At 64.8% G+C, this 57514-nt stretch carries 49 protein-coding genes and 2 pseudogenes (2 of these 51 running past the window's edge); 25 read left to right on the forward strand and 26 right to left on the reverse strand.

Translation table 11 applies throughout. The features are described from left to right. Positions 1-1539: the 5' portion of a pyruvate, phosphate dikinase gene (gene ppdK / locus IVB54_RS29030; RefSeq protein ID WP_018454892.1), read on the reverse strand. It extends 1428 nt beyond the left edge of the window; the window shows 1539 of its 2967 coding nt (coding positions 1-1539); the start codon lies at positions 1537-1539; its stop codon lies beyond the left edge, outside the window. A 96-nt stretch (positions 1540-1635) separates the two neighbouring features. Continuing rightward, positions 1636-1791, reverse strand: a complete 156-nt coding sequence (locus tag IVB54_RS29035) for a DUF3096 domain-containing protein (RefSeq protein ID WP_007594951.1) — start codon at positions 1789-1791, stop codon at positions 1636-1638. Between the two features lie 221 nt (positions 1792-2012). Between IVB54_RS29035 and IVB54_RS29040 the strand changes: the two genes are divergently transcribed. Beyond that, positions 2013-2366, forward strand: coding sequence for a DUF1236 domain-containing protein (locus IVB54_RS29040; RefSeq protein WP_018454893.1), 354 nt, complete (start codon positions 2013-2015; stop codon positions 2364-2366). Positions 2367-2633: 267 nt separating this feature from the next. On the opposite strand, the gene glyS is transcribed toward IVB54_RS29040, so the two are convergent. From glyS to IVB54_RS29070, 6 genes are all read right to left on the reverse strand, one after another. After that, positions 2634-4745 carry a glycine--tRNA ligase subunit beta gene (gene glyS / locus IVB54_RS29045; protein WP_026232838.1) on the reverse strand — a complete coding sequence of 704 codons (2112 nt, stop codon included), beginning with the start codon at positions 4743-4745 and terminating at the stop codon, positions 2634-2636. After that, positions 4745-5680, reverse strand: a complete 936-nt coding sequence (locus IVB54_RS29050; protein WP_085352612.1) for a glycine--tRNA ligase subunit alpha — start codon at positions 5678-5680, stop codon at positions 4745-4747. Before IVB54_RS29050 ends, glyS begins: the two co-directional genes overlap by 1 nt. Positions 5681-5875: 195 nt before the next feature. Then, positions 5876-6067: a hypothetical protein gene (locus tag IVB54_RS29055; RefSeq protein ID WP_018454896.1), complete on the reverse strand. Its 192-nt coding sequence runs from the start codon at positions 6065-6067 to the stop codon at positions 5876-5878. A 118-nt stretch (positions 6068-6185) separates the two neighbouring features. Continuing rightward, on the reverse strand, positions 6186-7094 hold the full coding sequence (locus IVB54_RS29060) for a S49 family peptidase (RefSeq protein WP_018454897.1): 909 nt from the start codon (positions 7092-7094) through the stop codon (positions 6186-6188). Positions 7095-7305: 211 nt separating this feature from the next. Continuing rightward, positions 7306-8076: a methyltransferase gene (locus IVB54_RS29065; RefSeq protein WP_247776548.1), complete on the reverse strand. Its 771-nt coding sequence runs from the start codon at positions 8074-8076 to the stop codon at positions 7306-7308. Further along, positions 8069-8296 carry a DUF2007 domain-containing protein gene (locus IVB54_RS29070; protein ID WP_007607161.1) on the reverse strand — a complete coding sequence of 76 codons (228 nt, stop codon included), beginning with the start codon at positions 8294-8296 and terminating at the stop codon, positions 8069-8071. The genes IVB54_RS29065 and IVB54_RS29070 overlap by 8 nt, the downstream gene beginning before the upstream one ends. Before the next feature lie 131 nt (positions 8297-8427). Between IVB54_RS29070 and IVB54_RS29075 the strand changes: the two genes are divergently transcribed. From IVB54_RS29075 to IVB54_RS29095, 5 genes are all read left to right on the forward strand, one after another. Beyond that, positions 8428-9435 (forward strand): polyprenyl synthetase family protein, encoded by a 1008-nt coding sequence (locus IVB54_RS29075; RefSeq protein WP_007594965.1) that lies wholly within the window; start codon positions 8428-8430, stop codon positions 9433-9435. A 411-nt stretch (positions 9436-9846) separates the two neighbouring features. Then, a complete protein-coding gene (locus tag IVB54_RS29080; RefSeq protein WP_018454901.1) occupies positions 9847-10362 on the forward strand; it encodes a helix-turn-helix domain-containing protein in 516 nt (171 codons plus the stop codon). 1 nt (position 10363) lies between these two features. Next, complete coding sequence (gene fabF / locus IVB54_RS29085; RefSeq protein WP_026232839.1) at positions 10364-11620, forward strand: beta-ketoacyl-ACP synthase II; 1257 nt, start codon at positions 10364-10366, stop codon at positions 11618-11620. A gap of 58 nt (positions 11621-11678) precedes the next feature. Continuing rightward, positions 11679-12311: a LysE family translocator gene (locus IVB54_RS29090; RefSeq protein ID WP_018454903.1), complete on the forward strand. Its 633-nt coding sequence runs from the start codon at positions 11679-11681 to the stop codon at positions 12309-12311. A 7-nt stretch (positions 12312-12318) separates the two neighbouring features. Continuing rightward, positions 12319-13194 (forward strand): alpha/beta hydrolase, encoded by an 876-nt coding sequence (locus IVB54_RS29095; RefSeq protein WP_039799260.1) that lies wholly within the window; start codon positions 12319-12321, stop codon positions 13192-13194. Positions 13195-13221: 27 nt separating this feature from the next. Here the strand turns inward: IVB54_RS29095 and IVB54_RS29100 are convergent, their stop codons facing one another. The 3 genes from IVB54_RS29100 to IVB54_RS29110 all read right to left on the reverse strand — a co-directional run bounded on the left by IVB54_RS29100 (position 13222) and on the right by IVB54_RS29110 (position 17930). Beyond that, positions 13222-14106, reverse strand: coding sequence for a 4-(cytidine 5'-diphospho)-2-C-methyl-D-erythritol kinase (locus IVB54_RS29100; RefSeq protein ID WP_018454905.1), 885 nt, complete (start codon positions 14104-14106; stop codon positions 13222-13224). Between the two features lie 28 nt (positions 14107-14134). Continuing rightward, positions 14135-15937: a tetratricopeptide repeat protein gene (locus tag IVB54_RS29105; protein ID WP_026232840.1), complete on the reverse strand. Its 1803-nt coding sequence runs from the start codon at positions 15935-15937 to the stop codon at positions 14135-14137. A gap of 331 nt (positions 15938-16268) precedes the next feature. After that, the gene (locus IVB54_RS29110; protein ID WP_018454907.1) at positions 16269-17930 is read right to left on the reverse strand and encodes an electron transfer flavoprotein-ubiquinone oxidoreductase; all 1662 of its coding nucleotides are present in this window, start codon (positions 17928-17930) and stop codon (positions 16269-16271) included. Between the two features lie 135 nt (positions 17931-18065). On the opposite strand from IVB54_RS29110, the gene IVB54_RS29115 reads away from it, so the two are divergent. Continuing rightward, positions 18066-18875, forward strand: coding sequence for a uracil-DNA glycosylase (locus tag IVB54_RS29115; protein WP_018454908.1), 810 nt, complete (start codon positions 18066-18068; stop codon positions 18873-18875). 124 nt (positions 18876-18999) lie between these two features. Here the strand turns inward: IVB54_RS29115 and IVB54_RS29120 are convergent, their stop codons facing one another. The 4 genes and pseudogenes from IVB54_RS29120 to IVB54_RS29135 all read right to left on the reverse strand — a co-directional run bounded on the left by IVB54_RS29120 (position 19000) and on the right by IVB54_RS29135 (position 23183). Next, entirely contained in the window at positions 19000-20508 is a 1509-nt protein-coding gene (locus tag IVB54_RS29120; RefSeq protein WP_018454909.1) for a glycosyltransferase family 39 protein, read from the reverse strand. A 98-nt stretch (positions 20509-20606) separates the two neighbouring features. After that, a complete protein-coding gene (locus IVB54_RS29125; protein ID WP_026232841.1) occupies positions 20607-21464 on the reverse strand; it encodes a ribonuclease HII in 858 nt (285 codons plus the stop codon). A gap of 77 nt (positions 21465-21541) precedes the next feature. Continuing rightward, positions 21542-21996, reverse strand: a pseudogene (locus tag IVB54_RS29130) (VOC family protein). Positions 21997-22019: 23 nt separating this feature from the next. Beyond that, positions 22020-23183: a PA0069 family radical SAM protein gene (locus IVB54_RS29135; RefSeq protein ID WP_018454912.1), complete on the reverse strand. Its 1164-nt coding sequence runs from the start codon at positions 23181-23183 to the stop codon at positions 22020-22022. A 211-nt stretch (positions 23184-23394) separates the two neighbouring features. On the opposite strand from IVB54_RS29135, the gene IVB54_RS29140 reads away from it, so the two are divergent. The 4 genes from IVB54_RS29140 (at position 23395) to IVB54_RS29155 (ending at position 28906) form a co-directional block, all read left to right on the forward strand. Beyond that, the gene (locus IVB54_RS29140) at positions 23395-25809 is read left to right on the forward strand and encodes a phosphoketolase family protein (RefSeq protein WP_039799262.1); all 2415 of its coding nucleotides are present in this window, start codon (positions 23395-23397) and stop codon (positions 25807-25809) included. A gap of 8 nt (positions 25810-25817) precedes the next feature. Continuing rightward, positions 25818-27002 carry an acetate/propionate family kinase gene (locus tag IVB54_RS29145; RefSeq protein ID WP_018454914.1) on the forward strand — a complete coding sequence of 395 codons (1185 nt, stop codon included), beginning with the start codon at positions 25818-25820 and terminating at the stop codon, positions 27000-27002. Between the two features lie 338 nt (positions 27003-27340). Continuing rightward, positions 27341-27916 carry a glycosyl transferase gene (locus IVB54_RS29150; protein ID WP_018454915.1) on the forward strand — a complete coding sequence of 192 codons (576 nt, stop codon included), beginning with the start codon at positions 27341-27343 and terminating at the stop codon, positions 27914-27916. A gap of 63 nt (positions 27917-27979) precedes the next feature. Beyond that, a complete protein-coding gene (locus tag IVB54_RS29155; protein WP_018454916.1) occupies positions 27980-28906 on the forward strand; it encodes a helix-turn-helix domain-containing GNAT family N-acetyltransferase in 927 nt (308 codons plus the stop codon). Between the two features lie 244 nt (positions 28907-29150). Here the strand turns inward: IVB54_RS29155 and moaB are convergent, their stop codons facing one another. After that, positions 29151-29714 carry a molybdenum cofactor biosynthesis protein B gene (gene moaB / locus IVB54_RS29160; RefSeq protein ID WP_018454917.1) on the reverse strand — a complete coding sequence of 188 codons (564 nt, stop codon included), beginning with the start codon at positions 29712-29714 and terminating at the stop codon, positions 29151-29153. A 134-nt stretch (positions 29715-29848) separates the two neighbouring features. Further along, a complete protein-coding gene (locus IVB54_RS29165; RefSeq protein ID WP_018454918.1) occupies positions 29849-30784 on the reverse strand; it encodes a neutral zinc metallopeptidase in 936 nt (311 codons plus the stop codon). A 400-nt stretch (positions 30785-31184) separates the two neighbouring features. On the opposite strand from IVB54_RS29165, the gene IVB54_RS29170 reads away from it, so the two are divergent. The 3 genes from IVB54_RS29170 (at position 31185) to IVB54_RS29180 (ending at position 33582) form a co-directional block, all read left to right on the forward strand. Beyond that, positions 31185-32315, forward strand: coding sequence for a site-specific DNA-methyltransferase (locus tag IVB54_RS29170; protein ID WP_026232842.1), 1131 nt, complete (start codon positions 31185-31187; stop codon positions 32313-32315). A 121-nt stretch (positions 32316-32436) separates the two neighbouring features. Next, positions 32437-32763 (forward strand): hypothetical protein, encoded by a 327-nt coding sequence (locus tag IVB54_RS29175; protein ID WP_018454920.1) that lies wholly within the window; start codon positions 32437-32439, stop codon positions 32761-32763. Positions 32764-32895: 132 nt separating this feature from the next. Continuing rightward, positions 32896-33582: a glutathione S-transferase family protein gene (locus tag IVB54_RS29180; protein WP_018454921.1), complete on the forward strand. Its 687-nt coding sequence runs from the start codon at positions 32896-32898 to the stop codon at positions 33580-33582. A gap of 59 nt (positions 33583-33641) precedes the next feature. Here the strand turns inward: IVB54_RS29180 and IVB54_RS29185 are convergent, their stop codons facing one another. Together IVB54_RS29185 and IVB54_RS29190 are read right to left on the reverse strand one after the other, a co-directional pair. Beyond that, a complete protein-coding gene (locus IVB54_RS29185; protein ID WP_026232843.1) occupies positions 33642-35651 on the reverse strand; it encodes a methyl-accepting chemotaxis protein in 2010 nt (669 codons plus the stop codon). Positions 35652-35991: 340 nt separating this feature from the next. Then, positions 35992-36435, reverse strand: coding sequence for a nuclear transport factor 2 family protein (locus IVB54_RS29190; RefSeq protein WP_018454923.1), 444 nt, complete (start codon positions 36433-36435; stop codon positions 35992-35994). A 90-nt stretch (positions 36436-36525) separates the two neighbouring features. Between IVB54_RS29190 and IVB54_RS29195 the strand changes: the two genes are divergently transcribed. Beyond that, positions 36526-37446: a LysR family transcriptional regulator gene (locus IVB54_RS29195; RefSeq protein WP_018454924.1), complete on the forward strand. Its 921-nt coding sequence runs from the start codon at positions 36526-36528 to the stop codon at positions 37444-37446. A 199-nt stretch (positions 37447-37645) separates the two neighbouring features. Here IVB54_RS29195 and IVB54_RS29200 read toward each other — a convergent pair whose 3' ends face one another. Then, a complete protein-coding gene (locus IVB54_RS29200) occupies positions 37646-38266 on the reverse strand; it encodes a glutathione S-transferase family protein (RefSeq protein WP_026232844.1) in 621 nt (206 codons plus the stop codon). A gap of 128 nt (positions 38267-38394) precedes the next feature. Here IVB54_RS29200 and IVB54_RS29205 point away from each other — a divergent pair, with 128 nt between their 5' ends. Then, positions 38395-39672 carry a flavin-dependent oxidoreductase gene (locus IVB54_RS29205; protein WP_018454926.1) on the forward strand — a complete coding sequence of 426 codons (1278 nt, stop codon included), beginning with the start codon at positions 38395-38397 and terminating at the stop codon, positions 39670-39672. Positions 39673-39878: 206 nt separating this feature from the next. On the opposite strand, the gene IVB54_RS29210 is transcribed toward IVB54_RS29205, so the two are convergent. After that, the gene (locus tag IVB54_RS29210) at positions 39879-40301 is read right to left on the reverse strand and encodes a PaaI family thioesterase (protein WP_018454927.1); all 423 of its coding nucleotides are present in this window, start codon (positions 40299-40301) and stop codon (positions 39879-39881) included. A gap of 52 nt (positions 40302-40353) precedes the next feature. Beyond that, positions 40354-41469 carry an A/G-specific adenine glycosylase gene (gene mutY / locus IVB54_RS29215; protein WP_018454928.1) on the reverse strand — a complete coding sequence of 372 codons (1116 nt, stop codon included), beginning with the start codon at positions 41467-41469 and terminating at the stop codon, positions 40354-40356. Between the two features lie 122 nt (positions 41470-41591). On the opposite strand from mutY, the gene IVB54_RS29220 reads away from it, so the two are divergent. The 9 genes and pseudogenes from IVB54_RS29220 (at position 41592) to IVB54_RS29260 (ending at position 51694) form a co-directional block, all read left to right on the forward strand. Continuing rightward, complete coding sequence (locus tag IVB54_RS29220; protein WP_018454929.1) at positions 41592-42086, forward strand: DciA family protein; 495 nt, start codon at positions 41592-41594, stop codon at positions 42084-42086. A 126-nt stretch (positions 42087-42212) separates the two neighbouring features. After that, positions 42213-42887, forward strand: coding sequence for a DsbA family protein (locus IVB54_RS29225; RefSeq protein WP_018454930.1), 675 nt, complete (start codon positions 42213-42215; stop codon positions 42885-42887). Positions 42888-43104: 217 nt separating this feature from the next. After that, on the forward strand, positions 43105-46569 hold the full coding sequence (gene smc / locus IVB54_RS29230) for a chromosome segregation protein SMC (protein ID WP_018454931.1): 3465 nt from the start codon (positions 43105-43107) through the stop codon (positions 46567-46569). A gap of 60 nt (positions 46570-46629) precedes the next feature. Beyond that, positions 46630-47610 carry a small ribosomal subunit Rsm22 family protein gene (locus IVB54_RS29235; RefSeq protein ID WP_018454932.1) on the forward strand — a complete coding sequence of 327 codons (981 nt, stop codon included), beginning with the start codon at positions 46630-46632 and terminating at the stop codon, positions 47608-47610. A gap of 138 nt (positions 47611-47748) precedes the next feature. Further along, complete coding sequence (locus IVB54_RS29240; protein ID WP_085352637.1) at positions 47749-48309, forward strand: LemA family protein; 561 nt, start codon at positions 47749-47751, stop codon at positions 48307-48309. 32 nt (positions 48310-48341) lie between these two features. Further along, positions 48342-49585, forward strand: a pseudogene (locus IVB54_RS29245) (M48 family metallopeptidase). A 205-nt stretch (positions 49586-49790) separates the two neighbouring features. Continuing rightward, complete coding sequence (locus IVB54_RS29250) at positions 49791-50546, forward strand: hypothetical protein (protein ID WP_018454934.1); 756 nt, start codon at positions 49791-49793, stop codon at positions 50544-50546. Positions 50547-50606: 60 nt separating this feature from the next. Then, positions 50607-51275: a hypothetical protein gene (locus IVB54_RS29255; protein WP_018454935.1), complete on the forward strand. Its 669-nt coding sequence runs from the start codon at positions 50607-50609 to the stop codon at positions 51273-51275. Between the two features lie 86 nt (positions 51276-51361). Next, positions 51362-51694: a GIY-YIG nuclease family protein gene (locus tag IVB54_RS29260; RefSeq protein ID WP_018454936.1), complete on the forward strand. Its 333-nt coding sequence runs from the start codon at positions 51362-51364 to the stop codon at positions 51692-51694. 23 nt (positions 51695-51717) lie between these two features. Here the strand turns inward: IVB54_RS29260 and IVB54_RS29265 are convergent, their stop codons facing one another. The 4 genes from IVB54_RS29265 to fbcH all read right to left on the reverse strand — a co-directional run. Then, a complete protein-coding gene (locus tag IVB54_RS29265; RefSeq protein ID WP_007595035.1) occupies positions 51718-52257 on the reverse strand; it encodes an adenine phosphoribosyltransferase in 540 nt (179 codons plus the stop codon). Between the two features lie 12 nt (positions 52258-52269). Beyond that, positions 52270-54432, reverse strand: coding sequence for an anthranilate synthase component I (locus IVB54_RS29270; RefSeq protein WP_018454937.1), 2163 nt, complete (start codon positions 54430-54432; stop codon positions 52270-52272). A gap of 314 nt (positions 54433-54746) precedes the next feature. Next, positions 54747-55421, reverse strand: coding sequence for a dienelactone hydrolase family protein (locus IVB54_RS29275; protein WP_008134159.1), 675 nt, complete (start codon positions 55419-55421; stop codon positions 54747-54749). A 144-nt stretch (positions 55422-55565) separates the two neighbouring features. Further along, positions 55566-57514, reverse strand: partial view of a cytochrome b/c1 gene (fbcH, locus tag IVB54_RS29280; protein ID WP_018454938.1) — the 3' portion only. Its footprint extends 124 nt past the window's final position; the window shows 1949 of its 2073 coding nt (coding positions 125-2073); the start codon falls outside the window, past its right edge; its stop codon occupies positions 55566-55568.

Here is a 57514-nt window from a genome sequence, read left to right on the forward strand (position 1 = left end):
GGAGGCCGCACCCGGCGAGGCCGGCAGGCCGGTCGCGATCACGTCGCGCTTGGCGTTGGGGTCGATGGTCGGATGCAGCAGCTGGTCGAGCGAGGCGGGGTCGATCCGCGTCACCGCTTCCTTCTTGGTGATCAGGCCTTCATTGGCGAGTTCGACCGCGATGCGCAGCGCCGCCTTGGCAGTACGCTTGCCGCCGCGGGTCTGGAGCATCCAGAGCTTGCCCTGCTCGACCGTGAACTCCATGTCCTGCATGTCGCGGTAGTGCTTCTCGAGCAGCGTGTAGATCCGCGTCAGCTCCTTGAACGCCTCCGGCATCGCCGATTCCATCGACGCCTTGTCGGAGCCGGAGTCCTTGCGCGCTTCCTCGGTGATGTCCTGGGGCGTGCGGATGCCCGCGACCACGTCCTCGCCTTGCGCGTTGATCAGGAACTCGCCGTAGAGCTTGCTCTCGCCGGTCGAGGGATTGCGCGTGAAGGCAACGCCGGTCGCCGAGGTCTCGCCCATGTTGCCGAACACCATGGCCTGCACGTTGACCGCGGTGCCCCAGGATTCCGGAATGTCGTGCAGCCTGCGGTAGGTCACCGCGCGGGCGTTCATCCAGGATGAAAACACCGCGCCAATCGCGCCCCAGAGCTGGTCGTGCGGATCCTGCGGAAAATCCTTGCCGGTTTCGCGCGCGACCGCGTCCTTGTACTTGCCGACCAGATCGACCCAGTCGTCGGCGGTGAGATCCGTGTCGAGCGTGTAGCCCTGGCTGTCCTTGAAGGTGTCGAGGATTTCCTCGAAATGATGATGCTCGAACCCGAGCACCACGTCCGAATACATGGTGATGAAGCGGCGATAGCTGTCATAAGCGAAGCGGCGATCGCCTGACAGTTCCGACAGCGCTTCCACGGTCTCGTCATTGAGGCCGAGATTGAGCACGGTATCCATCATGCCCGGCATCGAGGCGCGGCCGCCGGAGCGCACGGAAACGAGCAGCGGATTCCTGGAATCGCCGAAGATCTTGCCGGTCAACTTGCCGACATGGTCGAGCGCCTTCTCAACCTGCGACTTCAATTCCTTCGGGTAGGATTTGTCATGCGCGTAGAAATAGGTGCAGACCGAGGTCGGGATGGTGAAGCCCGGAGGCACCGGCAGGCCGAGATTGGCCATCTCGGCGAGGTTGGCGCCCTTGCCGCCGAGCAAATCGCGCATCTCCGCTTTGCCCTCGGCCTTGCCGTCCCCAAAGGTGAACACCCACCTGCCGGCCTTGGCCGCAACAGGCGCAGCCTTGGTTGAAGCAGTCTTGCTCGGTACCGGCTTCGCGGCGACCTTCGGTGCAACCGGCTTCGTCGGTGCCTTTGCAACAGCCTTGGAAACCGACTTGGCGGCGGGCTTCACAGCCGGCTTGGCCACCGGCTTGGCAGCGCCCTTGGCCATGGGCTTCGGGACGCGCTTGGCAAGTGACTTGCGGGCCGCCGGCGCGGCTTTCGCCTTGGTCGAGGACTTTGATTTCGCTGGCATTTTCGCTGGAGTTTTCGAGGCGGCTTTGGCCATAGCTTGCACACAACCTGCGAGAGGAATGGGTAATTGCGCGCCTTACACCACTTTGGGCAGGTCCGCGCAAGTCGAAGAGTTCCCTAGAATGAAGGCCTAGAGATGGAGCCACTTCAACAATCCGAGCCCGATCGCACCATTTATGATGAGAAAAATCGCGACGATCAGGTTCAGGAGGCGCGGCATGATCAGGATGAGCACACCCGCAAGCAGCGACAGGATCGGCGAGATGTGGGCGACGGTGATGTGCATGAATTTTCTTTCCGTGGGTGGGGCGAATCGCGGCGGGATCATAGCGGACTGGGTTCCGCGGGTAGAGACGCACCGGGGGCGCGCGAGTTCCCGGCTTCGCGAAAACTGCCCGAAAATGCCGCGAATGCGGCGGGCGTTTTCCGGAACATCGCGGAGACGCATGCATTGGCAACCGGTCGCGCCAGTGGCGCTTCCCGAAAACCTTCTCGAAGGAGTTGCCCATGCGGAACAGGATTCTTGCTCTTGCAGCGCTCGCGGCCTCGATCGGCTCGCCCCTTGCGGCGCAGGCGCAAAGCAGCGTCACCGTGGGACGCGCGCCCGTCGTCGTCGAGAGCGGCCCGACCATTGCGGTCGAGCAGCGGCCGGCTTTCCGCGACTATGTCGTCGAACAACGCGTGCCGGCTTTCCGCATTCCGGATCGCGTGGTGGTCGGTGCCACCCTACCTGAAAGCGGTGTCACCTATTATGACGTGCCGCAACGTTTCGGCGCCACCACCTATCGCTACACCGTCGTGAACGGCGAGACCGTGCTGGTCGAGCCGCGCTCGCGGCGCATCGTCGAGGTGATGGACTAGCGTCTTCAGGGATCGACTAGGTGTCCGGCGCGTCACATCAATCAGGCTGACGCGAGCAGTATAGTCGGACATCAGGCCCCGCCCGGTCCTCCCCCCGCCGGGCGGGGCTTTTGTGTGGGCACTCTTCGCGCACAGCAATTGCGGCCACCAACTGCGTCGTCATGGCCGGGCTTGTCCCGGCCATCCACGCGTCTCCACGAGCGAAGAAGAACGTGGATGCCCGGGACAAGCCCGGGCATGACGGTGTCCAGTTGCGCCAAGACGCGCTCAATCCTGGATCTTCGAGAAATCCGCCACCGCACGCGTGGCGCTGCGGATCTCGTTGAGCAGTTTTAGCCGGTTCTCACGCACCTTCGCATCCTCGTCGTTGACGCGAACTTTCTCGAAGAACGCATCGACCGGCGGACGCAGCTTGGCCATCGCACTCATCGCGGCAGCGAAGTCTTCCCCGGCGACGGCGGCACGGGCTTCGGCCGTCACTTCATCGATCGCGCGGGCCAGCGCCTTCTCCTCGCTGAGAGCGTAGAGCGAGGCATCGGGTGCGCCGTCGAATAAGCGCTTATCCTTCTTCTCCTCGATCGAGAGAATGTTGCTGGCGCGCTTGGTGCCTGCCAGCAGATTCTTGCCGTCGTCGGTATCGAGGAATTTTCCGAGTGCTTCGACGCGGCGGACGACCGCCACTATTGGATGCCCTTGCACCAACGAACCAGCGTTGAGAACCGCATCGACGAGATCGTAACGGGCCTTCTGATCTCGCAATTGGACCTTAAGCCGGTCTTCGAAAAAGACCATCAGATCATCAAGCTTTTCTGCAACTTCCAAGTATTGTTTGTCGTACGAGCGCTCTAAGTGCCCCCAAGCGAGTTCTCGCAAACTAATCTTAGTCTGATTTTCGAGCACAATCCTGATCACGCCCAGCGCCGCGCGGCGCAGCGCATACGGATCCTTCGATCCCGTCGGCTTTTCGTCGATCGCCCAGAAGCCGACAAGCGTGTCGAGCTTGTCCGCGAGCGCGACTGCGACGCTGACCGGATCGGTCGGCACGCGATCGGCAGGCCCTTGCGGCTTATAGTGCTCCTCGCAGGCGGCAGCGACGGAGGCGTCCTCGCCCTGGGCCAGCGCGTAGTACTTGCCCATCAGGCCCTGCACCTCGGGGAATTCGCCGACGACTTCGGTCAGCAAATCCGCCTTCGCCAGATGCGCGGCGCGCGTCGCCTTGGCGACATCGGCGCCGACGAGCGGCGCGATCTCTGCGGCGAGACGCTCGATGCGCTTGATGCGCGCAGCCTGGGTGCCGAGCTTCTCGTGGAACACGATCTGCTCGAACTTCGGCAGCCGGTCTTCCAGCTTGGTCTTCAGGTCCGTCTCATAGAAGAATTTTGCATCCGACAAACGCGGACGGATCACGCGCTCGTTGCCGGCGACGATGGTCTTGCCGCCGTCGGGCGCCTCGATGTTGGCGGTGAGTACGAACTTGTTGGTCAGCTTGCCCGTCTTGGGATCTTTGACGACGAAGCACTTCTGGTTGTTGCGGATGGTGGCGCGGATCACCTCGTCGGGGATCGCGAGATACTCCGCTTCGAACGATCCCATCATGACGACGGGCCATTCGACGAGACCCGAAACCTCATCGAGCAGCACCTGATCCTCGACCAGTTCGAACCCTTGCGCAAAGGTCACCTCCTTGGCGTCGGCAAAGATGATGTCCTTGCGCGCCTGCGGATCGAGGATGACTTTTGCGGCCTTCAGCTTCGCTTCGTAGTCCTCGAAGCGGCGCACGGAAATCGCGCTAGGAGCCATGAAGCGGTGACCGTAAGTGGTCTGGCCGGCCTCGATGCCGTCCACCGAGAATTTGACGACATCGGGCTCTTCGGTCTCGAGCCCGAACGTCGCGGTGATCGCGTGCAGCGGACGCACCCAGCTCAGCGAGCCCGGCTTGCCGGAGCGCGCGCCCCAGCGCATCGATTTCGGCCAAGGGAAAGTGCGGATGATCACGGGGAGGATTTCCGCGAGCACGTCGATGGCGTCGCGGCCGGGCTTCTCGATCAGCGCGATGTAGAAGTCGCCCTTCGGATCGCGCTGGATCTTGGCCTCGTCCAGCGACGTCAAACCCGTCGCTTTCAGAAAACCCTGCACGGCCGCGTCGGCCGCACCGATCTTCGGTCCGCGGCGTTCGGTCTTCAGGTCAGGCTGGCGCGCAGGGATGCCGTGCACGGTAAGCGCAAGGCGGCGCGGCGTCGCGAACGCCTTCGCGCCTTCGTAGACGAGACCCTCGGCGACGAGCTTGTCGGTGACCATGCGGCGCAGATCGTCCGCCGCCTTGGCCTGCATGCGCGCGGGGATTTCTTCCGAGAAAAGTTCAAGCAAAAGATCGGGCATCAGGTCGCTCCGCCCGCTTCAGTATGTATCCAGGCCTCGCCGCAAGCTTTTGCCAGTTCGCGCACGCGAAGAATGTAGCTCTGCCGCTCCGTCACGGAGATCACGCCGCGCGCGTCGAGCAGGTTGAACACATGGCTTGCCTTGATGCACTGGTCATAGGCCGGAAGCGACATCAGATGCGCCTCGCGCTTGCCATCTTTCCAACCCGCATCGAGGTATTTCCGGCAGACGGCTTCCGCCATCTTGAACTGCTCGAACAGCATCGCGGTGTCGGCCACTTCGAAATTGTGCTTCGAATATTCCCGCTCGGCCTGCAGGAAGACGTCGCCATAGGTGACCTTGGCGTCGCCGTCGCGGCCGTTGAAGTTGAGGTCGTAGACCCGGTCGACGCCCTGCACGTACATCGCGAGGCGCTCGAGCCCGTAGGTGAGCTCGCCGGCGACCGGCGCGCATTCGACACCCGCGACCTGCTGGAAATAGGTGAACTGGCTGACTTCCATGCCGTCGCACCAGCACTCCCAGCCGAGGCCCCAGGCGCCTAGCGTCGGGCTCTCCCAATCGTCCTCGACGAAGCGAATGTCGTGCACGGCGGAATCGATGCCGATCGCGGCGAGCGACTGCAGGTACAGCTCCTGAAGGTTCGGCGGCGACGGCTTCATGATCACCTGGAACTGGTAGTAGTGCTGCAGCCGGTTCGGATTCTCGCCGTAGCGGCCGTCCTTGGGCCGCCGCGAGGGCTGCACATAGGCCGCATTCCAGGGCTTTGGCCCGAGCGCGCGCAGCGTGGTCGCCGGATGGAAGGTGCCCGCACCCATCTCCATGTCGTAGGGCTGCAGGATCACGCAGCCCTGCTCGGCCCAGAACCGCTGGAGCGCGAGGATAAAGCCCTGGAACGAGCGTTCCGGGCGCATATGGGCGGGCAAGGAGGCGTCCATCGTCAGATCGGGCTCTCGCGGGGGGTTGAATCGCGCGGGACCGTATCGACGGCAAGGGTGGGAATCAAGGTGAAGGGGGTGGATTCGGGCCTAGTTCTCCGTCATGCCCGGGCTTGTCCCGGGCATCCACGTTCTTCGTGCGGTGAGACAAGGCGTGGATGGCCGGGACAAGTCCGGCCATGACGACTGCAGCAGCTAACCCGGCCGATAGGCTCCGGTGACGGGATCCTGCTTCAGCGTCTGGACGGCCCCCATATGGGCGGCCTCGGCGACGCGCGAGAGGCGCATCTCCTCCAGCTCCTGGTTGATCCCGACGGCGGTCTTGTAGGCCCAGCGGACCACGGCAAGCCCGCCCAGGACGCCCGCGAATGCGACGAACGGCGGCATCGGTCATTCCTTGTTCACAATGCTCAGCCCCCACGCGCATTCTTGCGCAGACCGGGCCGCGCGGCAATTGGCACGGCTTCAAGTCTCCTTGGGGCCAAATGGCGCGGAGGGGCGCCGTCTAGAACCCGAATTTCGCCCAGATCGCGCGGGTCTCGACCGCCGAGATCAGGTCGTCCGGCAGGCTGGCCATTGATTCCATGGCCGAAAGCTGCCCCGCGCCGGGCGATTTCCGGCCCAAAAGGCCGGAGAGCAGACCGGTCGGCTGGGCTATCACGGGGGTGAGAACCTTCTCGCCATAGCGGGCACGAAGAGTTGAGCGGAGATCGCCGATGCTGTCGGCGAGCCCCAGCGTGATCGAACTCTCGCCGGCCCAGTATTCGCCCGTGAACAGGGTGTCGTCGGAGCCCTTCAACCGCGCGCCGCGGCTCTCCTTCACCAGCGCGATGAAGATCTGGTGGATCTCGCGCTGGAGCGCCTTGAGCTTGGCGACGTCGTCGGGGTTTTCAGGGAGAAACGGATCGAGCATCGCCTTGTGCGCGCCGGCGGTGTAGAGGCGCCGCTCGATGCCGAGCCGCTTGATCGCCTCCTGGAAACCAAAACTGCCGCCGACGACGCCGATCGAGCCGAGGATCGAGGACGGATCGCAGATGATCTCGTCGCCGGCGCACGCGATCATGTAGCCGCCGGAGGCCGCGACGTCCTCGACGAACACCAGCACCGGCAGCTTCTTCTCCGCCGCGAGCTGCTTGATGCGCAGGTAGATCTGGCGCGACTGCACCGGCGAGCCGCCGGGCGAATTGATCACCAGCGCCACCGCCTTGGCGTTGCGCGTCGAAAACGCCCGCTCCAGAACCCGCGAAACCGTCGCGAGCGTCATGCCCGGGCGCAGCGGCGTCACTGCGCCGATCACACCGGACAGCCGGACCACCGGCACCACGGCCGTGCCGGGACGGAAGCGCGCCGGCAGATATTGCATGAGCTTGTCGGCCAGGCCGGAACTCTCACGATCGTTCAATTTTTCGGCCATGCCATTACCTCTGATTAACCGTTTCTTATCACGCGACTGTCATTGGAAGGGCCCGGAACGTGTTTTGCAGAAAACCCGTTGAGAGGCTGCAATGGGCCAGCGGAGAACACCATGAAAATCTATCTGCTGATGCTGCTGATCGGTGCGCTGTTCATGGCGATCCGCCTGACGACTCCGCAAGAGCAGCAGTCGGAATCGCTTCCGCAATAGCTCAGCACGGTTCCACCAGGGGTAGAACCGCCCTTCCCTCCAGAATATCCATCACCTCTTTTTTCGACACGCGTGACTCCTCGTTGAGCATGAGGCCCGGCAACAATCGCGCCGGGGCCCTGCCGCCCTTGACCGCGCGCACCAGCACGCGGATCGCGGGCCGCCCGGCTTCACCGTGAACCGGCAGAATCGCGAGACTGCCGAAGCCGCGCGACAGCGCCGCCAAAACCTCAGCGATCCCATCTGCGCGCCAAATCAATGTCAGCGCGCCATGCGATCGGAGGATGCGCCGCGCCGCATGCACCCAGGCATTCAGCGTCTCATCCGTCGCCACATGCGCGATCTGGCGCGCCTGATCGGGCGAACCGCGATGGCGAGCGGGATCGTTGAAGGGCGGGTTCATCAGCACGACGTCGACGCTGTCGGGCGCGAGCCCGCTCGCTGCGAAGGCCTGCGCGTCCGCGGTGACGTCGAGCACGATCGTCTCGGCGGCAATCGCATTCGCGGCCGCATTGGCGCGCGCAAGCTCCGCCAGCTCCGGATCGATCTCGAGCAGGCCGAGCCTGATCCCGGCGACGCGCCGAGCCAACGCAAGGCCCGCCGTGCCGATGCCGGCGCCGAGATCGACGACACGGTCGCCCGCCCTCGCCTCCGTCGCCGCCGCGAGCAGAATGGCGTCGTGCCCGGCGCGATGGCCAGACCGCTTCTGCTTCAGCCGCAATTGCCCGCCGAGAAAGGCGTCCTCGGTGAGGTCTGTCAGTGTTTCACTCATCGCCGCGCAGTTCGTGGCTGAGGCCGGCCTCGGTCAGAAGCTGCCGGGCCTCGATGGCGTCGTCCTCGTGGACCAGGATCCGCCGCGGCAAAATGCCGAGCGAGCCCTCAATGATGCTCATGTTCTGGTCCAGCACCAGATGATGGATGTTGGCGCCGTCGAGCAGCGCGCCGATCGCCGACACCAGCACCATATCGTTGGTCCGAACCAGTTCTCGCAAAACACAGCCTCCTGCCTGACGGGGACTAAGCGCCAAATGTCAATGGTTCCACGGCCCTTGCCGCATCCCCGTCCAGTTTCTATTGTCTTTCCATCAGAATAGCCCTTCCGGGGCAAATATTGGAGACCGGCGTGGCCGTCATCGTACCTTTCGAAACTCCCGGCGCGTCGATCGAAGAGCTGGTTGCCCTTGTCGCCGGTGACATGGAGCGCGTCAACGCCACGATCCTGTCGCGGACCGGTTCGGACGTGACCATGATCCCGGAGGTCGCCAACCATTTGATCTCCTCCGGGGGCAAGCGCCTGCGGCCGATGCTGACGTTGGCCATGGCCAACCTCGCCGGCTACACCGGCGACGGCCATATCAAACTCGCCGCCAGCGTCGAGTTCATGCATACCGCCACGCTGCTCCATGACGACGTCGTCGACGAGAGCGAGATGCGCCGCGGCAAGCTGTCGGCGCGCATGCTCTGGGGCAATGAGGCGAGCGTGCTGGTCGGCGACTTCCTGCTCGGCCAGGCCTTCCGCATGATGGTCGAGGTCGGCTCGCTCCGCGCGCTCGACATTCTCTCCGCGGCCGCCGCCACCATCGCCGAGGGCGAGGTGATGCAGCTTGCCGCCGCCAAGAACACCGCAACCACCGAAGACGAATATCTCGCCGTAATCCGCGGCAAGACCGCCGAGCTGTTCGCGGCCGCCTGCGAGGTCGGGCCCGTGATCGCCAACCGCCCGAAGGCGGAGCAGACCGCCTGCCGCTCGGTCGGCATGAATCTCGGCATCGCCTTCCAGCTCGTCGACGACGTGCTCGACTATGGCGGCAAGAGCGCCAAGCTCGGCAAGAACACCGGCGACGATTTCCGCGAGGGCAAGATCACGCTGCCCGTCGTGCTCGCCTTCCGCCGCGGCAACGACACCGAGCGCGCCTTCTGGATCCGCGCGCTGGAGCGCGGTGAGATCGGCGACACCGACCTCGACCACGCCATCGGGTTGATGAACAAGCATCGCGCGCTCGAAGACACGCGCAGCCGCGCCCAGCACTACGGCGCCATGGCCGTGGACGCGCTGGCGCTGTTCCCGTCCTCGCCGATGAAGAGCGCGCTGGAGCAGGTCGTGGCGTTCTGCCTGGCTCGGTCGCATTAGCTACCTGCATCCTTAGCGCTTGCTGGTAGCCACACCCTCAGTGTCGTCCCGGCGAAGGCCGGGACCCATTACCCCGGTCAGCGTTGTCTTAGCGCCTGTGGCAACCATCGTGCACCACAACAACAGTCGTGGCTATTGGGTCCCGGCCTTCGCCGGGACGACATCGTTGAGATACGCGCCACCACCGCATTAACAGCGTCATTGCGAGCGCAGCGAAGCAATCCAGGTTCTTCCCGCAAAGGGACTCTTGATTGTTTCGCTTCGCTCGCAATGACGAGCTAGGTGTGCGAGGGCCGCCTTCCAACTTGCATTCAAATCCTGTGCGCCATCTTGCGGCACACCTCCGTCGGAGTGTTCCAACGGTTCGCCTACTAACTTGCATTTTGCAAGCCACTCTCCTACCTTCCCCTCATGCAGCCCAAATCCCCCTCCATTCAGGAATGTCCGGTCGGCCGCGCTGTGGAGACGGTCGGCGAATGGTGGAGCATTTTGATCCTGCGGGATGCATTCCAGGGCGCAACGAGGTTCGACGAATTTTCGCAAAGCCTCGGGATCGCGCCGAACATCCTGTCGCGGCGGTTGGCCCATCTCACCGAAAGCGGCATGTTCGTCCGTCGCCGCTACAATGAACGGCCGCCGCGCTACGAATATGTGCTGACGGACAAGGCCCGGGACTTCTTCCCCGTGGTCGCAACCCTGCTCGCTTGGGGCAACAAGCATCTCGCACCGATGGGCGAAGCGATCCTGCTCGCGAACCGGCACGATTGTCGTCCGTTCAATCCGGTCGTGGTCGATGCCGCCGACATGCAGCCGATCACGCTCACCAATGCGGTCGTCGTCGCAGGCCCCCGCGCCAGCCGTGTCATGCGTAAACGGCTGACCTCGCTCAAAGCCATGAACCCGGCCGTCGCGCCGGCTGGAGACTGACATGCGTCGTATCGTCGTGACGGGAATGGGCGCGGTGTCGCCGCTTGGCTGCGGTGTCGAACTTTCGTGGCGCCGGCTGCTGGCCGGCCAAAGCGGGCTGCGCCCGCTGCCGGAATGGTCGCAGGCGCTGCCCGCACGTATTGCCGGCCTCGTGCCCGACAAGGCCGATGACGCAGAGGGCGGCTTCGATCCCGCGCAGGCCGCCGCGCCGAAAGACCAGCGCAAGATGGACCGCTTCATCCTGTTCGCGCTGCTCGCCACCGCGGAAGCGGTTGCGCAGGCCGGTTGGACGCCGCAGGACGCGGCGGCGCAGGAACGAACTGCGACGATCATCGCCTCCGGCGTCGGCGGTTTTCCGGCAATGGCGGAGGCGGTGCGCATCACCGAACAGCGCGGCCCGCGCCGGCTGTCGCCGTTCACGATCCCCTCCTTCCTCGCCAATCTCGCCGCCGGCCACGTCTCGATCAAATACGGCTACAAGGGAGCGCTGGGCACACCGGTCACGGCCTGCGCTGCCGGCGTTCAGGCGATCGGCGATGCCGCGCGCATGATCCGCGCGGGCGAGACTGATGTGGCGATCTGCGGCGGCGCGGAAGCCTGCATCGACATCGTCAGCCTCGGCGGCTTTGCCGCGGCCCGCGCACTGTCGAGCGGATTCAATGACGCCCGCGCCTCGCGCCCGTTCGATCGCGACCGCGACGGTTTTGTCATGGGCGAAGGCGCCGGCATCCTGGTGATCGAGGAGCTGGAGCATGCATTGGCGCGCGGCGCGAGGCCGATCGCGGAGATCGTCGGATACGGTACGACCGCGGACGCCTATCACATGACATCGGGTCCGCCTGACGGCGACGGCGCCCGGCGCGCCATGGAGATCGCGCTCCGGCAGGCCAAGCTTGCGCCCGCGGATTTACAGCACCTGAATGCGCATGCGACCTCGACGCCGGCCGGCGACGAGAGCGAGCTTGGCGCGATCGCGGCGCTGTTCGGCCGCCACCGCGGCATCGCGGTGAGCGCGACCAAATCGGCCACCGGGCATCTGCTCGGCGCCGCCGGTGGCCTCGAAGCGGTCTTCACCGTGCTCGCCCTGCGCGACCAGATCGCGCCGCCGACGCTCAATCTCGAAAACCCTGATCCCGCCGCTGACGGCATCGACATCGTCGCCGGTGTGGCGCGACCGATGCCGATGCAGCACGCGATCTCGAACGGGTTCGGCTTCGGCGGGGTGAATGCCAGCGTGATCTTCCGCCGGATGGGCTGAACGACGGGCCTTAGTCGACGGGCCTTGCAATCGCGGCAAGCATCGGTACCAAAGCAGGATGATCAACACGAATTTCTGGCTGTTCCTGGCCGCCGCTTGTCTCATCGCCGCCGTTCCCGGCCCCGGCATTTTCTACGTCGCGGCACGGACCCTATCGGAAGGGCGCGGCAGCGGTTTTGCATCGACCGCGGGCACCGCGCTCGGCGGGCTGGTTCATGTGGTCGCGGGCAGCTTCGGCATCTCCGCGATCATTCTTGCCAGCGCCGAGCTGTTTGCCGCCGTGAAATTCGTCGGCGCACTTTATCTCGTCTGGCTCGGCATCAGGACTTTTCGCAGCGCCAGCCGCGCGCCGTCATTCGACAGCAAGCCCGTCGGCGACAAGCGCGCCTTTCGCGACGGCGTGCTGGTCGAGGCGCTGAACCCGAAGACCGCCGCCTTCTTCCTCGCCTTCATTCCGCAGTTCCTTGACCCGGCGGGATCGAACCCGACACTGCAATTCATCACGTTGGGCGCGCTCTCGGTGACGCTGAACACGCTCGCCGATATCGTGGTGGTGCTGATGGCCTCCGCGACACGTACGCAGTTGATCGGACGCCCGCATCTGATGCGACGTCTCACCCAGGGCTCCGGCGTCTTCATCGCAGGGCTCGGCCTGTCGCTCGCACTGGCGCGGCGGCCCGTGAATGGATAGCGCCACCATGCCCGCCCCGCAAAGCCGCATTTACGAGTCTCACGGCCTGCGGCTGCACTATGCCGACTGGGGCAACGACGGCGCGCCGGTCGCCATCCTGGTTCACGGCGGCCGCGATCACTGCCGGAGCTGGGACGTCATCGCCCGGTCGCTGCAGCCGCATTTTCACGTGCTCGCACCGGACCTGCGCGGTCACGGCGATTCCGACTGGACCAGGGGCGGCAGCTACGCGCTGACGGAGTATGTGTACGATCTGGCCCAGCTCGTCCGTGCCATCGCGGCGCCTCAAGTCACTCTCATCGGCCATTCTATGGGCGGCATGGTCAGCCTGATCTTTACAGGGGCATTCCCCGAACAGGTCTCGAAGCTGGTCGTGCTCGACGGCGTGACGATGTTGCCGGATACACCAAAACCGCCGGTGCATGAGCGGATCGGCAAGTGGGTCGGTCAGCTCGACAAGTTGCACGACCGCGCACCGCGCCGCTATTCGACCCTCGAAGACGCGGCGGCGCAGATGGTCCTTCACAACAAGCGGCTGTCTCGCGAGCTCGCGCTGCATCTCGCCACCCACGGCGCGCGGCAGAACGAGGACGGCACCTATAGCTGGAAGTTCGATCCCTACCAGCGCGCCTCTGCGCCGCACCGGCTCTGGCCGGACGATCACATCGCGCTGTGGTCGCGCATCACCTGTCCGACGCTGCTCTTGAATGCCGGCGAAAGCTTTCTGGCTGGCGCGAGGGCCGCGGGGCTGGAGCGCTACTTTCCGCAGGCGCGCGTCGAGACCATTGCAGGGGCCGGACACTGGCTGCAGCATGACAAGCCGCAGGAGGTGTTGGGTGAGATCCGGCGGTTTCTCGGGCTTGGCGAGGACGCTGCGGGCTAGCTCCGCAACATCCGCGTCATTGCAGATCTAGCTCAGCGTTCCCGAGTGCACCCACCAGCCGGAATGATCCCTGCGGATATTCTCGGCGGCGGCATGCGCCTCGGCAGATGCGCCATAGATCGCAAAGCACGTCGCCCCCGAGCCGGACATGCGGGCGAGCTTGACGCCGGCGGAGCCACGCAAGGCTTCCAGCACGTCGCCAATCACCGGCTTGATGCGCATCGCAGGCGCTTCGAGATCATTGGCGACGGTCTCGAGAGTATCGATCCAGTCGGCGATGGAGGCGCCCTCGCCTGGCCAGGCCGGGCCGTCGAAGACGGACGTGGCGCCGACCAGGAGTTCGCCGTTGCGCAGGCCCAGCTCCTGGAACACGTCCTTTGTCGCGACCGGCACGCGTGGATTGACCATCACGCAGGGCATGCTCGGCAGCATCAAGGGCAGCAGCTGCTCGCCGACACCGGTCATGTCGCAGGCGCGCGAGAACAGACACACCGGCACGTCGGCGCCGGTCGCAAGCGCAACCTTCTGGAGGCGGGCGTCGTCGAGCGACAGATCGTTGAGGCGCGCCAGCAACCGCAGCGCCGCCGCGGCGTCGGCCGAGCCGCCGCCGATGCCGGCGGCGACCGGGAGCACCTTGTCGAGCGCGAAGGCGCCCAGCTTCAGGTTCGGGACGGCTTCGGCCAGGAGCTTGGCCGCCTTGAACACGAGGTTGTCGGCCATATTGCCGCAGGCCGCGGCGAGCGGCCCCGTCGTGGTGAGCTTCAGCTCGCCGCCGGGCTCCAGCGTGAGCCGGTCGGCGCAGTCGGCAAAGGCGACCACGCTTTCGAGATCATGATAGCCGTCGGCACGACGGCCGACCACGCGAAGGCTCAGATTGACCTTCGCGCGCCCTTCTTCAATCAACGCCGGCATTGACGACACGCCCCCAACTTCAACTCACTCAGCCGCCCTTGCCGTCGTCCTTCTTCTTCTCCTTCTCCGCCTGCGCAGCCGAGGAGTTCGAATTGTCGTCGGTCATACCGTTTGCAATCTTGGCCTCGATCTTCGGAAGCTCATCCGCTTCGGGCTTGAGATCGCGGGCGTGGGCCCACTGGAACTTGGCTTCCAGCGTGCGGCCGACGCGCCAATAGGCGTCGCCAAGGTGATCGTTGATAGTGGGATCCTCGGGCTTGAGATCAATGGCGCGCTCGAGGTTCTTCACCGCGTCCTCGTAATTGCCGATGCGGTAATAGGCCCAGCCAAGGGAGTCGACGATGTAGCCGTCATCCGGGCGCTGCTCGACTGCCCGCTTGATCATCTTCATGCCTTCGTCGAGATTGATGCCCTGGTCGATCCAGGAATAGCCGAGATAGTTGAGGACGTGCGGCTGGTCGGGTTGCAGCTCGAGCGCCTTCTTCATGTCGGCTTCGGCCTTGCCCCACTGCTTGGAGCGCTCCTCGCAGATGCCGCGATAATAATACCAGACGCTGTTGGCCTTATCGTTGCCGGCCGGCAGCACGTCGACGCCTTGCGAATAGGTCGCGCCGCATTCGCCGAACTTCTTGCGGCCGCGCTCGATGTTGCCGAGCGCCATGATGGCTTCGAGATCCTTGGGATCCTCAGTGGTGACGCCCTTGAGGATCTTGATCGCCTCGTCGGTGCGGTCGGCGGAATCCAGATCGATGGCGAGCTGGATTTGGGCGTTGCGCTTGAGTGGAGAGGACGACGGCACCCGCTCGTAGACCTTGATCGCCATCTGCGGCCGCTTCACCGATTCATAGAGATCGGCGAGCGAGAGCAGCGCCAGGGGATGGGTGGGCTGCAGGTAGAGCGAGAGCTGGAGGTAGACCAGCGCCAGATCCTCGCCGCCGCGGCGGGTCAGTGTGGCGCCGATGCCGTAGAGTGCTTCTGCGGCGCCGGCTTGCGCGCTATCGACCAGCGGCGGCATCTTCTTGCCGGCCTTGGTGTCGCGCAACCCTTCCACGATCAGCGGATGGCGGGCGAGCTTCTTGTCGAAAGCCTGGTAGACCGTGGTCGCGGCGGCCGAGTCCTTGTTGCGAGATAGCCAGCGCGCATAGGCCTCGGTGACACGCAACATGGAATCGTCGAGCTTGTAGGCACGCTCGAACCGGGTGCCAGCGTCTTTCTCCTTGCCGGCGAGTTCGAGGATCATGCCGGCATGGAGATCCTTGAACAGCGGATACCATTCAGGACCGGCCAGCTTGTCGATGGTGGCGACGCCGCCCTTGGCATCCCCCGCACCATAGGCGGCCCAGCCCGACAGCAGCGTGGCGACGAGATCGGTGATCGGACCGCGGATCGACTGGTTGATGTTGGTCTGCGCGGTCGCGTACTTCTTGAACTTGAGATCGTGCACGCCAACGACGAGCCGTGCAACGCGGTTGGTCTTGTCGATGGTCAGGATGCGCTCGGCGAGCTTGACAGCCTCGTCGATGTCACCGTCGGCGACCGAGGAGATGAAGGCGCGGTCGAGCAGCTCGTTGTTCTTGGGGTCGGTGCGCAGGGCCGAGCGATAGAATGCAGCGGCGGAGGCCGCGTCGCGCTCGACGCTGGCGTGGCGGGCGGCGAGATAGCTGCCGGAGGTGGTCAGCGCCTTCAGATCGTTTCGGGTCGGAAACTGCGCCGCCGTGTCGGACGGATGGTCCGGCGTCTGCGCCCGGACCGCGCCGGGGACCGTCGCCATCGCTGAGCCCATGAGGGCAATGGCGGCAACAGTCCAACGGTTGAAACGATTTGAAAGCATCGGGGCTCGCCTTGAGTTGGTAGTGCCTGGGTTTGCAGAAGGCCGTATCGCAAGCGAACGCGGCCGGTGGCATGGGGACCCGGAACCGTCAGGCCGACAATGCCGCTTTTGGCGCTTCACCGCAAGGATTCGGGCCGGGCGATCCCCTCCGCACGGCACAAATCGGCCAAGTGACCCGTCAAGAGCGCCCCAAGACGCCGCCAGTATGGCCTTATCGTGACCACGGGGACCGCGGCCGGGTTCTCACGCGAACGTGCGTCACAGGGCGAAGATCACGCAACTCTGGTCACATTGGCCTCGGTCACATGGATCGTGACTTGCTGACCCCAGCCTACATGGCCTCGTAGTTCGGACCGCCGCCGCCCTCCGGGGGAACCCAGGTGATGTTGCCGTTGGGGTCCTTCACGTCGCAGGTTTTGCAGTGAACGCAGTTCTGGGCATTGATCTGGAAGCGCGGGCCCGAACCTTCCTCGATCCACTCATAGACGCCGGCCGGGCAATAGCGATTCGAGGGACCGGCAAACACGTCGTGCTCGGAGGTCTTCTGGAGGTTCATGTCCGTGACCTTGAGATGGACCGGCTGGTCCTCCTCATGATTGGTATTGGACAGGAACACCGACGAGAGCTTGTCGAAGGAAATCTTGCCGTCCGGCTTCGGGTAGGTTCTCGGCGCGTGGGTCTTGGCCGGATCGAGCGTCGCGCGATCGGGCTTCGCGTGCGACTGGGTGCCAAATAGCGAGCCGCCGAACAGCGTGTTGCACCACATGTCGAAGATGCCGAGCCCGGCGCCGATGAAGGTGCCGAACTTCGACAACAACGGCTTGGCATTGCGGACAGGATAGAGGTCCTTACCGACGACGGAATCGCGCCAACCGTTCTCGTATTCGACCAGCTCATCATTGGCGCGGCCCGCAGCGAGAGCCACGTTAACATGTTCGGCCGCGAGCATGCCGGTGCCCATGGCATTGTGCACGCCCTTGATCCGGGGCACGTTGACGAAGCCGGCCGCGCAGCCGATTAGCGCACCGCCCGGGAAGCTCAGCCGCGGCACCGACTGGTACCCGCCTTCGGTGATGGCGCGCGCGCCGTAAGCCAGCCGCTTGCCGCCTTCAAGCGTCGCGCGGACGGCCGGATGGTTCTTGACGCGCTGGAATTCGTCGAATGGCGACAAATAGGGGTCGTTGTAGTTGAGATGAACGACGAAACCGATCGACACCAGGTTCTCGTCATAATGGTAGAAGAACAGGCCGCCGCCGGTGTTGTTGTTCAAGGGCCAGCCAACCGCGTGCTGCACGAGGCCCTTCTGATGCTTGGCCGGATCGATCTGCCAGACTTCCTTGAGCCCGATGCCAAATTTCGGCGGCTCACTTTTGGTGTCGAGCGCGTATTTCGAGATCAGCTGCTTGGTCAGGCTGCCGCGCGCACCTTCGGCGAACAGCGTGTACTTGCCGAGCAATTCCATGCCACGGGTAAAGGAGTCCTTCGGCTTGCCGTCCCGGCCGATCCCCATGTCGCCGGTGGCGATGCCGCGCACCGCGCCATTGTCGTCATAGAGCACTTCGGCCGCGGCAAAACCGGGATAGATCTCGACGCCTAGCGCTTCCGCTTTGCGCGCCAGCCAGCGGCAGACATTGCCGAGCGAGCCGATATAGCAGTGATGATTGTCCATCAGCGGCGGCATGATGAAGTTCGGCAGCTTGATCGCGCTGGTCTCGGTGAACCAGAAGAAGCGGTCGTCCTTGACCTGCGTCTTGAGCGGACAATCGGAATCCTCGCGCCAGTCCGGGATCAGCTTGTCGAGCCCGGCCGGATCGATCACGGCGCCGGAGAGAATATGCGCACCGACCTCGGAGCCCTTCTCCACCACCACGACATTGAGATCGGCATTGATCTGCTTCAGCCGGATCGCCGCAGCCAGGCCCGAGGGACCGGCGCCGACGATGACGACGTCGAATTCCATGGATTCGCGCGGGGGAAGTTCTTCGGTGCTCATCTGATCTCAGCCCTTGAGACGGTCCTTGGTCGATTGCGCCCTCTTGTTTCCGATTTTTCCGGGTAGGACAACCTCGGAAATGCGTTTCGCCGGGGTGCAAGGCGCCCCAAACTGGACTAATAGTCAGACTTTCCGATGATCCCAGAACCCGCACCCACGGTCCGAGAGCTGCTCGCCTTCTATCTGGAGGCCGGAGTCGATTGCACGCTCGCGGAGGAACCGATCGACCGCCTGGCGGAATTGGATGTTCCACCTCCGGCCCCGCGCGCGCCACCTCCAGTCGAGGCCCCACGGCCGGTCGCCGCGCCCGCGGTGATGCGCGGCGAGGCGGCACCTGCGCCCGACATCGCGATCGCCTCGGCGCGCGAGGCCGCACGCACCGCGCCAAGCTTGGAGGCGCTGCGCGAGCTAATGCAGAGCTTTGACGGCTGCGCGCTGAAGCACACGGCGACACGTTTGGTTTTCGCCGACGGCAATCCGCAGGCACGCATCATGTTCGTCGGCGAGGCACCGGGCCGCGACGAGGACATCGAGGGGCTGCCCTTCGTCGGGCGCAGCGGCAAGCTGCTCGATTTGATGATAGGAGCCATAGGCCTCAACCGCACCACGGCCTACATCGCCAACGTGATTCCCTGGCGGCCGCCCGGCAACCGCACGCCGACGCCGCAGGAGACGCAAATCTGCCTGCCGTTCATCCAGCGCCAGATCGAGCTGGTGAATCCGGAGGTGCTGGTGACACTCGGCAATCCCTCGACGCAGACGCTGCTGTCGACCCGCGAAGGCATCATGCGTACCCGCGGCCGCTGGTTCGACTACGAGACGGGCGGGCGCACCATTCGCGCGCTGCCGACCTTCCATCCCGCCTATCTGTTGCGCTCGCCGTCGTACAAGCGGCTGGCCTGGCAGGATCTGCGCGCGATCGCGAAGGTGCTGGCGGAGGCGTGAGGGGCCGTACAGCCTTTCGCCGTCATTGCGGGCGCAGCGAAGCAATCCAGAATCTTTCCGCGGAGGGGCTGTGGATTGCTTCGTCGCAAGGGCTCCTCGCAATGACCACCGAAAGAGCGAGCAACTAAGTCCCCTTCGGCCGCACGATGGCCCAGCCGATGCGCAGGAGTTGCTGGCGTCCGGTCACCAGCCATTCGAAGGCGCGCGGGACTTCCGGCACGATGCCGGGAAAGCGCGCGAGGATGTCCGGCGGCGGCGTGCCGGCGGTATCGGAAGCGCGCCAGACCACGACGCCGCCGGTCTCGCTGAATTTGGCCTGATTGATCCAGGGTGTACGCGCGGGCTCGGCATCGATGAAGAGATGCGGCCGGCCGGAATGCAGCGTGATCAAGCTCGCAAGCTGGGTCTCGCCGGCGACCGCGCGCAGGCGATGATTGGTGCGGCGGGCAAAGCTCTCGTCGAAGAAGTCCGAAATCGCGCGGGCCGGCATCGAGGTCGCGATCTCGTTGGCACCGGTCCACGGCAGCAGCAGGACGGCGAGCACGACGCCGATTGCGGGCGCCACGACGGCAGCCGCCCAGACCATCCGCAGCATCCTCGCGCGGCGCATCGCGATGAGATCGCCGGCCCCCACGACCACGGCAAGCCCCGACAACACCAGCACGACGCCGGCGCCGCCGACGACGGCGTCGAGGCCCAGCAGGCCGGAGATCAGCACCGCGCCGAGCGCCGGCGCCAGCGCGAAGAAATAGACGAAATTACGTGCGAGCGGCTCGACCGGCGGGCGGTAGATGATCGGCGCCTCCTCGCTCTTGGGCACGAACAGGCCGGTGTTGAGGACGGTCAGCGCCGGGATCGCCGCCGCACCGAGCAGGAGCCCCCCGAGCAGCCAGGCCGCGTGCAGCGCACGGGCATTGAGCTGGGCGACCTCAGGCAGGGCCGGCAGGACGAGCGCCTCGGCGCGCGTCAGCCAGACGGCATAGGGCAATGCCAGCACGGCGACGACCACCAGCGCAAACAGCGGGTCGAAGGCACGCAACGTGCGGCGGCCGTCCGCGGTTGCGAGCGCGAAGACGACGATCAGCAGCAGCAGGAAGATCGCAGCCGGCGTCGTCAACAGCAAGAGGCCGGCCTCGATCGACCAGGCAAACCAGGCGTTGCCGCGGCGCTGTCCGATGATCTGCCAGGAATGCAGCAGCAGCAGCGCCCAGAGCGGTCGCGCCAGCACCAGAGGGCCGAAGTCGAGTGTGGGCGAGGAGAAGGCCAGCAGCGTCATGGTCAGCAGCACGGCCAGCACTGCCTGCTGGGGGCCGACCACCGCGCGGGACAGATGATAGAGCGTGATCAACGTCGCGATCCCGCAGAGTTCGGCCAGCACGTAGACACCGAACAGGTGGCCGCCGGCAGCGCGATAGGCGATGTCGGCGAGCCAGACCGGCAAGGGCGGCCCGAGATCGGTGCCGACCTGGTATTCGCGGCCGAAGGCCAGCAGGGTCGCGAGACTGCCGGGCGGGCTGCGATAAAACACGAGCGCCACGAACAGCCACATCGCGGCCTGGAGCAGCACGGCGATCCAGACGATCAGCCGCGGCCGCGCGCGAATGAGCTCGATGACCAGGGAGGTAAACCGCATGTAACGTCCGAAAGATGCAGCCAACCCGTGAAGCCGGCCCTATTCGCTCACGACTGTTTTGATAAAGGGCGTGACGCGTCGTGGCAACTGAGTCTCGTCTAGAGATTTGCCGACGCGTCGACTTCCAGGCTCGCGTCCACCTGCAGCTGGATCTCGGTCACCGCAAACAGATCCTGCGCCGGCTCGACCGTCCAGGGCATGTGCTTGGCGCGTGCGGCGGCGACGGGGGCGAAGAAGCTGCGGTGGTGGACGGTGGGACCGAGGCGGTTGAGCGCGTCGAGGTGCTCGGGCACGGCGTAGCCCTTATGCTGCTCGAAACCGTAGCCGGGACAGTCCTGCGCCAACGCGCACATCAGGCGGTCCCGCGTTACCTTGGCGATGATCGAGGCCGCTGCGATCGACAGGACGATGCCGTCGCCGCCGATCACGGCCTCGCAATCGCATTCCGTGTCGAGCCGGTCGCGGCCGTCGACGAAGACGTGCCGCGGCTGCTGGGGCAGCGCCACCACGGCGCGCTTCAGCGCCCACAGCGAGGCGCGCAGGATGTTGTCGCGGTCGATGCGGGAGCGCGAGGCGACGGCCACCGAGACCTGGGCGGTCGCGCAGATCTTGCCGAACAGCCTTTCGCGCTCCTCGGCCGTCAGGCGCTTGGAATCGTCGATGCCGCGCGGGATGCGGTCGGGATCGAGAATCACCGCCGCCGCCACCACCGGACCGGCCAGTGGCCCCCGGCCCGCCTCATCGCAGCCCGCTACCGGCCAAACGCCGCACTTGATCAGCGCGCGCTCACGGCGGAAGCTTGGGGCAACGATGATGGCGCTCTTTGTGCCGGCCAGCGCCTTGGCGATTTTTTTGGGCGCAGCTTTCTTGTTCTCAGGCGCAGCCTTCTCGTTCTTAGGCGCAGCCTTTTTGGGCGCGCCTTTGGCCGGCTTCTTGGCGGATTGATCCCGAATCATGGCCGGGATCGTGCGCAAGCGGCATGGCCTGCGCAATCGGGAACCTCGAACAATTCCCGTTATTCAAGCCAGCCGCCCTATTCCGCCAGATGCACCCGCCGGTCCTCGCCGACGTCGATGCCGGGCGCGACCACGACCTCCCAGGGATGGCCGTCAGGATCGGCGAAATAGCCGGAATAGCCGCCGTAGTCGGTCTCATGTGCTGCCTTCAGCAACGCGGCTCCCTTGCTGACGGCGAAGACCAGCACCGCATCCACCTCCTCACGCGCGCGGCAATTCCAGGCGAGCGTCATGCCGCGGAACGTCGATGGCCTCGGATGATCAGGCAATTTGGCGTCGACCGCGAGTTGATCCCAGGGAAACAACGCGAGCACCGGACCGCCGGTGTCATAGAACGCAACGGTCTCGCCGGTTACCTTGAGCCGGCGCGAGAAACCGAGCGCGTCGTAAAGGCAATGCTGGCGCGGATGTCGTTCACGCCCAGCGTGATGACGGTCAGCCGCGGGATAGGAGCTGGCGGTTCCTTACTCATAGACGCCTCTCTCACTTCGTCCCTCAGAACAGGCTGAGCTGATCGCCGTTCCGCTTCGGCTTGGCAAAATGATCCGTCGTCAGCTTGGCGCGCCGTTTGTTCAGCCCGAGCCTGTCGCAAGCGATCTCGAAGCGGCGGCCGATGGTCCAGGCCATCGGGCCGGTGCCCTTCATGCGCTCGCCCCATTTCGCATCGTAGTCACGGCCGCCGCGCATGTCGCGGATCAGCGTGAAGACGTGGCGATACCGGTCCGGATAGTTCGCCATCAGCCATTCCCGAAAGAGATCGCGCACCTCGAGCGGCAACCGCAGCAACACGTAGGAGGCCTCCTTGACGCCGGCATGGGCGGCGGCATCCAGGATGCGCTCGATCTCGGAATCGTTCAGCGCGGGGATCACGGGCGCGACCATGACGGTGGTCGGAATGCCAGCCTCGGAAAGCTGCTTCAGTGCCTCCAGCCGCTTCGGCGGCGTGGACGCCCGCGGCTCCATGGTGCGCGCTAGTTTCGGATCGAGCGAGGTCACGGAGATCCCGACCTTGGCGAGGTTGCGTTTGGCCATTCGCGCGAGAATGTCGATGTCGCGCACGACCAGCGCCGACTTGGTGACGATCCCGACGGGATGGCCGGCGCGCTCCAGCACCTCCAGAATGCCGCGCATGATTTTGCGCTCGCGCTCGATCGGCTGATAGGGATCGGTGTTGGTGCCGATCGCGATCATCCGCGGCTCGTAGCCCGGCGCCGCAAGCTCCTTCTCGAGCAACGCCGGCGCCTCGGGCTTCACGAACAGCTTCGACTCAAAGTCGAGCCCCGGCGACAGGCCGAGATAGGCATGCGTCGGCCGCGCGAAGCAATAGACGCAGCCGTGCTCGCAACCGCGGTAGGGATTGATCGAACGATCGAAGCCGATGTCGGGAGATTCGTTGCGGGTGATCACCTTGCGCGAGGTGTCGATCCCGACCGTGGTCTTGAACGGGGGCAGTTCTTCAAGGCTCTGCCAGCCATCGTCGAATGCGACGCGCGCCTCGGCCTCAAACCGGCCGCTGGCGTTGGACTGCGCGCCCCGGCCTCGCCTGCGCTGGCGGTCGATGGCGACCGCCAGCTCAGGGAAGTCAGAAGGCGCACCCGCCGGCTCGGAGGGCGCCGTGACCGGCGGGTGCTTGAGAGCATGAGAGGATGCTGGACTCATGAAGCCAAGATAGCATGTCAAAGGAACAAATCAAGAACACAAACAAAAAACGTGAAAACAACCCCATGCACAGTAGAGCTGCCCAAATTTCGGGCGGGGGTTTTTGACTTCACGCAACACCAGCGTGACCACGATTCCGTTTGATCACGGGAGGGATCGATCGTCGCGGAACATGGTTGATGACGATCGTTGGGTGAAGGTCGGCAAGAACATGACAAATCAACAACAATTGGCCGCAGCGAGCAGCAACCTCGAACTGCTCGACCGCTATTGGCGCGCCGCGAACTATCTCTCCGTCGGGCAAATCTATCTCCTCGACAATCCGCTGCTGCGCGAGCCCTTACGGCCCGAGCACATCAAGCCGCGTTTGCTCGGCCATTGGGGCACGACGCCCGGTTTGAACTTCATTTATGCCCATCTCAACCGCGTCATCCGCGCGCTGGACCTGAACGTGATCTATGTCTGCGGTCCCGGGCACGGCGGCCCCGGCATGGTCGCCAACACCTATCTCGAAGGCAGCTACAGCGAGCTCTATCCCGATATCGCGCGCGATACCGAGGGGTTGCGCAAGCTGTTCAGGCAATTCTCCTTCCCCGGCGGCATCCCGAGTCACGCGGCGCCGGAAACGCCGGGCTCGATCCACGAAGGCGGTGAGCTCGGTTACGCGCTGGTGCATGCCTATGGCGCGGCCTTCGACAATCCCGACCTGATCGTCGCCTGTGTCGTCGGTGACGGCGAGGCCGAGACCGGCCCGCTCGCCGCGTCCTGGCACTCCAACAAATTCCTCAATCCTGCGCATGACGGCGCGGTGCTGCCGATCCTGCATCTCAACGGTTACAAGATTGCCAATCCGACCGTGCTCGGCCGGATGCGCGACGACGAGATCCGCGATCTCTTCCGCGGGCTCGGCCACGAGCCGCTGTTCGTCGAGGGCGACGATCCCAAATTGATGCACCGGGCCATGGCAGACGCGCTCGACGTCGCGCTCGTCAGCATCCGGTCGATCCAGCAGCACGCCCGCGACGGCCGCAAGAGCGTCGAACGCCCGCGCTGGCCGATGATCGTGCTGCGCAGCCCGAAGGGCTGGACCGGCCCCAAGGAAGTCGACGGCAAGAAGGTGGAGGGCTTTTGGCGGGCGCATCAGGTGCCCGTCGCGAACTGTCGCGAGAACCCGGCGCATCTGAAGATTCTCGAAGACTGGATGCGCAGCTACGAGCCGGAAAAGCTGTTCGACGCGAACGGCGCGCTCATTGCCGAGCTCCAGGCGCTCGCGCCCGAAGCCAATCGCCGCATGGGCGCCAATCCGCACGCCAATGGCGGCCTTCTGAAGAAGGAGCTGAAGCTGCCGGACTTCCGCAGTTTCGCCGTCGAAGTAGCGCAGCCGGGCGGCGTCGTGGCGGAGGCAACCCGCGAGCTCGGGAAATTCCTGCGCGACGTCATCCGCCTCAACGCCGATGCCCGCAACTTCCGCATCATGGGCCCGGACGAGACTGCGTCGAACCGGCTCGATGCGGTGTTCGAGGCCACCGAACGCGTCTGGATGGAGCCGACAAAACCTTACGACGTGCATCTCGCCCAGGACGGACGCGTGATGGAAGTCCTGAGCGAGCATCTCTGCCAGGGCTGGTTAGAGGGTTACCTGCTCACGGGCCGGCACGGCTTCTTCTCCTGCTACGAGGCGTTCATCCACATCGTGGATTCCATGTTCAACCAGCACGCCAAATGGCTGAAGGTGACCCGGCATCTGCCGTGGCGGCGACCGATCGCCTCGCTCAACTATCTGCTCACCTCGCATGTCTGGCGTCAGGACCACAACGGCTTCAGCCATCAGGATCCCGGTTTCGTCGATCTCGTCGCCAACAAGAAGGCCGACATCGTCCGCATCTACTTCCCGCCGGATGCCAACACGCTGCTGTGGATCGCCGATCACTGCCTGCGCACCTATGACCGCATCAACGTCATCGTCGCTGGCAAGCAGCCGGCGCCGCAATGGCTGTCGATGCAGGAGGCAGCCACGCATTGCGCCGCCGGCATCGGCATCTGGAGCTGGGCCGGCACGGAAGATGCGAATGGCGAGCCCGATGTCGTGATGGCCTGCGCCGGCGACGTGCCGACACTGGAAACGCTCGCTGCCGTCGACCTGCTGCGCAAGGCGCTGCCCGAGCTGAAGATCCGCGTCGTCAACGTCGTCGACCTCATGACGCTGCAACCCAGGGAGCAGCACCCGCACGGCTTGTCCGACCGCGACTTCGACGGCCTGTTCACGCGCGACAAGCCGGTGATCTTCGCCTATCACGGCTATCCTTATCTGATCCACCGGTTGACCTATAACCGCACCAACCACGCCGGCATGCACGTCCGCGGCTTTGCCGAGGAAGGCACCACGACGACGCCGTTCGACATGGTCGTGCTCAACGAGCTCGACCGCTATCACCTCGCGATCGAGGCGATCGAGCGCGTGCCGGGGCTCGCGACCAGGGCGGCGCAGGTGAAGCAGCAATTCCGCGACAAGCTGATCGAGCATTCGCGCTATGTGCGCGAATACGGCGAGGACATGCCGGAAATCCAGGAATGGGTCTGGCAGAACAGCGCCGGCGGCAACACGCCGGCAGAGGCAGGCGACTGAGGGGAGCCATGTCGAACACGGTTCTCGTTCTCAACTCGGGATCGTCGAGCATCAAATTCGGCCTGTTCGATATCTCGGCGGCCGAGCCCGCCCTGCTCTGCAAGGGCCTGCTTGACGAGCACGAGACGAAGCCGCGGCTCGTCGTGAAGAGTCCCGCGGGCGAAGACCTGTTCGAGAAACGGAGGGAAGCATCGGATGCGGCCAGCGATCATCTGTTCGCCGACGTGCTCGGCTTCATCGAGGATCGTTTCGGCGACCATCGCTTGCGCGCCGTCGGCCATCGCGTCGTCCATGGCGGTCCGGACTATTCCGCTCCGGTCGAGCTGACGGAGGATGTCACCGCAAAGCTGCAAGCGCTGACGCCGCTGGCGCCCCTGCACCAGCCGCGCTGCCTGGCTCCGGTCCGCACTATCACGGCGATCAGGCCCGACCTGACGCAGATCGCCTGCTTCGATACCGCTTTCCACCACGGCATTGCGCCGCCCGCCAGCCGCTTCGCCATTCCGCGACGTTATGAAGAGCGCGGCATCCGGCGCTACGGATTTCATGGCCTCTCGTTCGAATATGTCGCGGGACGGCTCGCCCGAATCGCGCCGCAGCTCGTGGCGAAGCGCACTGTGATCGCGCATCTCGGCAACGGCGCGAGCCTGTGCGGCTTGCGCGACGGCCGCAGCATCGACACCACGATGGGACTGACGCCGCTCGACGGGCTGGTGATGGGCACGCGCTGCGGCAGGCTCGACCCGGGCGTGCTGCTCTATCTGCAACAGCACGAGAAGATGTCGGTCGAAGATGTCCAGCACCTGCTCTACCACGAATCGGGCCTGCTCGGCGTCTCCGGCATCGCGTCGGATATGCGCATGCTGCTTGCGAGCCGCGAAGCTGCGGCGCGGGAGGCGGTCGAGCTCTTCACCTTCCGCGCCGCGCAGGAGGTGGCGGCGATGGCGACAACGCTTGCAGGGCTAGACTGCCTGGTCTTCACCGGCGGCATCGGCGAGCATGCCAGCGAAATCCGCAGCGCGATCGGTGAGCGTCTCGACTGGCTCGGCGTGCGCATCGATGCCGCTGCGAATGATGCGGCGCGCGAGCGCATCAACGATGGCGATAGCGCAGTCGATGTCTTCGTCATTCCAACGAATGAGGAACTGATGATTGCACGACATTGTGCGGCGGTGCTGCGAACAGCGAGTTGACCGGCGTTCATTCGAAGCCCTCGTCAGCAGCGTGGTTGCACGTTTTCCCGTCCTCGCGCTCGTCCGCTATCGCATCCTCCTCTTGCATGATCGCGAACGGCCGGCGCGCCGCGCAATATTGCGGCTCACCTCCGGATTAATACGGACAGGACAGGCTGGGGCGACACATTCGGCAATATCGCCGCCCCGTACGGGACATATTTGGATGCGAGGGCTGCAGCGGTTTACCATCGTCTGCCGAGGCGCGGCCGGAAAGTTGCACTCGGCAGCGCCATGTTTTATGACGCCCTCATAATGAGCTACGCTTCTCCCGAAGTGTGGACAGTGAAGCTTCCATCATGCTGAGCGTCATCATTCCGACCGAAGGCGTCGAGCAGACGGCCGTCGCAACTCTGGCCGCGCTGGTACCCGGTGCCGCCGCAGGCGTCATCCGGGAAGTGCTCCTGGTCGACGGCACCCGCAATGGCGTCATCGAGCGCGTTGCCGACGTCGCGGGCTGCCGTTTCATCGGCTTCGAAGGATCCACTCAAGGCGCCGCGCTCGCCGCCGGCGCACTCCAGGCCCGTTCGTCCTGGCTGATGTTCCTGCCCGCGGGCGCCGTGCTGGAAACCGGCTGGATCGAGGAAACCACCCAGTTCATCCAGTCCGTCTCGACCAGCGGCCGGGATCGTGCGGCCGTCTTCCGCTATGCGCGCTCGCCCTACGCCGATGCCGGCTTCCGCCACATCCTCCGGGCCCTGATGCGCAAGCTCGTCGGTCCCTTCGGCGATCAGGGACTTTTGATCGCGCGTGATCACTACGACCGCATTGGCGGCTACCCGCCCCAAGCCCGCCACTCCGAGGCACGGCTGCTCCGGCGGCTCGGCCGCTCGTCGCGGATCTTGCTGCGCAGCCGGATCGTCATGGTCGGCTGAGGCACGTCGATACTTGCCAAGGTCAAATAATTATTTGACAATGGCAAATATCGGAGGTGACCCATGTCGTTCAATCCTACCGACGACCACATCGCAGCGGTCCGCGCCTTCAACCGCTTCTACACCCGCAAGCTTGGCGTGCTCGACCAGCACCTTGGCAAGAGCCCGTTCTCGCTCAGCGAGGCCCGCGTGCTCTACGAGCTCGCGCAACGGGACGACCTTGCCGCCAAGGAGATCGGCAACGAGCTTGGCCTCGACCCCGGCTATCTCAGCCGGATCGTGCAAAGCTTCGACGAAAAGGGCCTGATCACCCGCAGGGCCCTGCCCGCGGATCGCAGGCAATACCAGCTCAGCCTCACCGCCAAGGGGCGCCAGGCCTTTGCCAAGCTGAACCTGGGCTCGCAAAATGAGGTCGCCGCAATGCTGGCTCAGCTTTCGACCAGCGATGCAACGCGGCTCACGCAGGCTATGGCGACCATCGAGGCCGTGCTGGAGCATCGAAGCCACCCCGCGGCTTTCATGCTGCGCAGCCATCGCGTCGGCGACATGGGCTGGGTCATCTCCCGGCAGGCCGCCGCCTATGCGGCCGACTACAACTGGGATATCAGCTACGAGGCCCTGGTCGCCGAGATCTGCGCACAGTTCATCAAGAACTATGACGCCGCCCGCGAGCACTGCTGGATTGCGGAAGTGGGCGGAGAGCCGGTCGGCTCTATCTTTCTGGTCAAGGCCACGGACCAGATCGCCAAGCTGCGCCTGTTGCAGGTGGAAAAGAAAGCGCGGGGACTCGGTGTCGGCCGCGCGCTGGTCGACCAATGCATCCAGGGTGCGCGCGAGAGGGGCTACAGCAAGATGACGCTGTGGACGCAAAGCATCCTGGTCGCCGCGCGTGGCATCTATCAAAGCGCAGGCTTCAAGCTCGTGAAGAGCGAGCCGCATCACAGCTTCGGGCAGGATCTGCTTGGGGAAACGTGGGAGCGGGATCTGTAGAACTCTCGCAACGAGCGAGAGGCGCATGTATGCGCCCTCGCCCCTTGTGGGAGAGGGCAGCGATGCTGCCAGACGCACACTCACTAGGGCGAGGGGTATGTCTCCGAGCACTCCGTGCCGATAGATACCCAAGCTTCGCTTCGGCATTCTTTAAGGACGGGCGGCCGAAGGCGGCCTATGCCACCTTCCCCGCATCCGCCTTCGCTAAAGCTTCGGCCGACATGAGCGGAGAAGAAATGTCCAACTACACCGTCGCGCCCTGGGCCTTCGGCCGGCGCAGATGCTCGTCCAGCCGTGGCATGATCTCGACGAAATTGCAGGGGCGGGTGCGGTAGTCGAGTTGGGCTTTGAGAATGCCGTCCCAGCCGTCGCGGCAGGCACCGGGCGAACCTGGGAGGCAGAAGATGTAGGTTGCGCCCGCGACGCCGGCCGTGGCGCGGCTCTGGATCGTCGACGTTCCGATCTTGGCGTGGCTCAGCATGTGGAATGAGATCGAGAAACCGTCCATGCGCTTCTCGAACAAGGGCTCGATCGCCTCCGGCGTGACGTCGCGCCCGGTGAAACCGGTGCCGCCGGTGGTGATGACGACGTCGACACCTGCGTCCGCAATCCAGCGGCGGATGACGGTGCGGATCGCCTCGACGTCATCGGTGACGATCTCGCGCGCGGCGAGATGATGGCCGGCAGCGGTGAGACGGTCGGCCAGGGTCTGGCCGGATTTATCATCCGCCAGCGCGCGCGTGTCCGACACGGTGAGCACCGCGATGTTGAGCGGGACGAACTGTTTTGTTTCGTCGATGGAGGTCATTGCAACGCACCTTCTTCACAGACCACTGACGTCATCCTGAGGTGCGCGCTCTTGCGCCCTCGAAGGATGGGCCACGGGCTCGCCATCCTTCGAGGCTCGCCAATTGGCGAGCACCTCAGGATGACGGATAACCCCTACTGTCCGCCCCCAAACGTGTTGCAGGCCTGGACGGTGCCCTGCTGGTAGCCGGTCATGAACCATTGTTTGCGTTGCGCCGCCGAGCCGTGGGTGAAGGAATCGGGCACGACGCGGCCTGTGGACTGGCGCTGCAGCGTGTCGTCGCCGATCGCGCTCGCCGTGGTGAGTGCGGCGTCGATGTCGCCCGGCTCCAGGAAGTTCGGCCGCTTCTTCGCCTCGCGATTGACCCAGACACCGGACAGGCAGTCGGCCTGCAATTCGACCTTCACCTGCAGCGCATTGGCCTCCGCCTTGCTGCCGGCCTGCTGCTGCAGCCGCGTCACGCGCGGAATGATGCCGAGCAGGTTCTGGATGTGATGGCCGGCCTCATGGGCGATGATGTAGGCGGTGGTGAAGTTACAGGCCGACTTGCCGGAGCAGCCGCGAAAACGCGTCTCGACCTCTCGGAAGAAACCGGTGTCGAGGAAGATGGTCCTGTCGGGCGGACAATAGAACGGTCCCATCGCCGACTCCGCCCGGCCGCAGCGCCCGCCATTGGTGACGTTGCGGAACAGCACGACCTTTGGACCGGTAAAGGACTGGCCGGAGGCCTGGAAGATCTCGCTCCAGCGATCGTCGATCTCGCCGAGGATGCCGGAGATCATGCTGCCCATCTCGTCTGTCGGCGCGCCGCGCTTGCCGTTGGACGACGATTGGCGATCGGTCTGGTAGGACGGCGCCTGGCCGCCGCCGGTGAGTATCTCGGCGCCGCCGATCAGGATGCGCGGATCGATGCCGAAGGCGTAGCCGACCAGGCCGAGCACGATGATGGTACCGATCCCAAGCCCGCCGCCGCCCATGGGGAGGCCGAACCCGCCTCCTCCACCGCCGCCGCCACCATCGTCGCGACGATCCTCGATGTCGTCGCTGCGGCGGAAATCATCGTAGCGCATGGCGGCTTCCCTCGGTCCTAGCTCAATTCGGCGCGAAAGCGCGAAAGCTCAACGCGCCACATACGTTTCCGTTGCGTTAATCAATATCCCGCTCGGCAATTATTGCCTAGTGCGACAGCATGGCAATGCCAGCAATTTTTTCCGGGCATCGAGCAATTTTTTCCGAGAGGAATTTTGAGTCTTTTTGCGCTCCGATCACAGCCGCAACGCGAAGAAACGCGAAATACACTGCAAAACATGGAGAATGCGCGGAGCGAGCCGCGTGCAAGGCGCGATGTGAGGGCTGTTCACGAAAGCCACGGGTTAAGTCGATTTTTACTTTGCCGCTTCAATGTAACGGTCAGTCGGTTGTTTGGTCCCGCGTCGCCGACAGCGTCGCCTGAGTCAGAGTTCTTGAGTCATGGTAGAGTCGCGTCGCGGGGCGTCTGCAAAGGCGCCCCGCACAAATTTTGAGTCTCCTTCGCACAGCATCGTCCTCGGCGATTGCGTCGCCGAGATGTCGAAGCTTCAGGCTGGTTCGGTCGACCTGGTGTTCGCCGATCCACCCTACAATCTCCAGCTTAAGGGCGATCTCAAGCGCCCCGACGAATCTCATGTCGATGCGGTCGACGACGACTGGGACAAGTTCGATTCGTTCTCCGCCTATGACGATTTCACCCGCGCCTGGCTGCTCGCCGCCCGCCGCGCGATGAAGCCGTCGGCGACGATCTGGGTGATCGGCTCCTATCACAACATCTTCCGCGTCGGCGCGATCATGCAGGACCTCGGCTTCTGGCTGCTGAACGACATCGTCTGGCGCAAGACCAACCCGATGCCGAATTTCCGCGGCCGCCGCTTCACCAATGCGCACGAGACCATGATCTGGGCCGCGCGGGACGAGAAGGCCAAGGGCTACACGTTCAACTACGAGGCGCTGAAGGCCGCCAACGAGGACGTGCAGGCACGGTCCGACTGGCTGATCCCGCTTTGCACCGGCGAGGAGCGCCTCAAGGGCGCCGACGGCAAGAAAGTGCACCCGACGCAGAAACCGGAAGGCCTGCTGGCGCGCGTGCTGCTGTCGTCCTCCAAACCCGGCGATCTCGTGATCGATCCCTTCAATGGCACCGGCACCACCGGCGCGGTCGCAAAGCGCCTCGGCCGCTCCTATATCGGCTTCGAGCGCAACAAGACCTATGCGAAAGCGGCCGAAGCGCGCATCGCCGCGATCGAGCCGCTTCCGGAGGCAAGCCTCGCCCCGTTCATGACGGCGCGCGAAGCGCCGCGTGTGGCGTTCTCCGAGCTGATCGAGCGTGGCATGATCATGCCCGGCACCAAGCTGTTCGACGCGAAGAAGAAACTCGGCGCGCTGGTGCGTGCCGACGGCGCCATCATGTTCGGCGACAAGGTCGGCTCCATCCACCGCATGGGCGCAGTGGCGCAGGGCGCGCAAGCCTGCAACGGCTGGACCTTCTGGCACATCGAGACCAAGAAGGGCCTTAAGCTGATCGACGAGCTGCGCGCCGAGATCCGCGCCGGCATGGCGGCGGGGTAGCCTTCCTTTCGTCGTCCCGGAGCGCGCCTCCTGGCGCGGCCCCGGAATGACGAGACTGGTTGAATACAGCGGCCGGCGGGACTAGATTGACCGCCTACGCCCCGTCTTGATCGGTCGAGCCATGCGACGACAGTCCGAGACATTGCTGCTGGTGCCGCTGCTGCCGATCTTTCTGGTCGGCATGTTTCCGATGTTCCTGATCGCGCTGCTGGGATTTTTCGGCCTCGCCTTGTTCGGCGTGCTCGTGGTCTGTGTCGGGCTCGCCAGCAGCAACGAGGCCCACGACAGCTTCAATCACGACGTCATCGTTCACGGCTACGCGCGCGGATCGGAGCGCGCGGCGCGGGCCTCCGACATGCATATCGCTACCCGGCTCGGGTTGCGCCTGGAGGTCGTGGGCGCGGCCATGGTCATTACGGCGGCGATCGGCCTTTGTTACGCCGGCTGATCTGCGTGACGCGCAGACGCCGCCCGGCAAACTCGCCGGTTGCCCTCCCCGATAAGGTTCAGGCAAGACAAGGCCGCTTGCGGACATGTTGCTGACTCCACTCTCAGCCAACAAACACAGGGGAGATGCCCGATGCTCAAATTCTATTTCAACGGTTCGCCGAACCCGACCAAGGTCGCGCTTTATCTCGAAGAGGCCGGCCTGCCCTTCGAGCCGGTGAAGATCGACACCCGCACGGGCGAGCAGTTCACGCCGGACTACCTGAAGATCAATCCGAACGGCAAGGTGCCGGCGATCGACGACAACGGCACCATCGTGTTCGATTCCAACGCCATCCTGCTGTATCTCGCCGAGAAGACCGGCAAATTCCTGCCGGCCGCCAATGTTCGCGGCGAGATGCTGTCATGGCTGATGTTCGTCGCCACCGGCGTCGGGCCGTATTCGGGCCAGGCCGTGCACTTCAAGCATTTTGCGCCGAAAGACCAGAACCACGACTACGCGCATAACCGCTATCAGTTCGAGACCGATCGCCATTACAAGATTCTCGACGGCCACCTCAAAGGCCGCCGCTACATGGTCGGCGACAGCTATTCGATCGTCGACATGGCGCTGTGGGGTTGGGCGCGGATGGTGCCGTTCAAGCTCGGCGACGATGCCTTCGCGCGATACCCGAACGTCAAGCGGCTGGTGGACGAGGTCACGGCGCGGCCCGCGGCGGCGCGCGCGATCGCGCTGAAGGACAAGTTCACCTTCAAGGCGGAGATGGACGACGAGGCCCGCAGCAACATGTTCAAGCACATGACGACGAAAGTCGCCTGATCGTCTCAGGTCACAATGCGAGGCCACGCGCGTGCGCGTGGCCTTTTGCTTCTTGAGGCTCAGGCGGCGTGGGCCGAGTTCAGGAAGTTGGCGACTTCCTGCTTCAAGCGGTTGCTGTCGGCCGACAGCGAGCGTGCCGCCGAGAGCACCTGCGAAGACGCCGAGCCGGTCTCGGACGCCCCGCGCTGCACGTCGCCGATGTTGGACGACACGAGTTGCGTGCCTTGGGCCGCCTGCTGGACGTTGCGGGAGATCTCCCGCGTCGCCGCACCCTGCTCCTCCACGGCGGCGGCGACCGTCGACGAGATCTCCGACAGCCGCTCGATGGTGCCGCTGATTTCCCTGATCGAGCCGACCGACTCCTCCGTCGCAGCCTGGATGCCCGAGACCTGCTGGGCGATCTCACCGGTGGCCCTCGCGGTCTGCTCGGCGAGCGCCTTGACCTCCGAGGCGACTACGGCGAAGCCGCGGCCGGCTTCACCCGCGCGCGCCGCCTCGATGGTGGCGTTCAGCGCCAGGAGGTTGGTTTGGCCGGCGATGGTGCTGATCAACTCGACCACGTCGCCGATGCGGGCTGCAGCCTTGGAGAGCTCGCTGACGCGCGCGTTGGTCTTGCTTACCTGACCGACGGCTTCGCCCGCTATGCGCGCCGATTCCTGCACCTGGCGCGCGATCTCCGTCACCGAGGAGGACAACTCCTCGGTCGCGGAGGCGACCGCCTGCACATTGGCCGAGGCTTCCTGGGAGGCGGATTGCACTTCGGTGGAGAGATCCTGAGCGCGCCTCGCGGTCGCGGTCAGGGTGCCGGCCGAGCCCTCGAGCTCGTGCGATGCCGAGGATACGGTATCGACGATCTCGCCCACCGCCTGCTCGAACTGACTGGCGAGCCGGGCCATGTCGGCCTTGCGGCTCTCGGCCTGCCGGGCCTCGGTTGCGGTCTGCTCTTGGCGCAGCCGTTCGGTCTCGATCATGTTTGTCTTGAAGACGTCGATCGCCTTGGCCATGTCGCCGATCTCGTCGACCTTGCCGCGCGAGGGGATCTCGACGGCGAGATTGCCGCCGGCAAGCAGCCCCATTGCGCGCGTCATCGAGGTCAGCGGCCGCACGATGCTGCGGGCGGTCAGGAAGGCGACGATCAGTCCGAACAGGACGGCGAGGCCGCCCGCGATCTCCTGCAGCGAGGTCGTGCCGTCGATCACAGCATCGGCCGCGGTGCGCGAATCATTGTAATCCGTCTTCAAGGCGGTTTCCGCGACCTTGAGCTTGGCTATGCTGGCGGAGATGAGCGGTGCGAGATCCTTGTGGTAGATCTCGTCGGACCGCAGCATCGCCGCAGAGGTGGTTTCGAACGCGGATTTGTAGATACCAAGGGCGGTCTTCACAGGCGTCAGAGACGAGCGAAGGTCCGCCGCCTGCGGGCTCCTTTCGACGGCCGCCAGCCGCTGCACCGCCCTGTCGACATTGGTTCTGAAGGCGGTGGGCCCGTTGGCGTCGCGCAGAGCGAGGAAGCGCCAGTTCGCGATTCGAACCAGCAGGACCCGGGACTCGAGGTCCGCGACGAGCGACACCGTGTCGTCGTCGGCGGCGGCACGGGCCACATCGACCAGCTTGGCCATCTTGACGGTCAGCTCTTCGCCACTCGGCAACAGCGTCGCCTTGCCGGTCCGCGCCTCGTTGACGGCGTCGCCGAGACTGTCGCGCAGGCTTTTCATTTTGGCGATGTCGGCGATCAGATCGTCGTAGAGCTTCCGCCGCTCCTCCGAGAGGGTGCCCTTTGCTCCCAGCTGCAACAGCCCGGTCGCCGCGGCCTCTCGCTCGGCAGCCTCCCGCATCGCAGGCTCGTTGGCGTCGTAAATGTAGCGCAGATTGGCCCGCTGGATGGCCTGAAGATGGGTCGATATCTCCAGGACGCGCGCCGTGCTGTCCGACAACGCGGAGAGTTTTGCGACCTGATCCTGGACGGATCGCAAATTCCAGATGGCGACCACCGCCATCACAAGACCAACCGCCACCAAGGCCATGAAACCTGCGTACAGGCGTCCCCTGATCCGCAAACGAAAACTCGGCATTCCCACTGTCCACCCAGATGCATGTCAATTCGAGCGGCCGGCCTAATCCGGCGATCGTCACCGGCCACTCTGGCAGCCGCGCGTCGCGTTGTTCGCGACCCACGCTGCACCGCGACACAATGGGGGACACTCGTTAATTGAACCTTCAAATTTTTCGCGCGCGCATCCGTCGGATGGTACAACATCTGCTGATTTTATCGGCAGGTGAGCAAGGTTTTAGCGAGAAGCCCGCAGCGGCATGCAGGCCGCTGCAGCTGGTCCGGCCTGCGCCAGACCAACACGCCCCTCGCCGACCGCGGCGGACGGCACCGGTCGACGGAGGCGACGCTGCTCGATCCGCTCAGCTCGCGGCCCTCACGGCCGTTTGTGGAAACGGACCAAGGGCCTTCTCGGTCAGCACCGAGTCGCAATATTCCCGGATCTCCTTGATCTTGCCGTCCTCGAGACGAAACACGAGACAATAGTCGTTGTCGTAGCGCACGCCTTCTGGCGTGACATTGTCGCCCTTTGCTTCGATGACGACGATATCGCCGTCGGCGATGAAGCGATGAGCGACCGTCCGCGTCCGGTCGACAAGGCGGGTCCGCACATAGCCGTGCAGATCGTTGAGGATCGCCTGTTTGCCCGAAAAGGTGCGCGACCAGGAATACTGGCCGGTCACGATCCATTTGGCGTCGTCGGCAAGACTTTCGGTGAACAAGCCACGGTCGCGCGCAGCCGGATCGGGGCTGGCGGCGGCTGCAAAGATATCCTGCATCAGTTTCTTGTTGGCGCTCGCGCTCATGGCGGCATCTCCTTTGGTGAGAACACGGAAATCATCGCCGCCGGTGCTAAATTCTTCAAATCGATAGTGGATATGATATCTATTCGCCTCATGAATTTGAATTCGCTCGACCTCAATCTCCTGACCGCGCTCGACGCGCTGCTGCGCGAGGCCAGCGTCAGCCGCGCCGCATTGCGGATCGGGCTGTCGCAGCCGGCGGCGAGTCATGCGCTCCAGCGTCTGCGCGACATCCTTGGCGATCCGCTCTTGGTACGCACAGGCGCGCGGATGGAGTTGACGCCGCGGGCGCAAGCCTTGCGCGCGCCGCTGGCGCAGGCGCTCGACCAGGTGCGCGGGCTGTTCGTATCGGATGAATTCGATGCGGCGCGCAGCGAGCGGCAATTCCGACTGATGATGCCGGACCTCGCGGTCGAGCTGTTGATGCCGCCCTTGATGGAAAAGGTGACGCAGGCCGCCCCCAACGTCCGCATCGACGTGGTGCCGTGGCGAGGACCGGCGATTTTCCACGCCGAGTTCGCCCGCACCATCGATCTCGTGATCTCGATCGGCAACGCCTTCAAGGGATTTCACCGCCAGTTGCTCTACACCGACAGCGACGCGCTGGCGGTGCGGCGCGGCCACCCCATGACCACGAAGCTGAAGCGGCGCGAGACGTTCCTGGCCGCGCGCCATGTCGGCGTGATCATCCGCGGCCAGCCGGAGGACCTCATCGACACTTGGCTGGGCACCAAGGGCATAGACCGGCATATCGCTCTCGTCGTCCCGGGTTATCTCGAAGCGCTGCACGTCGCCGCCCGTACCGACCTCGTCGCCTTCGTGCCGCGCCGGTTGATCGCGGCGCTGTCCAAGCAGCTCGGCCTCGTCACGGTGACGCCGCCGCTCGACCCCGGCATCGATGAGCAGTTCATGTTCTACCCGACCCGCGCCCAGATGGATCCGGGCTCGATCTGGTTGCGGCGGCTAATGCTGGAGACGGGACGGGATTTGGAGAAGAAAGGGCGCGCTGGATAGGACGCAACTTCAAAGCAAATGGTGTCGTCCCGGACAAGCGCAGCGAAGCGGAGCGCCGATCCGGGACCCATAACCACAGGACGTGGTTTGGCGAAGACTCGTGATTGTCAGCTTGCGTCACAACTTCTCCCTGTGGTTATGGGTCCCGGGTCTGCGCTGACGCTTGCCCGGCACGACAGGGGAATATATTGCCGCGCTCCTACGCCTTCTGCGCGTCCATCACCTTGCGCACGGCGGGGCGGTCGGACATGCGCTTGAAATGGTCGGCGATCTTGGGCGTCGCGTTGATGTCGACGCTGTCGCCTTCGAGCCAGGTCGACAGGGTGTAAAGATAAGGATCGCAGATCGTGTATTGCTCGCCCATCACCCACGGCCCCTTGTACATCTTCTGCTCGATCAGGGCGAAGCAGGCGCCCATGGTCTTCGGGATCATCGCCTTCATGTCGGCGAACGAGCTCTCTTCGCTCGCCCAGCGTGCGCCGCGCATCTTGTGGGCATGGTTGATGTGCACGGTCGAGCAGAGGTAGGAGTTGAACGACTGGACCTGGGCGAAGTCGAAGGGATCGTCGAGCGGCGCGAGCTTCGCCTTGGGGAAGGTCTGCGCGAGATAGGCGAGCATCGCCGGGGTCTCGGTCAAAACGCCGCGATCGGTCACCAGCGCGGGGACGCGGCCTTTCGGGTTGATCGCGAGGTACTCCACGCTGTTCTGCTGGTTGTCCTTGAAGCTCAGCCGCTCCGCCGCGTAGTCGGCGCCGGCTTCTTCCAGGGTGATGTAGGTGGCGAGCGCGCAGGTGCCGGTGGCGTAGTAGAGCTTGAGCATGTCGGACCTCATGGGAAAGCCGGAAGGTAACGGCTGCGGGCCCCGAGGTCCATAGCACGAACCTCTCTTCGCAGTTGCCCACCGGCGCCCGGCTGTGCCAAGACGCCCCGAGTTGGAGGGGCTTTCCCATGACCGTACTCATCGCCGGTGGCGGCATCGGCGGGCTGACGCTTGCGCTCAGCCTGCACGGAGTCGGCGTTCCCGTGAAAGTGTTCGAGAGCGCCGCCGAACTGCGGCCGCTCGGTGTCGGCATCAACGTGCTGCCGCACGCGGTGCGCGAGCTGATCGAGCTCGGGCTGATGGACAAGCTCGATGCCAGGGGCGTGCGCACCCGCGAGCTTGCCTATTTCTCCAAGCACGGCAAGCCGATCTGGAGCGAGCCGCGCGGGCTGGAGGCCGGCTATAAATGGCCGCAGTTTTCGATCCATCGCGGCACGCTCCAGCAATTGCTGCTCGACACCGCCATCGAGCGCCTCGGCCGCGACAACATCCTCACCAGCCATCATCTGACCGGCTGGAGCGAAACCGCCGACGGCGTGCGCGCCGATTTCGTCGACAAGGCCACCGGCAAGGCCGCGGGGACTTACGACGGCACGATCCTGATCGCCGCGGACGGCATCCATTCCGCCGCGCGAGAAAAACTCTATCCCGACGAAGGCCCGCCGATCTGGAACGGCCGCATCCTGTGGCGCGGCGTCACGCCCGCAAAAGCCTTCCTCAGCGGCCGCACCATGATCATGGCCGGTCACGAGATCCTGAAATTCGTCTGCTATCCGATCTCGAAGGAACTGGACGCCGCGGGCAACCATCTGATCAACTGGGTTGCCGAGCGCCACATGCCGCCGACCTATCAATGGCGGCGCGAGGACTATAACCGCACCGCGCGGCTGGAGGAGTTCTTACCCTGGTTCGAGAGCTGGCAGTTCGACTGGCTCGACGTGCCCGGCCTGATCAAGAACTGCCCGCACGCCTATGAATATCCGCTGGTCGACCGCGATCCGGTATCGCAATGGACTTTCGGCCGCGTCACGCTGATGGGCGACGCCGCACATCCAATGTATCCGATCGGATCCAACGGCGCCTCGCAGGCGATCCTCGATGCGCGCACCATCACGCGCGAGATCCTGGCGCACGGCCCGACGCAAGCGGCCCTGCTCGCCTATGAGGCCGAGCGGCGGCCTGCAACCACCAGTCTCGTCCTGCTCAACCGCAAGAACGGCCCCGAGCAGGTGATGCAGCTGGTCGAGGAGCGCGCGCCCGACGGCTACAAGGTCGTCACTGACGTGCTGTCGCAACAGGAGCTCGAGGATGTTGCCGCCAATTACAAGCGCGTCGCCGGCTTCCAGGTGGAAGCGCTGAATGCGAAGCCGCCGATCGTGAGCAAGGACGCGCGCGCGACGAAATGAGTATTCGCACGAAGCGAGACGCACGTTGATGCGCCCTCGCCCCTTGCGGGAGAGGGCAGCGACGCCGCTAGACGCAAGCTCACTCGGGTGAGAGGTCTGTCTCCGCGAGTCTAACTCTCATTTGAACTCGCCGAGACAAACCCCTCATCCGGCGCTTCGCGCCACCTTCTCCCGCAAGGGGAGAAGGAAAAAAGACTGCGCGGCAGCTATTTGCCCACCACCCTCGCCGCCTCCAGCAGCCGCTCGCTCGCCGTCGCCGTCGCCAGCAGCGTTCCGTCCTCTGCCATCAGCTTTGCCTCGACGAACGCAATCGTCTTGCCGAGCTGCGTCACCTTGGCCTCGCCGATGATCGGTCCGGGCTTTGCGGGCGCCAGGAAATTCACGGTCATGCTGATGGTGGTGGTGTAGAGCCTGCCCTCGCTCATCACCAGCACGGCGGGGCCCATCGTGTCGTCGAGCATGGCCGAGAGCATGCCGCCCTGGATGAAGCCGGCCGGATTGCAGAACTCCGGCTTGCCGTCGAAGGCGAGCTTGATCCAGCCTTCCCTGGGTCGGGCATCGAGCAGGCGCCACCCCAATAGCTCGGCACAGGGCGGCCTGGGAAAGTTGTCGAGCGCGGTCTTGATCATGCGAGCCTCCGTTGCCTACCACAGCTAACGCAGGCCTGCTGCCAGCATTTTGTCAGCAGGATGGGCTGCTAGGGTCCAATCCATGCGCAATCACCTTACGCATGACGTTGGGCAATGCTTCATCGGCGAGCGTGGCGATCGGCACCCAGCGCATGCTGGCGGGTGCCCGCGTCCGCGCTTCCACCCTCGCCGTGTAGACCACCAGTTCCAGCGGAAAATGCGTGAAGACGTGGGTGACCACGCCGACCTTGCGCTGCCAGCGCGACAGCCCCTTCAACTCGGGCGCCTGCCGTTTTGCCTTGGCGTCGTCCTGCCCGGCCAGCCAGTCCGACCCCGGTACTTCGGTCATGCCGCCGAGCAACCCCTTTTCGGGACGGGTGCGGACGAGAAGCTCGTCGCCGCGCGTGACAACGAAAGCGGCGCCGCGCCGTAGCGCGCCGCTCTTCTTCGCGGCCTTGCGCGGAAACGTGTCCTGCGTTCCCAGCGCGCGCGCCGTGCAGCCCTCGTTCAGCGGGCATAGCGAGCAGGCCGGCTTTTTCGGCGTGCAGATCGAGGCGCCCAGATCCATCAGCGCCTGCGCGCTATCACCGGCGCGAGAATCGGCAAGCAGCGTCGCAGCCAACTCCTGAATCAGCGGCTTGGCCTGCGGGAGCTCTTCCTCAACTGCAAAGAGCCGCGAGACCACGCGCTCGATATTGCCGTCGACCGGCATGGTGCGTCGATCGAACGCTATCGCCGCGATCGCTGCCGCCGTATAGGGCCCGACGCCCGGCAGCGCGCGCAGACGCACTTCGGTGTCGGGAAAGGTGCCGCCATGCTCGCGCGTCACCGCGACCGCGCAGGCATGGAGATTACGGGCGCGAGAATAATAGCCCAGCCCGGCCCACATCCGCAGCACGTCCTCCTGCGAGGCCCGTCCGAGCGCGGTGACATCAGGCCAGCGCGAGACGAATTTTTCGAAATAGGGCCCGACCGCCTTCACTGTGGTCTGCTGCAGCATGATCTCGGACAGCCAGACGCGGTAAGGGTCGGATGCTTCGCCGGGCGGAGCCCGCCAGGGTAATCGGCGGCGGTGGCGGTCATACCATTGGAGCAGCGCGAGCGGACGCGATGGGGTCTCCGGCGGAACTGGTTCCGATTTCGCCTTGAGGGCGGATTTGGGGCTCATGTCCGCACTGTAACGGCAATGCGTCGATCTCTCCACGTCGTGCCCACGCATGTCGCGGGCATCCACGTTTTTCTTCGCGGTGAAGAGCCTGCGGCCGACGCCCCGGAGTGCTATAAGGTCCCATGTCCAAGCTTCGACCCATCAAACCCGGTCCCATCAGCGCCAAGCCGCTATCGCTCCTGCTCAACGACGTCTTTGCCGAGGCCTATGCCAAGCAGGGATTTGCCGCGCGCGAGCTGGTGACGCGATGGGCGCAGATTGCCGGGCCGGAGATCGCGGCGCACGCCGAGCCGCTCAAGATGCAATGGCCGCGGCCGGTCGAGGGTCAGCCGCAGGAGCCGGCGACGCTGGTGCTGCGGGTCGAGGGGCCGATGGCGCTCGAGATCCAGCACTCCGCCGATGTGATCCTGCAGCGGGTCAACCGCTTCTTCGGCTGGAGCGCGGTCGGCAAGCTGGCCTTTCGCCAGGCTCCGCTATCACGCGCCCGCCGGCCGACCCGGCCCGGCCCGCCGGACGCCAAATCGGTGGCCGAGGTGGCTGAGCGCCTGGGCGATATCGAAGATGAACAATTGAAGTCGGCGCTGGCGCGCCTCGGGGCCGCCATCAAGCGAAATTGAGCCTTATTCTGCGGCCAAACTGGACCTGTCCTTGCCGCTCGCCATTGCCTCAAACGACGTTTCAAGCTAGCGACAGGCCGTCTGAATGGGAATTCGGGCGAGACCACGCCAATCCGGGAGCCGACCTTGATCATCACCCGCCGCGCCTTCACCTCGATGCTGTCGCTGACCGGGCTTGCCGCGCTCGCCGGGTTCTCTCCGCTGCGATTCATCTCCGATGCCATGATCCCTGAAGCCATGGCGCAGGCAGCGGCTGGTGACGTGGCCAAACCGGTGTCGCTGCCCGACATGGCGCTGGGCCCGAAGGACGCCGCCGTCACCATCACCGAATACGCCTCGATGACCTGCCCGCATTGCGCGGCCTTCAATGAGCAAGTGTTTCCCAAGATCAAGTCGGAATACATCGACACCGGCAAGGTGCGTTACGTCTTCCGCGAGTTCCCGCTCGACATCAAAGCCGCCGCCGGCTCGATGCTGTCGCGCTGCATCGCCAATGGCGACGCGCCGAAATACTTTGCCGTCACCGACATGCTGTTCCGCCAGCAGAACGATTGGGTCGTGAAGAACACCACGGAGACCCTGACGCGGATCGGCAAGCAGGCCGGTCTCACCCAGCAGCAGGTCGAGGCCTGCCTGAAGGACCAGGCGCTGCTCGACAAGATCGCCGCCGACCAGAAATATGCCAGCGACGTTCTGAAGGTCGATTCGACGCCGACGTTCTTCGTCAACGGCGAGAAGATCAAGGGCGAGACCTCGTTCGAGGAATTCGCCAAGAAGATCAATCCGCTGCTCAAGAGCTGATTCGCACGGCGCAATCCTGATTCGCATCTCGATAGCCGTATCTTTCCCGGCATAAATCCCTTGGGAAAAGCGGCTTTCGCCGGTTGCCCTCGCAGCGCACCGCGGCCATTGTCCAGCCGCATGAGGCGCCTCGCGCGACTCGCCCGGATACCGACATTGCCTTCCATGGTATTGTCCCGGCAGGGGGATTCGCGCCTGCCAACAGAGATGCGTGCTTATGAAAATCACCCGCCTGCGCCTTCACGGCTTCAAGTCCTTCGTTGAGGCCACCGACTTCGTCATCGAGCCCGGCCTGACCGGCGTGGTCGGGCCCAACGGCTGCGGCAAGTCGAATCTCGTCGAGGCGCTGCGCTGGGCAATGGGCGAGACCTCCTACAAGTCGCTGCGCGCCGCCGACATGGACGCGGTGATCTTCGCCGGCTCCGGCAATCGCCCCGCGCGCAACCACGCCGAAGTGACGATGACGATCGACAATTCCGATCGCACCGCGCCGGCGGCGATGAACGACAGCCAGCTTCTGGAAATCTCCCGCCGCATCGAGCGCGAGGCCGGTTCGGTCTACCGCATCAACGGCCGCGACGTGCGCGCCCGCGACGTGCAGATTCTGTTCGCCGACGCCGCCACCGGCGCGCGCTCGCCGGCTCTCGTCCACCAGGGCAAGATCGGCGAGATCATTCAGGCCAAGCCCGAGCAGCGCCGCCGCGTGCTGGAAGACGCCGCCGGCGTGGCCGGCCTGCACGCCCGCCGCCACGAAGCCGAGCTGCGGCTCAAGGCGGCTGAAACCAATCTCACCCGCGTCGAGGACGTGATCGGCCAGCTCGCGGGGCAAATGGAAGGCCTCAAGAAGCAGGCCCGCCAGGCCGTGCGCTATCGCGAAGTTGCGGCCAAGGTCCGCAAGGCCGAAGCAACCCTGTTCCATCTGCGCTGGATCGGCGCCCATGCCGACGTCAACGAATCCGGCCAGACCCACGATCTCGCGGTCCGCGAGATGGCCGAGCGGACCCAGCACCAGGCCGAGGCCGCTCGCATCCAGGCGATTCGCGCCGCCGAAATGCCGGCGCTGCGCGATGCCGAAGCGCGCGCCGCAGCGGGGCTGCAGCGCCTGACCAACGCCCGCGAGCTGCTCGATCGCGAGGAAGAGCGCGCCAAGGAGCGCGTCGCGGAACTCGAGCGGCGCCTCGCGCAGTTCGAAGGCGACATCTCGCGCGCCCAGCAGCAGACCATGGACGCCGATATCGCGCTGCAGCGCCTCGACGCCGAAGATGCCGAGCTGAAGGAAGAGATCAAGTCGCGCGTTGAGAAGCGCTCCGGCGTCGACGAGCGTGTCGCCGAAGCCGAGGCGGTGCTGACCGAAACCGAGCAGCAGTTCGCCGAGCTCACCACCGCGCTCGCAGACCTCACCGCCAAGCGCAACCAACTCGAAGCCAACGTTCGCACCCACCGCGACAAGCTCGCCCGGCTCGACCAGGAGATTTCGAACGTCGCGGCGGAAGAGCAGAAGCTCACCGAGGAGACCGGCGGCTTCGGCGATCTCGACGAGCTGACCGCGACGGTCGAGAGCGCCGAGCAGACGCTGGCGGCCTCGGAAGCCGCCGCTCAGGCCAGCGAAGCCGCGCACGTCGCCGCGCGGCAGACGCTGGAATCCTCGCGCTCGCCGCTGGTCGAAGCCGACAAGCGCGTGCAGCGGCTCGATACCGAGGCGCGCACGATCTCCAAGATCCTCAACGGCGAGACCAAGAATTTGTGGCCGCCGATCATCGACGGCATCACCGTCGACAAGGGATTTGAAAAGGCGATCGGCGCAGCCCTTGGGGACGATCTGGACGCCCCGGTCGATCCGTCCGCGCCGATGCGCTGGACCAATGCCGGCGTCACCGACGGCGATCCGGAACTGCCCGAAGGCGTCGTGCCTCTCGCCAGCCACGTGCAGGCCCCGGCCGAGCTGACCCGCCGCCTGGCGCAGATCGGCGTGGTGCCGCGCGAGCGCGGCGCCGAGCTGGTCTCGCAGCTCAAGACCGGCCAGCGGCTGGTCTCGCCCGAAGGCGACGTCTGGCGCTGGGACGGTTTTGTCGCAGCCGCCCACGCGCCGACCGGCGCAGCAAGGCGGCTTGCCGAGCGCGCCCGCCTCATCGACATCGAGAACGAGCTGGAGCAGGCCCGCATCGACGCGCAGATCAAGCGTCAGGCGCTGGAGAACGCCGAGGCCGAGCTGCAGATGGCCGCCAGCACCGAAGGTGCGAGCCGCGAAGCCTGGCGCGCTGCGCAGCGCGAACTCAACGTCGCGCGCGAGCGCCATGCCACGGTCGAGCGCGAGATCAGCCGCCACGCTGCACGCAAGGCGACGCTGTCGGAAGCGCACAGCCGTCTGGCCGCCGACCGCGCCGAGGCCGAAGCCGCCTACGAATACGCCGAAGCCGGGATCTCCGAGCTGCCGTCGAGCGAGGACACCGAAACCCGTCTCGCCGCTGTCCGCAGCGACATCGAAGGTCATCGTCGCATGGCCGCCCAGGTCCGGGCCGAGGCACAGGCGCTGGCGCGCGAAGCCGAGCTGGCCGACCGCCGCGTGCAGGCGATCCTCGCCGAACGCACCGAGTGGCAGAACCGCAAGGAGAGCGCGGCCTCCCACATCGACACCATCCAGGCGCGCATCGCCGAAGTCTCAATCGAGCGCAGCGATCTCGAGAACGCGCCGGCCGTGTTCGCGGAGAAGCGCAGCGCGCTGATCACCGAGATCGAATATGCCGAAAACGACCGCCGCATGGCCGCCGACGCGCTCGCCAGCGCGGAAACCGCGATGGCCGAAACCGATCGCGTCGCCAAGCTGACGCTCGAGGCGCTGTCGAGCTCGCGCGAGGCCACCGCCCGCGCCGAGGAGCGCATGGAAAGCGCGCGGCGCAGGCTCGATGACATCGAGCGCGAGATCCGCGACATGCTCGAAGTCGAGCCGCAGGCCGTTGCCGGGCTCGCCGAGATCGAGCCCGGCGCCGAGCTGCCGCCGCTGCACGACATCGAGGAAGACCTCGAAAAGATGCGCCGCGATCGCGAGCGCCTGGGCGCGGTCAATTTGCGCGCCGAGGAAGAGCTGCGCGAGGTCGAGACCCAGCATAATGGTCTGGTCACCGAGCGCGACGACCTCGTCGAGGCCATCAAGCGGTTGCGCCAGGGTATCCAGAGCCTCAACAAGGAAGCTCGCGAGCGGCTCCTGACCTCGTTCGAGGTCGTCAACAACCACTTCAAGCGCCTGTTCGTGGAGCTGTTCGGTGGCGGCGAAGCCGCGTTGCATTTGATCGAGAGCGATGACCCTCTTGAAGCCGGCCTCGAAATCATCGCCAAGCCGCCGGGCAAGAAGCCGCAGACGCTATCGCTGCTCTCCGGCGGTGAGCAGGCGCTGACCGCGATGGCGCTGATCTTCGCGGTGTTCCTCACCAATCCCTCGCCGATCTGCGTGCTGGACGAAGTCGACGCGCCGCTCGACGACCACAACGTCGAGCGCTATTGCAACCTGTTGCACGAGATGACCGCCTCGACCGACACGCGCTTCATCATCATCACCCACAACCCGATCACGATGGCGAGGATGAACCGCCTGTTCGGCGTCACCATGGCCGAACGCGGGGTCTCGCAACTGGTGTCGGTGAACCTGCAAGAGGCGGTGGACATTCTCGACCAGAACGTGGCGTGAGTCCGCTCCCGTCACGCACCCATTGACGTCGTCATCCGCGCAAGCGGATGATGACCACGAATGATGATCTCACCCACCCTCCCCGCCGAACTGAAAGCGGCCCTCGACGGCAAGCTCCAGGGGTTCTCGCGCACCGACGCTGCGCAGCGATCGCAGAAAATCTCGACCACCTATCGTGCAGGGGGCGGCTCGGGCACGATCAAGTCCGAGGCCGATGCGCTCGCCTATGCGCTCGCGAGGATGCCGGCGACCTACGCTGCGGTGGCGGCAAGTCTGAATGCGCTGACCGAGGTCGCACCGGACCTCGGTCCGGAAACGCTGCTCGACGTCGGCGCAGGTCCGGGCACCGCGAGCTGGGCCGCTGCGGAAGCTTTTCCGTCGCTGCAATCCTTCACCCTGCTCGATGCCAACGCCACGCTGAGCCGTCTCGCGCTCGAACTGGCGCGCGACAGCACGCGTCTGGCGAATTGCCGCTATCTGCCGGGCGATGCCGGCGCGAACCTCGCTGAGGTTTCGCAAGCCGATCTCGTCGTCGCGAGCTATGTCATCGGCGAGCTCAGCGAGGGCGATCAACGCAAGCTCGCGGAAGCGATGTGGGCGAAAGCGCGCCACGTGCTGGTCGTGATCGAGCCCGGCACGCCCGCCGGCTACGCCCGCATCCTCACCTTGCGCCAGCAACTGATCGCGGCGGGCGCCTATGTCGCCGCACCCTGCCCGCACGAAAAGCCGTGTCCGCTGACGGCGCCCGACTGGTGCCATTTCTCCCAGCGCTTGCCGCGCTCGCAGGCTCACCGCCAAATCAAGGGCGCCGAGGTGCCGTTCGAGGACGAGCGATTCATCTACGTGGCGCTAACCCGTAGGCCTCCCGCCACCCGCGCCGCGCGCGTGTTGGCGCCGCCGGATCTCGGCAAGGCCGAGATCACGGCAAAGCTCTGCACCGAGCAAGGCGTCGAACTCGCCAAAGTCCCACGGCGGGACAAGGTCGCCTATGCAAGCGCCCGCCGCTGGCGCTGGGGTGATGCCATCCTGTCCGAAAGTTAACCTGCTCCGGCGCTTTCGCCTTGAACTCGGATAGTCCCTCATCCGACCAAGTCTTACCTCTCGTCTGTACCGGGCTCTCGCTCGGCGTCAATTTGGTCTACCCTAGCGCCCGCCTTCTTCCCCCTTCAGGAGTTCTCCATGTCGACCGGCTGGATCGTTCTCGGCGTTATCGTCGTCCTCGTGTTCTTTGCCTTCGCCGCCTACAATCGGCTGGTGGCGCTGGGCCAGCGCGTCGGCCAGGCCTTTGCCGACGTCGACGTGCAGCTCAAGCAGCGCCACGATCTGATCCCGAACCTGGTCGAGACGGTGAAGGGCTATGCCTCGCATGAGCGCGGCACGCTCGACGACGTCATCAAGGCGCGCAATTCGGCGATGTCGGCGCAGGGACCGGCGCAGGTGTCCGCGGCCGAGACCCAGCTCTCCGGCGCGCTCGGCCGACTGATCGCGCTGTCGGAGGCCTATCCCGACCTCAAGGCCAACGCCAATTTCCAGCAGCTCGCCAGCGAGCTGTCCGATCTCGAGAACAAGATCGCGGCCAGCCGACGCTTCTTCAACAGCGCGGTCCAGGAATACAACACCGGCATCCAGCAGATGCCGGCAGCCTTGTTCGCCGGCATGTTCGGCTTCACCAAAAAGGACTTCTTCGATCTCGGCGCCAGCCGCACCGAGGTCGAGGCCACGCCGCAGGTGAAATTCTGAGTTGAGCCGATAGGCCGGCAGGGCATCGCGTCATGGCCGCGTATGGTCTCTACACGCACATCGCCTCGAACAAGTTTCGTTCGATGCTCCTGCTCGCCGGTCTGTTCGCGCTGGTCTACGTGCTGGTCTATGCCGGCGCGCTGATCGCCGAAGCCGTCATCAATGGCGACGAGACCGTCCTCCATTATCTGAGACGCGCCTTCTATGATCTGAAAGTCGCCGCACCGGTTGCGACCGTCGTGGCAGCGACCTGGATCGTGATCGCCTATTTCTTCCACCAGTCGATGATCGATGCGGTGACCGGCGGCCACGACGTCACCCGGCAGGAGCAGCCGCGGCTCTATAATCTGCTTGAAAATCTCTGCATCTCGCGCGGCATCACGATGCCGAAGCTGAAGATCATGGAAAGCCCGGCGCTGAACGCGTTCGCGACCGGCCTCAACCCGCGGCAATATTCGGTCACCGTCACCACCGGTCTCCTCAATGCGCTGGACGACCAGGAAATCGAGGCGGTGCTGGGTCACGAGCTGACCCATATCAAGAACGGCGACGTGCAGCTCATGGTGGTCGCCGTCATCATCGCGGGCGTGGTCGGATTCTTCGGCGAACTGTTCTTCCGCCTGTTCACGAATTTCAGCTGGAGCTCCGGCTCCGGCGGCTCGTGGTCGTCGGGCTCCTCCTCGTCACGATCGTCCTCGTCGTCGAACGACAGCAAGAGTTCGGGCGGCGGCGCGGTGATCGTCATCATCATCGCGGTCGTGCTGATCGTGGTGGCCTGGCTGTTGTCTCAGGTGGTGAAGCTCGCGCTGTCGCGCTCGCGCGAATATCTCGCGGACGCAGGCTCCGTCGAGCTGACGAAAAATCCGGACGCCATGATCTCGGCACTGCGCAAGATCGAGAACCGCGGCGAGCTGCCGGGCGCAACCTCGGCAGTGATGGAGCTCTGCGTCGACAATCCGCGCGAGGGTTTTGCCGATTTGTTCGCGACCCACCCCTCGGTGCAGTCGCGAGTCGACGCGTTGGTCAAGTTCGCCGGCGGCCATGATCCCGGCCCGCTGCCGCTTTCCGCCGACGAGGCCGAGGAGCCAGACACGCAGCCGACCAGCAGGGCGTCCGACCGCCACCGCGCCAGGGGCCCTGGAACGACGTAGGCGGCGCGGCCAGTCCGCCGCCCCTGCCCGCACCCAGCTCCGCCGGAACCGCCAGCAGCAACCCGATAGGCAATCGAGTAAGCAATCCCTTGGGCAATTCCTTGGGTCCTTGGGGCCGCCATTGAGCGTGATTTGACGCCATGCCCGGCAGGATTCGTCGTGCTTGGGAAAAACCTCGGGAATTGCCATAACTGGGCCCTGCGGAATTGAATTCTCCCTTGTTTCTGCCATGTTCGCGCCCAACAGCAGACTTGGGACATGTCTGCGACATCGATTTGGGGCCCGTCCGATTGCAACCTCGCGATCGGGGGCGCGCGTTAGGGGACAGCAATGGCAAAGCCGGCAGTGGTTGTGGTGGGCGCGGACAAGGGTGGGGTCGGCAAGACCACGGTGTCGCGCACCCTGCTCGATTATTTTTCCGCCAACAACGTGCCGACGCGCGCTTTCGACACCGAATCGCCGCGCGGAACCCTGAAGCGCTTCCATCCTGACATCACCGAGATCGTCGACATGACGACGACGTCGGATCAGATGAAGATCTTCGATACGCTCAACGCGACGAGCCCGTCGGTCACCGTGATCGACGTCCGGGCCGGCCTGCTCTCGCCGGCGCTCGCCTCCTTGCGCGACATCGGATTCCTCGACGCCGCCAAGGCCGGCCAGATCACCTTTGCCGTGTTCCACATCCTCGGACCCTCGATCGCCTCGCTGGACGAGATCGCCGAGACCGCGGGCTTCATGGGCGGCGCGAAATATTTCCTGGTGAAGAACTTCATCAACGATACTCAGTTCTTCCAGTGGGATCAGTCGACTTACCAATCGTATTTCAACCGCATCAAGGACGCGACCGAGCTGACCATCCCCAAGCTCAACGAAATGGCCTATGAGCAGGTCGAGGTGTCCTCCGTCCCATTCCTGAAATTCGTCGCCAACAAGGGCGTCAACGACGAGGCCGCCAACTACTCCTTCGTGCTGCGTGGTTATGTCCGACACTGGCTGGCGAACGTCTGGAGTGAGTTCGATCGGATCCGGCTGACCGATATCGTCGGCTCGACGAAATCCGGGGCCCGCAACAGCGAAAAATAGTTGCGCAAGCCGGGCGGATACGGCTGGATTGGTCGCCAAGTTCGACTGATATAGCTATCGATGTCCGCAACGCCCCTCTACATCATTTGCTCGCCCCGCCCGCAGGTCGGCAAGACCCTGCTGGCGCGGCTTTTGAGCGAATTTTTGCTGCTCAAGAACGGCAACGTCGTGGCCTTCGACGTCAACCTGAAGGAGCCGTCGCTGCTCGACTATCTGCCAACGATCACCGAGACCGCCGACGTGATCGACACCTACGGCAAGATGCAGCTGATGGATCGTGTCATCGTCGATGACGGGCTTGCCAAGGTGATCGACCTCGGCTTCCACGCCTTTGACGAGTTCTTCAAGATGACGGAGGAGATCGGCCTCTTGAAAGAGGCTGCGCGCCGCCACGTCGCGCCGATGATCCTGTTCGTCGCCGACACCGACCGCGTCTCGGCCCGCGCCCACGAGATGCTGCGCGAACAGATCCCGCGGATCAACCTGATCACGGTGGACAACGAGCACATCGTGCGCGGCGAGCTGCCGGAAGCGATGGCCGGCGGCCGGCTGCTGCGCCTGCCGGCGCTGCCCGGATTCCTGAAGACCTATATCAGCCGCCTGAATTTCTCCTTCACCGGCTATCTTCGCCAGGAGAAGGATGCCTCGACCGAGCTGCACCAATGGACCCGGCGCAATTACCTCGCCTTCCGCGAACTCGAGCTCAGCCTGATCCTGCAACGGTCCTGAATATTTTACCCGGATAATATTGACGCCCAGCGACGTTGCGGTTACTGAGTGTACGCACCATCGTTCCTCAGCAAGGCCTCTTCACCGTGAGCATCGACCGTAAAGCAGCAATCGCCGCCTATAAGGAGCGGAAGACCGTTGCCGGCATCTACGTCGTCCGCTGCGCGGCCTCGGGCGAGGCCTGGGTCGGCCAAGCCTCGAACCTCGAGACAATCCAGAATCGCATCTGGTTCTCGCTGCGCCAGGGTAGCCACACCTGCCGTAGACTCCAGACTGCGTGGAACATGCACGGTGAGGCAGGCCTGACACTCGGCGAATGCGAGCGGCTGAAAGATGAGGCGAGCGACTATGTCAGGAATGCGCTCCTCAAAGAGCGCATGCTGCATTGGCTGTCGGAGCTAAAGGCCGAGCCGATCTGAACGTCGCCAGCCGTGCCGTGCCCTCAGTGCCCCTCGAACGTCATCAGCGTGCGCACCGGCACGTCCATCGCGCGCAGCTTGGCGGCGCCGCCGAGATCGGGCAGATCGATGATGAAGCAGGCGGCGACCACATTGGCGCCGATCTGGCGCAGCAGCTTCACCGCACCTTCCGCGGTGCCGCCGGTGGCGATGAGGTCGTCGACCAGGATCACACGCTCACCCGGCTGGATGGCGTCGACATGCATCTCCATCTCGTCGATGCCGTATTCGAGAGAGTAAGCGATCCGCACGGTGGTGTGCGGCAGCTTGCCTTTTTTCCGGATCGGCACGAAGCCGGCCGAAACCTGGTGCGCCACCGCGCCACCGATGATGAAGCCGCGCGCTTCCATGCCAGCGACCTTGTCGATCTTGTTGCCGGCCCAGGGATTGACGAGTTCGTCGACCGCACGGCGGAACGCACGCGCATCTGCGAGCAACGTGGTGATGTCGCGGAACAAGATCCCGGGTTTCGGATAGTCCGGGATGGTGCGGACGCTCGCCTTCAGATCATGGTCAAAAGTCATGGTGCCTCTCAATCAGCGCGACGCATCCAGGCGGAACGCGTTCTCGACAATTCGTAAGCCCACCTCGCCGCTCAGCGACATCAGCGATTCCGGATGGAATTGCACGCCGGCGACCGGCAGGGTCTTGTGCTCGAGCGCCATGGCGACGCCGTCCTCGGTGCTGGCGGTGACGGATAGCACCTCCGGCATGCTGTCGCGCTCGACATACAGCGAGTGATAGCGGCCGATGACGATCTCGTTCGGCAGATTGCGCATCAGCCGCCCGCCACGTACCTGAACCCGCGAGGGCCGGCCATGGGCGGGATGCGTGAGCTGCCCGAGCTCGCCGCCGAAATACTCGCCGATCGCCTGGACGCCGAGGCAGACGCCGAACACCGGCAGCTTGTCCTCCAGCGCCGCGTCGATGGTCTTCTTGATCCCAAAATCCTCGGGCCTGCCCGGCCCTGGCGACAGCACCAGCAAATCCCACCGCTTCTGCTTGAGCATGTCGAGCGCATGCACATGGCGGACCACGGTGACGTCGGCGCCGACCTGGCGGAAGTAATCGGCCAGCATATGGACGAAGCTGTCGTCATGGTCGATCAGCAGTACCCGCTTGCCGCTTCCGGTGGCGTCGGGCGCAAAGGCCGACAGCGGCTTCGGCGGATCGCCGCGCAGCGCCTGGAACAGGGCCGCGGCCTTGACCTGGCATTCGCGGTCCTCGGCGGCGGGATCGGAGTCGAACAGACAGGTGGCGCCGACACGCACTTCCGCGAGGCCCTCCTTCATCCGGATGGTCCGGATGGTGAGGCCGGTGTTGATGCTGCCGTCGAAATTCACCGCCCCGATCGCGCCGGCATACCAGCGGCGGGGCGAGCGCTCGTGATCCTCGACGAACTGCATCGCCCAGAGTTTTGGTGCGCCAGTGACGGTGACGGCCCAGGCGTGGGTGAGAAAGGCGTCGAGCGCATCGAAGCCGGGACGCAGCATGCCTTCGACATGGTCGACGGTGTGGAACAGTTTTGAATAGGTCTCGATCTGCCGGCGCGCCAGCACCTTGATGGTGCCGGGAACGCAGACGCGCGCCTTGTCGTTGCGGTCGACGTCGGTGCACATGTTGAGCTCGAACTCGTCCTTCTCGGAGTTCAGGAGCTGGCGGATCTGCTCGGCATCGCCGATCGCATCGGTACCGCGCGCGATCGTCCCCGAGATCGGGCAGGTCTCGACCCGGCGTCCGTCCGAGCGCACGAACATTTCCGGAGAGGCCGAGACGAGAAATTCGCCCTCGCCGAGATTCATCAGCGCGCCGTAGGGCGACGGATTGATGACACAGAGCCGCTGGAACACTTCCGCCGGCGAGCGGTCGCAGGGCTCGGCGAAGAGCTGCCCCGGCACCGCCTCGAACAGATCGCCACGCGCAAAGGCAGCGCGCGCGGTCTCGACAGTGGCCTGATATTCGCCGGGGGCGTGATCGGCAAAACCCTGGCGCGGTGTCTTGAGGTAGGGGCTCTCGGCGGTCTCGTGCGGCAGGCCCGCGGTGGACTTGCCCTTCCACGCGAAATCGTATGTGAGCACGACGCCGCGGCCGGTGGCGCGGTCATAGGCGAGCAGGCGATCGGGGACGTAGAGCACGATGTCGCGCTGGTCGCTCTCGCGCGCGCGCTTCTGCACGAGGTCCTCGATCTGGAACACGAGGTCGTAGGCGAAGGCGCCGAACAGGCCGAGCACGCCGTCGTCATTGGCGGAGAAAGCGGCGACGAGATCGCGCACCAGCGACATCACGCTGGCGCGCCGCGTGCGCTGGTCTTCGTCGATCGGGGCTTCGCCGCGGACGATATGACCCGCAAGGCGCGTGGGCGTCTTCTCGGAGATCACGACGCAGGGCTCGCGCAAGACATCCGCAAGGAAGGCGATCAGGACCTCCCCGCGCGCGTTCAGCGCTTCCAGCTTGAAATTGACGCCGGTGGTCTCGAGCTTGAGCGGCGGATCGGAGAAGCCGAGGTCAAAACTCTCGTAGCGGCCGGGCACGGTCGTCCCCGACGACAGCACCACGCCGCGGCGACGGTCGAGCAGGCTGACGAGATCGTCGAGCCGGTTGGCGCCGCCGGAAAACTGTTCCGCCACGCGCGTGATCGCAAGCCCTGCGCGGGTCACGTAGTCGCTTCGAGCCGGAAGGGCAAAGACGGTCCTGTTCATGGGGTCCTCTTACGAAACTTGTCGAGGGAACGCCACACAGGACAAACGATCAGGCCGCCGCACTGCGTGGGCGACCTCAGACGATTTTGGGAGAATAAATCGCACCGGCCACCTCTCAGGAGGTGCGCCACCAAAGACGGGATGGGCGGACGGCGGTGCTCATGGGCGGATACTCACCATGGCGCGGGGACGACGTCAAGGCTGGCTGGGCTGGCTGCTCAACGCCGATCACCACAGTCGTCCCGGCGAAGGCCGGGCAATTGCGCACCAGGCCGGGGCGACACTGAAATGGTAGCGCGACTGGCGCAGCACACCTACCCCAGATGCTTCCTGAAAAACTCCGTCGCCCTGCCCCAGGCGAGCTCGGCGGCTTCCCGGTCGTGCACGGCCTGGCGCTGCTCGTTGACGAAAGCGTGCTCGGCGTCATAGCGGAACAGCTCCAGCGACTTGCCGGCGGCCTTCATGGCCTTTTCGAAACCGTTGACCAGCTCCGGCGTGCACCAATCGTCCTTGTTGGCGAAATGGGCCTGAAGCGGGATCTTGACGTCGGCGGGCTTGGCCGCCTGCTCTGGCGGGATGCCGTAGAACACCACGCCGGCGGCGAGCTCCGGCACATGCACCGCGCCGATGATGGTGACGGCGCCGCCGAGGCAGAAGCCGGTCAGGCCCACCTTGGCGCCGTTGCGCGACAGATATTGCGTGGCGCCGCGCACCGTCTGCGTGGTGGCGTCCATGAAGTCGAGCGAGTTCATCTCTTTGCCGGCGGCGTCGGTGTCATGATACGGCACCACCTTGCCCTTGTAGAGATCTGGCGCCAGCGCATCGAAACCGGCGAGCGCGAAGCGGTCGCAGAGGCCCTTGATCTGGTCCGAAAGGCCCCACCATTCTTGGATCACCACCACGCCCGGCGCGTTGCCGCGCGCGGCATTGGCGAGATAGCCCGATGCGTCCTTGCCGTCCGGGCGCTTGAAGGTGATGGCGGTTCCCATGGTGTCCTCCGACGAGTTTTTGGGGAGCGGTTGGCGGCATTTTGGCGTTTGAGCGGGCGATAGGCAATCGCGCCTGACAACACACTCTCGTGCCCAACAAAAAAGCCCCCTTGCGGGGGCCTCTTCATTCTCGCCTCGGGCCCCTCAGTGCGAGTCTGCCCAGACCTTCTTCTTGGTGAAGTACATCAGGCCGGCGAAGATGATCAGGAAGATGAACACCTGGAAACCGAGGCGCTTGCGCGCTTCCATATGCGGTTCGGCGGTCCACATCAGGAACGTGGTGACGTCCTTGGAATACTGCGCGACAGTGGTCGGCGAGCCGTCGTCATAGGTGACCTGGCCGTCGCTGAGCGGCTTCGGCATCTTGATGGCGTGGCCCGGGAAGTACTTGTTGTAGTAGGAGCCCTCCGGGATGGTCACACCTTCGGGCGCCTTGTCCTCAAAGCCCTGGAGCAGCGCCGAGACGTAGTCCGGACCCTGCTCCTGATACTGGGTGAAGAAGTCGACGATGAACATCGGGAAGCCGCGGCCGTAGGAACGCGCCTTGGTGATCAGCGACAGATCCGGCGGCGCCGCGCCGCCGTTCGCCGCACGCGCCGCCTGCTCGTTCGGGAATGGCGAGGGGAAATAATCCGCCGGCCGGCCCGCGCGTTCGAACATGTCGCCGGCGTCGTTCGGACCATCCTTGACCTTGTAGTCGGAGGCGAAGGCTGCAGCCTGCGCGACCGAATAGCCGGGACCGCCGGCTTCCGCGAGATTGCGGAAGGCGACGTAGGACAGGCCGTGACAGTTGGCGCAGACTTCCTTGTAGACCTTCAGGCCGCGTTGCAATGCGCCGCGATCGTACTTGCCGAACGGACCGGCGAACGACCATTTGTTGCCCGGCGGCTTGTCGCTGCCTTCGGAGGCGCGCGCGCTGTCGGCTGAGCCCGCAAACAACGCGCCCGCCAGCGCAAGCACGATCGCGCTCGACACCATCGGCGTCGACCTGCTCCCGGTTTTGGCCAGGACGGCATCCGAGATCGAGTTCGGCACCGGACGCGGCTTCTCGATCCGCGAGAGCAGCGGCAGCACGATCAGGAAGTAGGCGAAATAGCAGAACGTCAGGACCCGGCCGGCGATCACATAGATGCCTTCCGGCGGCTGCGCGCCGAGATAGCCGAGCAGGATGCAGACCGCGACGAAGATCCAGAAGAACTGCTTGGCCAGCGGACGGTACTTCGACGACTTCGTCCTGGCGGCGTCGAGCCAGGGCAGGAAGCACAGGATGATGATCGCCGAGAACATCCCGATCACGCCCGCGAGCTTGTTCGGGATCGAGCGCAGGATCGCGTAGAAAGGCAGGTAATACCATTCCGGCACGATGTGCGGCGGCGTCACGCCCGGGTTCGCCGGAATGTAATTGTCGGCGTCGCCGAGATAATTCGGCATGTAGAAGATGAACCAGGCGTAGAGCAGCATGAAGCAGGAGACGCCGAACATATCCTTGATGGTTGCATGCGGCGTGAACGGAACAGTGTCCTTTTCCGTCTTGGGCTCGACGCCATCAGGGTTGTTCTGGCCGGAGACATGCAGCGCCCAGACGTGGAGCACGACGACGCCCGCGATCAGGAACGGCAGTAGATAGTGCAGCGAGAAGAAGCGGTTCAGCGTCGGGTTGCCGACCGAATAGCCGCCCCACAAGAGCGTCACGATGCTCTCGCCGACATAGGGGATGGCGGAGAACAGATTGGTGATGACGGTGGCGCCCCAGAAGCTCATCTGGCCCCACGGCAGCACGTAGCCCATGAAGCCCGTCGCCATCATCAGGAGGTAGATGATGACGCCAAGGATCCACAGCACCTCGCGCGGCTCCTTGTAGGAGCCGTAATAGAGGCCGCGCAGCATGTGGACGTAGACAGCGACGAAGAACATCGAGGCGCCGACGGCATGCATGTTGCGCAGCAGCCAGCCGTAATTGACGTCACGGACGAGCAGCTCGACCGACTTGAAGGCGAGGTCGGCATGCGGCGTGTAGTGCATCGCCAGGATCACGCCGGTCAGGATCTGGATCCCCAGCATGAAGGAGAGGATGGCGCCGAAGGTCCACCAAT

This window comes from Bradyrhizobium sp. CW1, from assembly GCF_023100665.1.
GTDB classification, from domain to species: Bacteria; Pseudomonadota; Alphaproteobacteria; order Rhizobiales; family Xanthobacteraceae; genus Bradyrhizobium; species Bradyrhizobium canariense_D.

Coding starts and splice junctions, on each gene's coding strand:
- IVB54_RS29200 (WP_026232844.1), bottom strand. CDS start 38,266: ATGCTCAAGCTCTACTACGCCACCGGCACCTGCGCGCTCGCCACCTAC.
- IVB54_RS29140 (WP_039799262.1), top strand. CDS start 23,395: ATGACAAATCAACAACAATTGGCCGCAGCGAGCAGCAACCTCGAACTG.
- IVB54_RS29055 (WP_018454896.1), bottom strand. CDS start 6,067: ATGCCGCCGTTCGTCGCATTCGCGGGCGTCCTGGGCGGGCTTGCCGTG.
- IVB54_RS29250 (WP_018454934.1), top strand. CDS start 49,791: ATGGCAAAGCCGGCAGTGGTTGTGGTGGGCGCGGACAAGGGTGGGGTC.
- IVB54_RS29180 (WP_018454921.1), top strand. CDS start 32,896: ATGCTCAAATTCTATTTCAACGGTTCGCCGAACCCGACCAAGGTCGCG.
- IVB54_RS29235 (WP_018454932.1), top strand. CDS start 46,630: ATGATGATCTCACCCACCCTCCCCGCCGAACTGAAAGCGGCCCTCGAC.
- IVB54_RS29170 (WP_026232842.1), top strand. CDS start 31,185: ATGGTAGAGTCGCGTCGCGGGGCGTCTGCAAAGGCGCCCCGCACAAAT.
- IVB54_RS29115 (WP_018454908.1), top strand. CDS start 18,066: ATGATCCCAGAACCCGCACCCACGGTCCGAGAGCTGCTCGCCTTCTAT.
- IVB54_RS29090 (WP_018454903.1), top strand. CDS start 11,679: ATGATCAACACGAATTTCTGGCTGTTCCTGGCCGCCGCTTGTCTCATC.
- mutY (WP_018454928.1), bottom strand. CDS start 41,469: ATGAGCCCCAAATCCGCCCTCAAGGCGAAATCGGAACCAGTTCCGCCG.
- IVB54_RS29105 (WP_026232840.1), bottom strand. CDS start 15,937: ATGCTTTCAAATCGTTTCAACCGTTGGACTGTTGCCGCCATTGCCCTC.
- IVB54_RS29080 (WP_018454901.1), top strand. CDS start 9,847: ATGCAGCCCAAATCCCCCTCCATTCAGGAATGTCCGGTCGGCCGCGCT.
- IVB54_RS29095 (WP_039799260.1), top strand. CDS start 12,319: ATGCCCGCCCCGCAAAGCCGCATTTACGAGTCTCACGGCCTGCGGCTG.
- IVB54_RS29120 (WP_018454909.1), bottom strand. CDS start 20,508: ATGCGGTTTACCTCCCTGGTCATCGAGCTCATTCGCGCGCGGCCGCGG.
- IVB54_RS29065 (WP_247776548.1), bottom strand. CDS start 8,076: ATGAGTGAAACACTGACAGACCTCACCGAGGACGCCTTTCTCGGCGGG.
- IVB54_RS29060 (WP_018454897.1), bottom strand. CDS start 7,094: ATGGCCGAAAAATTGAACGATCGTGAGAGTTCCGGCCTGGCCGACAAG.
- IVB54_RS29205 (WP_018454926.1), top strand. CDS start 38,395: ATGACCGTACTCATCGCCGGTGGCGGCATCGGCGGGCTGACGCTTGCG.
- IVB54_RS29050 (WP_085352612.1), bottom strand. CDS start 5,680: ATGGACGCCTCCTTGCCCGCCCATATGCGCCCGGAACGCTCGTTCCAG.
- IVB54_RS29145 (WP_018454914.1), top strand. CDS start 25,818: ATGTCGAACACGGTTCTCGTTCTCAACTCGGGATCGTCGAGCATCAAA.
- IVB54_RS29135 (WP_018454912.1), bottom strand. CDS start 23,183: ATGAGTCCAGCATCCTCTCATGCTCTCAAGCACCCGCCGGTCACGGCG.
- IVB54_RS29190 (WP_018454923.1), bottom strand. CDS start 36,435: ATGAGCGCGAGCGCCAACAAGAAACTGATGCAGGATATCTTTGCAGCC.
- fabF (WP_026232839.1), top strand. CDS start 10,364: ATGCGTCGTATCGTCGTGACGGGAATGGGCGCGGTGTCGCCGCTTGGC.
- IVB54_RS29210 (WP_018454927.1), bottom strand. CDS start 40,301: ATGATCAAGACCGCGCTCGACAACTTTCCCAGGCCGCCCTGTGCCGAG.
- moaB (WP_018454917.1), bottom strand. CDS start 29,714: ATGACCTCCATCGACGAAACAAAACAGTTCGTCCCGCTCAACATCGCG.
- IVB54_RS29270 (WP_018454937.1), bottom strand. CDS start 54,432: ATGAACAGGACCGTCTTTGCCCTTCCGGCTCGAAGCGACTACGTGACC.
- IVB54_RS29165 (WP_018454918.1), bottom strand. CDS start 30,784: ATGCGCTACGATGATTTCCGCCGCAGCGACGACATCGAGGATCGTCGC.
- IVB54_RS29100 (WP_018454905.1), bottom strand. CDS start 14,106: ATGCCGGCGTTGATTGAAGAAGGGCGCGCGAAGGTCAATCTGAGCCTT.
- IVB54_RS29110 (WP_018454907.1), bottom strand. CDS start 17,930: ATGAGCACCGAAGAACTTCCCCCGCGCGAATCCATGGAATTCGACGTC.
- IVB54_RS29040 (WP_018454893.1), top strand. CDS start 2,013: ATGCGGAACAGGATTCTTGCTCTTGCAGCGCTCGCGGCCTCGATCGGC.
- IVB54_RS29240 (WP_085352637.1), top strand. CDS start 47,749: ATGTCGACCGGCTGGATCGTTCTCGGCGTTATCGTCGTCCTCGTGTTC.
- IVB54_RS29275 (WP_008134159.1), bottom strand. CDS start 55,421: ATGGGAACCGCCATCACCTTCAAGCGCCCGGACGGCAAGGACGCATCG.
- smc (WP_018454931.1), top strand. CDS start 43,105: ATGAAAATCACCCGCCTGCGCCTTCACGGCTTCAAGTCCTTCGTTGAG.
- IVB54_RS29195 (WP_018454924.1), top strand. CDS start 36,526: ATGAATTTGAATTCGCTCGACCTCAATCTCCTGACCGCGCTCGACGCG.
- IVB54_RS29035 (WP_007594951.1), bottom strand. CDS start 1,791: ATGCACATCACCGTCGCCCACATCTCGCCGATCCTGTCGCTGCTTGCG.
- IVB54_RS29175 (WP_018454920.1), top strand. CDS start 32,437: ATGCGACGACAGTCCGAGACATTGCTGCTGGTGCCGCTGCTGCCGATC.
- IVB54_RS29255 (WP_018454935.1), top strand. CDS start 50,607: ATGTCCGCAACGCCCCTCTACATCATTTGCTCGCCCCGCCCGCAGGTC.
- IVB54_RS29220 (WP_018454929.1), top strand. CDS start 41,592: ATGTCCAAGCTTCGACCCATCAAACCCGGTCCCATCAGCGCCAAGCCG.
- IVB54_RS29125 (WP_026232841.1), bottom strand. CDS start 21,464: ATGATTCGGGATCAATCCGCCAAGAAGCCGGCCAAAGGCGCGCCCAAA.
- IVB54_RS29155 (WP_018454916.1), top strand. CDS start 27,980: ATGTCGTTCAATCCTACCGACGACCACATCGCAGCGGTCCGCGCCTTC.
- IVB54_RS29150 (WP_018454915.1), top strand. CDS start 27,341: ATGCTGAGCGTCATCATTCCGACCGAAGGCGTCGAGCAGACGGCCGTC.
- glyS (WP_026232838.1), bottom strand. CDS start 4,745: ATGCCCGATCTTTTGCTTGAACTTTTCTCGGAAGAAATCCCCGCGCGC.
- IVB54_RS29185 (WP_026232843.1), bottom strand. CDS start 35,651: ATGCCGAGTTTTCGTTTGCGGATCAGGGGACGCCTGTACGCAGGTTTC.
- IVB54_RS29265 (WP_007595035.1), bottom strand. CDS start 52,257: ATGACTTTTGACCATGATCTGAAGGCGAGCGTCCGCACCATCCCGGAC.